A 55023-nucleotide genomic window follows, 5' to 3' on the forward strand; every position below is an offset into this window, starting at 1 on the left:
TGCCGGAAGCCGCCGCGGTGCAGGCGCAGATTCTGCGCGAGGCACCCCATCTGCATGAAAATGGCATTCACTTGCTGATCAGCCCGACGCCTTACGGTGAGTTGATCATCGGCGACTCTCATCATTACGGCAGCGATCCATCACCGTTCAATGCCGAGCAGGTGGATGACTGGATGATTGAACTGGCCGAGCAGACGTTGGGCTGCAAGGTGCAAGTGGTCGAACGCTGGCAGGGCGTCTATGGTTCACGCGGACCGGGGCCGTTTTCCTTTCTGCGGCCGATGCCAGGAGTGAGCGTGGCGCTGATGCACACCGGTGTTGGCATGAGCGTTGGGCCGGCGCTGGCCGAACGTAACGTTGCGACTTTATTGGGAGACAGTTGATGGGCCGCCATGAGCAAGTGATCGCCGAGGTGTTCGGTCTGTACGAGCGTTTTGGCGACAACGATTACATCGGCGAACCGGTGTCGCAGATCGAGCACATGTCTCAGGCGGCGGAACTGGCGATGGCCGAAGGGTTCGATGATGAAGTGGTGCTGGCGGCGTTCTTTCATGACATCGGGCATCTCTGTGATGAGGGTGCCGAGAGCATGGGTGGCTTTGGGGTGGTCAGCCACGAGCGATTGGGGGCGGATTACTTGCGTCGCGCCGGCTTCAGCGAACGCCTGGCGCGGTTGGTGGAGTACCACGTTCAGGCCAAGCGTTATCTGACGCTCAAAGAGCCCGGGTACTACGAGCGCTTGAGCGAAGCCAGCCGGCGGACGCTGGAGTATCAGGGCGGGGTGATGACGGCTGCCGAGGCTGAGGCGTTTGAGCAGGATCCGTTGTGTACCGTCAGTTTGCGGATGCGTCAGTGGGATGAGTTGGCCAAGGAGATGTGGGTGCCGGTGATGGATCTTGGGCTGTTGAAGGAGAAGGCGTTGCGGCTGCTGGTGGCCTAAGGCAGTGAGACCGAGGTGCGGCCTTCGCGAGCAAGCCCGCTCCCACATTTGATCTGCAGTGATTAGAGATTTTGTGTACGACACAGCTCCAATGTGGGAGCGGGCTTGCTCGCGAAGGGGCCCGCCTGAACAGCACATCACTCGGGCTCTACAACTGCTGCGCCAACACCTCAACCTGCTCTTGGCGCTCCCCCTGACTCAACTTCGAATGAGGATTGAGCGACGACCACTGCGGATGCGCCCGCGCCTTGTTCAGCGCTTCGGGCAGTTTGCCTTCGCGCCAGGTTTTGTCCTGCGGCGTGGCGACCTGAATGCTGTCCATCGCTGCATGGCCACGGGAATTCAGCGCTTGTAGCAATTGCCGCTGACGCAGCGCCAACAGCCGTAGCACGCCGTCGTCGACGGTCAGTTCTCGCTGCCCCTTTATTTTGCCCAGCAAACGGCTGCCGTAACTGCGGGCAGTTTGCAGGGCGCCACCGGCAATCGCTCCTGCCAGTGCCGCGGCGCCGAGGGTCAGGCCGCCCACCAGCAGATCGACCCCGGCCCCGGCCGCCGCGCCAGCCGCGATGCCGCCGCCGACCCGCACACCGAGCTGCTTCAGGGTTTCCGGGTTGAACAGATCATCGCCCCAGCGGCCATCGAGCAACGGCAAGTCACTGGCCGCCGCGTCTTGTGGGCGGAAGGCATAGAGCTTGAGCAAGGCCTCGACGCAGCGTTGTTCGCGCTGACGCACGGCTTTGCGCAGTTCGCTGATCGCTTGTTGTTCCTGCTCCACCTCGCTGACCACACTGCGGCGGCAGGCGGCGCAATCGATCAATAAATCGGCAATCAGCCGCGCTGCACTCTGCTGACGGGCCAGGCGTTGGGCCTGCTGGTCGGCGATCAAACGCTCCAGTTGTTCGCGGGAGTTTTCCAGCAGCAGCGCCAAGCTTTCATAGAGTCGACGCTCGCCATCTTCCGGTGGCGCGACGCTGTCGAAACGCACCAACGCATGCAAGCCCAATCGCGCCAGGGCTTCACGCCAATCAGGTTCGCGGTGCTGGGCGCTGCTGACAAAATTCAACACTGGCAGCAGCGGTTTGCCGCAACTGGCCAACACTTCCAGTTCGTCGCGGTACTTGGCCAGCACCGGCTCCCGGGCGTCGATCACATAGAGGCCGGCGTCCGAGGCGAGCAGTTGCCGCAGCACCTTGGCTTCCTGTTCGAAACGCTGTCGGGCTTCGCTGCCCTCAAGGAATCGTGCCAGTCGTGCCGGGCCGTCGAGGCGTTCGCCGGGACGTTCCAGACGCTCGAGGTAGTCGAGCAGGGCGATGGCGTCCTCCAGACCCGGTGTGTCGAACAGATCGAGTAACGGCTCGCCGTCTACCGACAAGCGCGCGCCTTCGACGTGACGTGTGGTGCTGGGACGATGGGACACTTCGCCGAAGCCGACGTCTCGTGTCAGCGTTCGCAACAACGAGGTTTTGCCGACATTGGTGTGGCCGACCACGGCGAGCTTCAACGGCTGTTTCCAGGCATCAGTCATGACCCGTCTCCAGCCAGTTCAACGGCGCGCAATCGGCGAACGGCAGGTCCAGTTGTCGTAGCGCAACATGCCAGTCGCCCAGGCGTTCGGCATCCAGCGCTTCGCCAGGCGGCGCTTGCAGCAACCACACACGGGTGGCGGTAGCGCTGCGGGCCAGTTCGGCGATCAGCGCCAGGCTGCCACGGTCCGGCGAACGCCGTGGGTCACAGGCGATGGCCAGCCGGGCAGGGGGAAAACGACTCAGCTGTTCAAGCAGTTTGTGCCGGGATTCGCGGCTGTCGAGGATGCCGGCGTCGTTGACGCTTTTCGGCAGCTGCGGTGGCCAGGGGCGTTGGTCGTCCAGCTCGATGGCCACCAATAGCGAGCCATCGCTTTGCAGATCGCTGACAGCGCTTTCAACCCGATGAAGTTGCTCCGGTGCGGCATCGCTGATGCCCAAGCGTTCGCTGGTGGGCATCAGCCGTTCGCGCAGTTGGGCGTAGCCGGGCAGGTTCAAATCCAGATGCAGGGCTGCTTGACCGGTTTTCCAGCGCCACAGGCAGAACAAGGCGAGCAGCAATCGCGGCAAAACGCCGTACACCAGCAGCACCCCAACCAGCCACGCCGCCCAGGCCTGGCGGGCGCTTTCGATGTTCAGCGCAGCATCACCGCTGGCGCGGATCATCTCCACGCTGGGCACACTGAAACCGAGCAAGGCCGGCAGGGCACCGAGGGCTTGGGTCATGGCGACGAAGGTGTCGCCGCCGAGAATGGTGGTTTCCCAGACGAAGCCGTAACGCCGGGTCGCCATCAGCGTCAGCACCATCACCAAAGCGCTGAGCATCGCCAGCAACCACAACCCGTTGACCAGCACACCCAGCGCCCAACGATTGAGTTTCTGCCGTTGCAGCAACAGCAGCAGGGCCGGCGCCAGTTGTGCGGCGTTGGCATCGCGGGCGAGTTTTTCACTGAGCCACAGCCATAAGCGTCCGAGGGCGGCGCCTTGTTCACCGGCGAACACCAGGCCCAAGGCCCAGCTCAGCAATAGAATCAGATTCAGCCCGAGCAGACTGCTCAACGCCCAGAACACATTGACCGGGGTCTGGCCATCGCCCAATGCGGCAAACGCCAGGCCGGCGCCGCTGATTACGGCGAGAATGGCCAGCACGATCAGCGCCAGTCGCGCGCCTTGCAGCCAATGTTTGAGGGCGTGGGTCTGTCCGTCGCGCTCGGCCAGCCACAGGGCACGGCGTTGAATGCGCGTCGGCAGGTCGCCGCCGGCGCTACGGGCGATTCGATTGGCTTCCAGATCGTCCAGCGGGCCTGCGTGTTCTTCACGCAGACGTATGGTTTCACTCAGCCAGAGGTTTTGCAGGGGTGTCAGTTCAGTCACGCGGCTTCCCGTCGCTTAATTGAGCGGTGAGCATAACCGCTGTGGCGCTTATCGGGGTAAGGGAGGCTCTGGTATCCTCGCCGACATGACTAAATCACTCCCCCTCAGCCTGATCGCAGCCCTCGGTGAAAACCGTGTGATCGGCGTCGACAACAGCATGCCCTGGCACTTGCCGGGGGACTTCAAATACTTCAAGGCCACCACCCTCGGCAAGCCGATCATCATGGGTCGCAAGACCTGGGATTCCCTCGGTCGTCCGCTGCCGGGGCGGTTGAACATCGTGGTCAGTCGTCAGGCGGATCTGCAGCTGGAAGGCGCGGAGGTTTATCCGTCGCTGGAGGCTGCCGTCGCTCGGGCGCAGGAATGGGCGAACGAGCAGGGCGTCGATGAGGTGATGCTGATTGGCGGCGCGCAGTTGTATGCGCAAGGGTTGGCACAGGCTGATCGGCTGTACCTGACCCGCGTGGCGCTGAGCCCGCAAGGGGATGCGTGGTTTCCGGAGTTTGATTCGAACCAGTGGAAGCTGGTGTCGAATGTTCCGAATCCGGCGGAAGGCGACAAGCCGGCGTATAGCTTCGAGGTTTGGGAAAAGGCCTAAAAGCTTCGCGGGCAAGCCCGCTCCCACATTGGATCTGGGGTGTTCACACGATGTGTGCTTAACCGCAGGACTAATGTGGGAGCGGGCTTGCTCGCGAAAGCGGTCTACCGGTCGTCGATCAAGCCTGAGCCAACGCCCCATGCTCGTCAGCATCCAGCAATTGCTTATCGGTCTGCTGCATCATCTGGCTGGTAATCGCACCCGCCGTGATCGAACCACTCACGTTCAACGCCGTACGCCCCATATCAATCAACGGCTCAACCGAAATCAGCAACGCCACCAGTGATACCGGCAAACCCATGGCCGGCAGCACGATCAATGCGGCGAAGGTCGCGCCGCCACCAACCCCGGCCACACCGGCCGAACTCAGCGTCACAATCGCCACCAACGTCGCGATCCACAGTGGGTCCAGCGGGTTGATGCCCACGGTCGGCGCGACCATCACCGCCAGCATTGCCGGGTACAGACCGGCACAGCCGTTCTGGCCAATGGTCGCGCCGAACGAGGCGGCGAAACTGGCGATGGACTGTGGAATACCCAAACGGCTGGTCTGGGCTTCGATGCTCAGCGGAATGGTGGCGGCGCTGGAGCGGCTGGTGAAGGCAAACGTCAGCACCGGCCAGATCTTGCGGAAGAAGCGCAGCGGGTTGATCCCGGCCACCGACACCAGCAAGCCATGGACCACAAACATCAAGCCCAGGCCGATGTAGGACACCACCACGAAACTGCCGAGCTTGATGATGTCTTGCAGGTTGGAGCTGGCGACCACTTTGGTCATCAGCGCCAATACGCCGTACGGGGTCAGCTTCATCACCAGACGCACCAAGCGCATCACCCAGGCTTGCAAGGTGTCGATGGCGTTGATCACTTTCTGACCTTTCTCGACATCATCCTTGAGCAGTTGCAGTGCGGCGACCCCAAGGAGTGCCGCGAAGATCACCACGCTGATGATCGATGTCGGCTTGGCGCGAGCCAAATCGGCGAACGGGTTCTGTGGGATGAACGACAGCAGTAGCTGTGGCACGTTCAGGTCGGCAACCTTGCCCGCGTAATCGCTCTGAATGGTTTGCAGGCGAGCCATTTCCTGGGTGCCGGCGACCAGGCCTTCGGCTGTGAGGCCGAACAGGTTGGTCAGACCGATGCCGATCAGCGCCGCGATGGCGGTGGTGAACAGCAGCGTGCCGATGGTCAGGAAACTGATTTTGCCCAGCGACGAAGCGTTGTGCAGGCGCGCCACGGCGCTGAGGATCGAGGCGAACACCAGTGGGATCACGATCATTTGCAGCAACTGCACGTAACCGTTGCCCACCAGATCGAACCAACTGATCGAGGCTTTCAATACCGGGTTGCCCGCACCATAAGTTGTGTGCAGAGCGACACCAAATGCCACGCCCAGTACCAGCGCGAGCAGAACCTTTTTGGCCAGGCTCCACGTGGTATGACGGGTTTGTGCCAGGCCAAAGAGCAAGGCGAGGAACACCAGCAGATTGAGGATCAGCGGCAGATTCATAGAAGCTCCATAGACTTGTGCCAGCCACCTTCGTGTGTGACTGCGAACCGGCAAGCCTAACAGCTTGATATGTAATGATTTAATATCAAAAACAGCGGTTGACTGTCGTTTTTGGAATAAGCCGATGCCGCTGTGAGGAATGCAGTTGGCGGAATCAGGATGCAAGCGGTCGCGGGCAGGCGGGGACTGTCATACGGATTTGTTAGCGTCGATATCTTTAAATCAGGGAGAAACGCAGATGAAGCTCGCACCGAAATTTCTGGCTGCCGCACTGAGTTTGGGACTGGGCCTTGCCGGCCAGGTCTTCGCCACAGATTTGAAGCATTGGCCAGCCGATCAGGCCAAGGCGCTGGACGCGATGATCGCGGCCAATGCCAACAAAGGTAACTTTGCGGTGTTCGACATGGACAACACCAGTTACCGCTACGACCTTGAAGAATCGTTGCTTCCGTTCATGGAAAACAAGGGCCTGATCACTCGCGAGAGCCTTGATCCCTCCCTGAAACTGATGCCGTTCAAGGACACCGCCGACCACAAGGAAAGCCTGTTCAGCTACTACTATCGCCTCTGCGAATTAGACGACATGGTTTGCTATCCATGGGTCGCCCAAGTGTTTTCCGGCTTCACCCTTCAGGAACTCAAGACCAACGTCGATGAGCTGATGGCGTCTGGCAAACCGGTGCCGAGCACTTATTACGATGGCGACGTGGTCAAGACCATCGATGTCAATCCACCGAAAATCTTCACCGGTCAGAAAGAGCTCTACACCAAGCTGATGGAGAACGGCATCGAGGTCTACGTGATGACCGCCGCCTCCGAAGAACTGGTCCGTATGGTCGCCTCCGATCCGAAGTACGGCTACAACGTCAAACCGCAGAACGTGATCGGCGTGAGCCTGTTGCTCAAGGACCGCAAGACCGGCGAGTTGACCACCGCGCGCAAGCAGGTCACCGCGGGCAAGTATGACGAGAAGGCCAACCTGGGCCTCGAGCTGACGCCATACCTGTGGACCCCGGCAACCTGGATGGCCGGCAAGCAGGCGGCGATTCTGACCTACATCGATGAATGGAAAAAACCGGTCCTGGTGGGCGGCGATACCCCGACCAGCGATGGCTACATGCTGTTCCACAGCGTCGACGTGTCCAAGGGCGGTATCCATTTGTGGGTCAACCGCAAAGACAAGTACATGACCCAGATTAACGGCATGATGGCCAAAAACGCAGCAGCCCAGGCGAAAGAAGGGTTGGCGGTGACGGCGGACAAGAACTGGGTGATCGTCAAGCCGGAAGAGATTCAGTAAGACCGGGTTGCTGCCAGACTCACTCTCAAAGGCCACATAGAACAAATGTGGTCGCGGGCTTGCTCGCGAAGAGGCCATAACATTCAACATCAATGTTGTCTGTCAGACCGCTTTCGCGAGCAAGCCCGCTCCCACAGTTGATTCGGGTTGCCTGAAATTTTTGTGATCGGCACATGCAAAAAAATGCCCCGCACTTGGCGGGGCATTTTTTTGTTCGACGGTTAAGTATTACAACCCGTCGAGCATCGCCTTGTTACGTACCGCACCCTTGTCGGCGCTGGTGGCCAACAGGGCATAGGCTTTGAGCGCCGTGGTCACTTTACGTGGACGCACTTCCACCGGTTTCCAGCCTTTCTTGTCCTGCTCGGCACGGCGGGCGGCCATTTCTTCATCGCTGATCAACAGGTTGATCGAGCGGTTCGGAATGTCGATCAGCACCTTGTCGCCATCCTGCACCAGACCAATCGCGCCGCCGGCAGCGGCTTCTGGCGATGCGTGGCCGATGGACAGGCCCGAAGTGCCGCCAGAGAAGCGGCCGTCGGTGAGCAGGGCGCAGGCTTTGCCCAGGCCTTTGGATTTCAGGTAAGACGTCGGGTACAGCATTTCCTGCATGCCCGGGCCGCCTTTCGGGCCTTCGTAACGAATGATCACGATGTCGCCGGCCTTCACTTCGTCGGCGAGGATGCCGCGTACGGCGCTGTCCTGGCTTTCGAAAATCTTCGCGTTGCCTTCGAAGACGTGGATCGACTCGTCGACGCCGGCGGTTTTCACCACGCAGCCGTCCAGAGCGATGTTGCCGTACAGAACGGCCAGGCCGCCTTCTTTCGAGTAAGCGTGTTCGACACTGCGGATGCAGCCGTTTTCACGGTCGTCATCCAGGGTTTCCCAACGGGTTGACTGGCTGAACGCGGTTTGCGTCGGGATGCCTGCCGGGCCGGCCTTGAAGAAGTGATGCACGGCTTCATCGGTGGTCTGGGTGATGTCCCACTTGGCGATGCCTTCAGCCAAGGACTTGCTGTGCACGGTCGGCAGGTCGGTGTGCAACAGACCGCCACGGGCCAGGGAGCCGAGGATGCTGAAGATCCCGCCGGCACGATGTACGTCTTCCATGTGGTACTTCTGGATGTTCGGCGCGACTTTGCACAGTTGCGGTACATGGCGGGAGAGACGGTCGATGTCGCGCAGGTCGAAATCGATCTCGGCTTCCTGGGCCGCGGCCAGCAAGTGCAGGATGGTGTTGGTGGAACCGCCCATGGCGATGTCCAGGGTCATGGCGTTTTCGAACGCCTTGAAGTTGGCGATGTTGCGTGGCAACACCGACTCGTCGTTCTCGCCGTAGTAACGCTTGCACAGCTCGACGATGGTGCGGCCGGCCTGCAGGAACAGCTGTTCGCGGTCGCTGTGGGTGGCCAGGGTCGAACCGTTGCCCGGCAATGCCAGGCCCAGGGCTTCAACCAGGCAGTTCATCGAGTTGGCGGTGAACATGCCAGAGCACGAACCGCAGGTCGGGCAGGCGCTACGCTCGTACTCGGCGACTTTCTCGTCGGAGGCGCTGGAGTCGGCGGCGATCACCATGGCATCGACCAGGTCGAGACCGTGGCTGGCCAGTTTGGTCTTGCCGGCTTCCATCGGGCCACCGGACACGAAGATCACAGGGATGTTCAGGCGCAAGGAGGCCATCAGCATGCCGGGGGTGATCTTGTCGCAGTTGGAAATGCAGACGATGGCATCGGCGCAGTGAGCGTTGACCATGTATTCGACGGAGTCGGCGATGATCTCGCGGCTCGGCAGCGAATAAAGCATGCCGTCGTGGCCCATGGCGATGCCGTCATCCACGGCGATGGTGTTGAATTCTTTGGCGACGCCGCCGGCCCGTTCGATTTCGCGAGCGACCAGTTGCCCCAGGTCCTTGAGGTGCACATGACCCGGTACGAACTGGGTAAAGGAGTTGGCAATGGCGATGATCGGCTTCTTGAAGTCGTCATCTTTCATCCCCGTGGCGCGCCACAGTGCGCGGGCACCGGCCATGTTGCGGCCGTGGGTGGATGTTTTCGAGCGGTAATCAGGCATGAAGCACTCCGGGCGGCTAATCAGGTATCAAAAGGGGAAGTGAGCTTCTATTGACGTCTGGAACACTCAGAAATGGCCGTGTGTCCGGAAGTTGCCGATAACTTTGCGGGATCGCCGCGCGCTTCAGCTTGAGCTCATAAACCCGCCGGGGGATGAATGGCGATGAATCTCGCGATTCTACACCGCTGGCGTCAGGAGGGAATGCCGGAAAACGTTGATCCAGCGCCGATGAAGCGTGTGGGGTGACGATCGGCGGGGTTATTCGACGCTTGGACTGGCTTTTGGGCTTTTGGCTCGTTGATTGATACGACTGTTGAGCGCCAGCGCCATGCTGCTCAGGATGACGAAGCTGTATCCAAGGGTGGATTGCAGGCTGGCCGGCCCCAAGCTGATGAGCGCACTGATCAACCCGCCGCAGATGAAAATCACCGTGCTGCCGGCCGACGCCGAGGTTCCCGCACTTTCAGGGAACAGGCTCATGGCTTTGGAGGTGGCGGCCGGTCGGGCAATGGTGGTGCCGGCGGTGCAGATGAGCATCGGTACCAGGACGGTGACCGATGACAGTGCAACGTGGTTTGAAAGGTAAAGCATGATGAGGCCGGACAGCAGGATCAGGCTCAGCCCGCTGATGATCTGATGACGGGGACTGATGCGTTTGCCCAGCACAATCGCAGCCATGCCGCCGACGATGTAGGCGCCGCCGTATACCAGCAGGATCAACGAGTAGTCATAGGCCGATAGCTGGAGTTGCTCCATGAAGATCAGCGGCGAAATAACGATGAATGAGAAATGGCAGGCGAAAGCAAAGCCTGAAATCAACCAGTAGGGCAGGAAGTCGGCATCACGCAGGACCCCACTGTAGGACTGGAGGATATTCGGCCGCGCGCGGGTTGCTGCCGGGCGGGTATTGTCGAGAAACAGCCAGGCTTTGAGCAGTACCACGCCGGCCAGTGCGGTAAACACCCAGAAGCTGCCCTGCCAGCCCAGCGTGGCTTGCAGGAATGTACCGGCCAACGGCGAGACCGAGATGAAAATGCCGGTGGCGGTGACCATCAGGATCCGCAACCGGTCACGTTCCTCACCCTCGAACAGATCCTGAATCAGTGCTTGTGACAGCACGAAACACCCGCAGCCGAGCGCCTGAATGACACGCAGCAGCAGGAAATGGACATAGTCCGTGGTCAGCACGCAGCCCACCGCCCCCAGCATCGAAACGGTGATTCCGGCGAGCAACAACCTTTTGCGTCCGATCACATCCGACAGCGGCCCGATCAGCAGTTGAGAGGCTGCTATACCGCCGGCAAACAGACTGATCGACAGCGCAATGTCGGCGGGCGTGCTGCGAAAGTGTTCGGTAAGTGCAGGGAACGAGGGAAGCAGGACATCCAGCGGGAATACGCCAAGCAGCACCATCGCCAACAACAGGCTGACTGCCCCCCGACGCTGTCTGGCGGTTGCCGCAGAATGTCCTTCATTCATCGATAAGACCTGCCTTCATGAACAGCTGCTGGTTGTATGGCAGGGCGAAGAATCCGGCTTTTTTCAACGCATCAAGCGTCGCGCCACTGCCGGATCGTGCACGCTGAAGGGTGGCTTGGCGGCTAGTCAGTTCTCCGAGAATCTGTGTGACGGCGGTCTCGTCGATACCCGCGCTGCGCAGGCTTTCCCGCATCCATCGCTCATCGGCTTCGAAGAAAATCCGGACGATGTTCAGCAGCAGCCTGCTGGCGAACGTGCGTTGACGGCTGTTCAGGGTCAACCACAGGTAATGGAACACTTCAGAGAAATAGCGGCTGTGAAGCGCCTCGTCCGAGAGATGGTCCCTGAGCATTGCCTGAACGCTGGACACCAGGTCGTCACGGCAGATGTCGAGCAGATCCTTGGCAATGATCGTCTCCGACACGAACCCGACGAGAAACCAGGCCAGTGCCCTGTTTTTTTCAGGTGTGTGGTCGAGCAAGGTGTTCAACCGCGTGATGCGGTGAGGCATGACCGGGCGCGGACTGATCCCGTAAACCCCGGCAACCTGCTCGGCAAGGCTGTTGGAGAACAGTGCGTGATAACCCTCGTCGGTATAAAGCTGAAGTGCGGCGGTCTTCATCCGCGGGGGGACGCAGGCCTTCAGTTCACCGTGGATGATGGTTTCCACGGATCGGTTGACGATGCGGTGTTCGAGCAAGGTGGTGTAGTCGAGGAAATACACCAGATGATTGGCCGACAGCCGATGGATGACGGTTTGGCCCAGCGCTTCGATAGCCGGATGCTTCAGGTACGCGAGGAAGGCCGGAGGAAACCAGTGGCGTGTTTCCAATTGTTGTTCCAGGTCTGGCGGCAATAGATAGTCGTGCTCGCTGGTTCGCACCGACGCGCGGGTATTCCAGTCGCCGAGGGTGAAACGCCGCGCCCAGGAAAGGGGGCGATCTATCGGCGCAATGATGGGGGCGGTCATTGTTGCGGCTCCCGACTGCTCAGCAGATCCTTCAATTCCTTGCACATCACTTGTCCGTCGCTGTGGCCACAGCCAACAAAAAACAAGGGTTGTTCTGGATTGTTCTCAAGCCCCAGCAATGTTTCGACCTGATCGTCCGTCAGAGCTCCTGTCAGCCATGTGTTCAGCCCCAGTGCAGTGGCCACCAGTTGAAAGGTCTGGGAAATATGCCCCGCCTCCACGAAGGCCATTCGGTAGGCTCGTGAGTGTTCATATTTCCACCACAACTTGTCGAAGCGAGCGGTAATGAACAGACCCACCGGCAGGTTATTGATGAAATGTTGGCCACACAGCAACTGCCCCAGGGGCGAGTCAGGTGCCGGGTTGATGAAGCTCAGTGCATGGTCGGTGGGGTGATAGGCGTAGAGCCCGGGTTTCAGGCCGCTGACGTTTTGTACATGAAGAAAGCCTTCGCAGGCATTCAGCCCGCCGCCGGACGGGCTGCTGCGTCGGGCACCGAGACCTTCGACAATGGTTTCGTCGACGTCATTTTCGCGTTCATGCAAGTAGCCCAGGGACAGGTAAAGCAGTGTGCTGACATCTTCTAGCGAAACCGCTTCATCCGTGAAGGTGCGGCAGGTTTTTCGGCCGGTCAGGACGTTGGCAAGGGAGTTCTCCGGCAGGCAGGAGGGTTTTGGCAGGGCAATCAGCTCGCGCGCCTGGTGTTCTTTGAGCCTGGTGCCCGGCGCGGCTGCGGCCAGTACTTCGGTGCAATGGTCCAGATAGTGCCTCGACCATTCATGAATGTTCTGAGGGACATGTTCGCAGGGAATGTTCTTGGTGCCGATATGGAATATCTTCGACAGTTCATCCCAGCCCCATTCAATAGTGTCTTGTTTTGAATGGGTCAATATTCCGGAGTTCAGAAGTTGAGTGTCTACTCTGTTGCTGTCATCATACAGTTTGGGGTTATTGATAAGTTGTACAAGCCGGGTTGAATATTCCAGGTTAAGTTCAAATTGTTTATGGTTTTTGTAATCCCAGACTATTTGGCCGGGCGTACGAGGAAGTATGAACAAGTATGGGTTTATCTGCATGATGGACGGTTCGCTCTGGACATAGCTATAGAAAACGCTGGGTAGCCGGCACTCCCCAGCGTTTCATTTACTTAGCGGGTTTTTGGCGCAACCAGAAAAGCCAGGTTAGCGATTTTGTTTGTTTCCAGAGTAATTGCTTTCATGTTTTTGACTCCTTGTCATTGATAGTGAGTGTCACTTCGCGGTGACAACTCAATCATAGGCTGTAATGAGCCCTTATCAAGGGGATATTAAGTAGGAAGATTCTAGTAATTTTGTCGGAGCGATCTGGCGGCAGGGGCAAGTTTGTAAGTTATATTCTTTTAAATAAAGGATGCAGGGAAACGTCCTGCAAGTCAGTAGGACTGCAAGAGTAAGAAACAGAGGCTGAAGAGTGGATGGTGTGGCGTTAAAACGGCTGACGGAGAGCCTGTTGGCTCCCCGTCAAACCAGCGTACTCAGCTGTTTGGCAGCAGACGGCAGGTGATGCTCTTGATGTAGCGAGTCTCGGCAATCGCTGGGTGTACCGGGTGATCCGGGCCCTGACCGCCGCGTTCCAGCATCTGGATGTTGCGGTCCAGGTGACGGGCGCTGGTCAGCAGGATGTTCTGCAGATCGTCTTCCGGCAGGTGCATCGAGCACGAAGCGCTGACCAGGATGCCGTCCTTGCTAAGCAGGCGCATGGCTTGCTCGTTCAGGCGACGGTAGGCGCCTTCACCGTTTTTCATGTCTTTCTTGCGTTTGATGAAGGCAGGAGGGTCGGCCACGATGACGTCGAAACGCTCTTCGCTGGCTTTCAGTTCCTTCAGGGCTTCGAACACGTCGCCTTCGATGCAGGTCATTTTTTCGGCGACGCCGTTCAGTGCGGCATTGCGCTCGACGCCATCGAGGGCGAAGGCCGAAGCATCGACGCAGAACACTTCACTGGCGCCGAAGGCAGCCGCTTGAACGCCCCAGCCGCCGATGTAGCTGTACAGGTCGAGTACGCGCTTGCCTTTGGCATAAGGGGCCAGACGCGCACGGTTCATGCGGTGGTCGTAGAACCAGCCGGTTTTCTGTCCCTGGATGACTGGCGCTTCGAATTTTACGCCGTTCTCTTCCAGCGCGACCCACTCCGGTACCAGGCCGAATACGGTTTCGACGTAGCGGTTGAGGCCTTCGGCATCACGGGCAGCGGAGTCGTTCTTGAACAGAATGCCGCTTGGCTTGAGCACTTGGGTCAGTGCCGCGATCACGTCGTCTTTGTGAGCTTCCATGGTCGCCGAGGCGATCTGGACGACCAGGATGTCGCCAAAACGGTCGACCACCAGGCCTGGCAGCAGGTCGGAGTCGCCGTAGACCAGGCGATAGAACGGCTTGTCGAACAGGCGATCGCGCAGGGACAGGGCAACGTTCAGGCGATGCACCAGCAGCGACTTGTCCAGCGGCAACTTGATGTCACGCGACAGCAGGCGGGCGCAGATCAGGTTGTTCGGGCTCATGGCAACGATGCCCAGCGGCTTGCCGCTGGCGGCTTCGAGGATCGCCTGGTCGCCGGCCTTGAAACCGTGCAAAGGCGTAGCGGCTACATCGATTTCGTTGCTGTAGACCCACAGGTGGCCGTTTCGCAGGCGACGGTCGGCGTTGGCTTTAAGGCGCAGGCTAGGCAGGGACATGACGTCGCTCCGGAAAAAAGAGCGGGAGTATAGCGTGTTGAGGGAGTGACGGGTTTGGTGGTCGATGAAACGCGGATGAGGCCTGTCAGTTAAAGTGTGAACCTGTGGGAGCGGGCTTGCTCGCGAAGGCGGGGTGCCAGGCAGCATTAATGTCGACTGACACGCCGCTTTCGCGAGCAAGCCCGCTCCCACATGAATGCGCTTGACTGACTGTCGGATCCATCTTTTTAAGGGTTAGAATCCCCGCCTGACCCGGAGTGTGTACTTATGTCCCAAGAGTTGACGACCGAACAGATTCAACAATCCTTGCAAGGCATCAGTGTGCCGCCCCAGCCGCAGATCATGGTGGATCTGCAGATGGAGCAGTACATGCCCGACCCGGACCTGGAAGTGATCGCGAAGCTGATCTCCCAGGACCCAGGCCTTTCCGGCGCCTTGCTGAAAATCGTCAATTCGCCGTACTACGGCTTGAGTAACAAGATCACCGCGATCCAGCGGGCAGTGAATCTGTTGGGCAGCCGCTCGATCATCAACCTGATCAATGCGCAGTCGATCAAGGGCGAGCTGAACGATGATGCCATCGTTACACTCAACCGTTTCTGGGATACGGCGCAGGACGTGGCGATGACGTGCCTGACCCTGGCCAAGCGTGTCGGTGTCCAGGCCGGTGATGAAGCCTATGCGCTGGGTCTGTTCCACGATTGCGGCATCCCGTTGATGATCAAGAAATTCCCCGACTACATGAAAGTGCTGGAACAGGCCTATGCCAATGCCAGTGCCGAGTGCCGGGTGGTGGATACCGAAAACAGGCAATACAACACCAACCACGCCGTGGTCGGGTATTACACCGCCAAGTCCTGGCGCCTGCCGGAACATGTCACCCAGGCCATTGCCAACCATCACAACGCCCTGGCCATTTTCAGCGATGAATCGGCTCGCAATACGCCGCTGAAAAATCTGCTGGCGATCCTGAAGATGGCCGAACACATTTGCGCCTCCTTCCGGGTACTGGGCAACCAGTCCGAAGACCACGAATGGAACAGTGTCGGGCCTCTTGTGCTCGATTACATCGGCCTATCGGAATACGATTTCGAAACCCAGAAACAAGAGATTCGCGACCTCGCCACGCGTTGAGTGTCGAACCTCGCCTGATTCGAGAGCCCCATGCCTGAACTGCCGGAAGTCGAAACCACCCGCCGCGGGATTGCACCGCACCTGGAGGGCCAGCGCGTCAGCCGGGTGATCGTGCGTGAGCGCCGTCTGCGCTGGCCGATCCCCGAAGACCTGGATGTGCGGCTGTCCGGTCAGCGCATCGTGCTGGTGGAACGGCGCGCCAAGTACCTGCTGATCAACGCCGAAGTCGGCACGCTGATCAGTCATTTGGGGATGTCGGGGAATCTGCGGCTGGTGGAAGTCGGCCTGCCGGCGGCCAAGCATGAGCATGTGGATATTGAACTGGAATCGGGCCTGGCCCTGCGCTACACCGACCCGCGACGGTTTGGCGCGATGCTCTGGAGCCTGGATCCGCTGAACCATGAACTGCTGATTCGCCTCGGGCCGGAGCCGTTGACCGATCTGTTTGACGGCGAACGTCTGTTCCAGCAATCCCGTGGGCGTTCCATGGCGGTCAAGCCGTTCATCATGGACAACGCGGTAGTGGTCGGCGTCGGCAATATCTACGCGACCGAAGCGTTGTTTGCCGCCGGCATCGACCCACGGCGCGAAGCCAAGAGCATTTCCCGGGCACGCTATTTGAAGCTGGCGATCGAGATCAAGCGCATCCTTGCCCTCGCCATCGAGCGCGGGGGCACCACATTGCGGGACTTTATCGGCGGCGACGGTCAACCGGGTTACTTCCAGCAGGAGCTGTTCGTGTACGGCCGTGGTGGTGAACACTGCAAGGTCTGTGGCACAGGGCTGCGGGAAGTCAAGCTTGGGCAGCGCGCCAGCGTCTTTTGTCCGCGCTGTCAGAGCTGATACCGGCTACGGTCTATAGTCAGTGTTCTCACTGCCTAGCCGAAGGACCGTGCCATGAATCCGTTTCGAACCCTTGTTGTTGCGCTGCTGCTGAGCGTCGGCGCGTCCGCGCTGGCGGCTGAGAACGGCAGCGGCGATCCGCGCTACACCATCCAGAACCCACCGGCCTACGCCATGCTTGGCGACTTGCTGATTGCTCGACCTTTGTTGGTGGCGGCGACGGTTATCGGTGCCGGGGCATTTGTGCTGTCGTTGCCGTTTACCGCCCTGGGCGGCGGCATTGGCGATGCGGGACAGGCGTTGGTGGTCGATCCGGCGAAAGCCGCATTTGTGCGGTGCCTGGGGTGTATCGGGGAGGGGTTTGAGCAGCGGGAGTGAGGCAGTAAGTATTCGGTGTTGCTGATGACGCCTTCGCGAGCAAGCCCGCTCCCACATGAAATTTGTGAACGACGCAGATTCAATGTGGGAGCGGGCTTGCTCGCGAAGAGGCCCGGGAAGACAACACAAAACGGTCTGGCTCAAGCCTTGCCGGTAATCTTGCGGTACTTCTCCATCAACTGTTCTTCAGTCTCCGGATGAGCCTCGTCCAGCGGGATGCAATCCACCGGGCAGACCTGCTGGCACTGCGGTTCGTCGTAGTGGCCGACACATTGTGTGCACAGGTTCGGGTCGATCACGTAGATCTCTTCGCCCTGGGAAATGGCGGCGTTCGGGCACTCGGGTTCGCAGACGTCGCAGTTGATGCAATCGTCGGTGATGATCAGGGACATGCTAACTCCAGCCAGGGCAGCAGGCCCGGGCGCAATAAATCAATGCGCACAATTGTGCCGCATTGGCGCCCGCAGTGCACGCGGGCGCGATCAAGTGCAGCGTTCGAAGATTGCGGTAGCCGTAAAAGATCGCAGCCTTCGGCAGCTCCTACTTTTTAAAGCGTAGGGTGAGGGCGTCGGCCACCGCCGGGTGGACGAACTTGGTGATATCGCCGCCCAAGGCTGCAATTTCGCGCACCAGCGTCGAGGAAATGAACGAATAACGCTCGGACGGCGTAAGAAACAGGCTTTCCACATCCGGTGCCAGTTGGCGGTTCATGTTGGCCAGCTGGAATTCGTATTCGAAGTCCGATACCGCGCGCAAACCACGCAGGAATACGTTGGCGTTCTTCTCTTTGGCGAAGTGCGCGAGCAGCGTCGAGAAACCGACGACTTCAACGTTCGGCAGATGTTTAGTGACCTCGCGGGCCAGCTCCACACGTTGTTCCAAGGGGAACAGCGGGTTTTTTTTCGGGCTGGCAGCGACGGCGATGATCACGTGATCGAACAGGCGCGAGGCGCGTTCGACCAGATCGCCATGGCCCTTGGTAATAGGGTCGAAGGTACCTGGGTACAACACTCGGTTCATCGCGTCGTCCTGGCGGGAGTCCGTTGGGGAGTCGGATGGTATCGCAGCCTTCCCGGTCGGCCAAGTCGCCTGTTGGGTAAGAAAGCACTATAGACGATGGGAATATTCCGCGTTTTCATGGGTTTTTCAAACGTTCGGCCAGCGAAGTCGCCAATTGTGCCGTCAGTCCGTAGACCGACAATTGGGGGTTTGCCCCAATGCTGGTGGGGAAAAGCGAGCCATCATGAATCGACAGATTGGCGAGTTGGTGATGTTGGCCGAGGCTATCGGTCACGGCATTTTTCGGGTCTTCACCCATGGCACAACCGCCCATCACATGGGCACTGCCCAGGCGAGTCCGATACAACTCAAGGCTCAGATCATCAATCAGCGTGCGCGCTTGAGCGAGGGTTTTCACGTAACGAGCGTCGGCGTGCATCGGCATCACGGCGTTGGCGCCACCGGCGAACTGGATCTCGGCCATGCTGTGGAAAGCCCGGCGCAACCCGTCCCAGGCGTAGGGTGAAACCTGATAGTCGAGCACCGGTGTGCCGTCACCGCGCAATTCAACACTGCCGCCAGGGCTGTCCGGGTGAAAACCATCCCGCAGCAACGCCAGCATGGCGTGGGTGTGCGGCAGGTTTTCCATATGCCGGGCGCTTTGCGTGCCAAAACCACCGAGTAACGTGCTGGCCAGCGCCGGATGCAGCGGTGGAACTTCAAGTTTGTAGGACATCTTGCCAGTGGTGCCATCTTGCCACTGGAAATGGTCGGAATAGATCGATTGCGGCGCGCCGTAGAACGGGTTGATCACCTCATCAAACAGCCCGGCGGACATGTTTACCAGGTGCAGGAATGTCCGTTTACCCAGCCGCTCATGTGGATCCGGCGCCTCTGAGCGCAACAGCAGCGCCGGGCTGTTGATCCCGCCGCCGGCCAGTACGTAATGCCGCGCCTTGACCGTAATCGTGCGTCCGGTGGGCGCAACGCAACGCTCATCCATCGCCACACATTGCAGCCCCGTAACCCTGCCGTCTTTGAGCGACAGTTTTTCTGCCCGGGCCAGATAGAGCAGCTCGCCGCCTTTTTCCAGGGTCGCCGGGATGGTCGTGACCAGCATCGATTGCTTGGCATTGGTCGGGCAACCCATGCCGCAATAGCCGATGTTCCAGCAGCCGCGCACGTTGCGCGGAATCACATGCCAGGCGTAGCCGAGTTTTTCGCAGCCCTTGCGGATGACGTCGTTGTTGGCGTTGGGTGGCACCCTCCATGGCGCGACACCCAGGCGTTGTTCCATTTTCTCGAACCAGGGCGCCATCTCGGCCGGCGTGTGGCCTTTGACGTCGTGCTCTTTGGCCCAGTGTTCCAGCGTCGGGTCCGGGGTGCGAAAGCTTGAGGTCCAGTTGATCAGCGTGGTGCCGCCCACCGCCCGCCCCTGGAGGATGGTAATTGCGCCGTCCTTGCTCATGCGCCCGATGCCTTCCTGATAGAGGCTGGTGTAGGCCTGGTCTTCGAGCATCTTGAAGTCGCTGCTGGTCTTGAGCGGGCCTTCTTCGATCAGCAATACCTTGTAGCCGGCGGTGCTGAGGGTTTCGGCGGTGGTCCCGCCGCCGGCACCGCTGCCGATGATTGCCACGTCCGCTTCGAGGGTCAGGTCCTGGGTCAGTCGGGCGCCGTTGTAGGTTTTCCAGCCACGGGCCAGGCCTTCGCGGAACGGATCGGGTACGGGCATGTTCGGGTTCTCTTATTATTTTGGATTCTGTGGTGAGGCGGCTGACGCCTTCGCGAGCAAGCCCGCTCCCACAGGGTTTGAGTCGTTCACAAAGGGGTGGTCTACCTCAAACCCTGTGGGAGCGTGGCTTGCCCGCGATAGGGTCGACTCGGTCTCAAACCGTGGGCGGCCCGGGATACCCGCAATGTGCCCACGACTCCGCCCGGCTGTACCACGCCATCATCACCATTTGCAGCAACGAGCTGTGGCCCATGCGCAGCAGGCTCAACGAGCTGTTTTCCCAACGGTCGAGAAAGTGCCGGATCTGTTCGCTGCTGGCGTTTTCCCAGCTGCCCCAGATCCCGGTCAGTGGCCCGCGAGTCACGGCCATCCCCAATACATCGAACAATTGCCAGGTCAGTTTGAGCATTTCCGGCGACAGGTGATTCAGGCCGTTATCCAGGCAGTGCAAGGTCTCGGCGACGGCGGCCGGCATTTTTTCGATGGTCACGGCACCGTCGAGCATCACCGGAATCACTGCCCGCAGAAACAGCAGGTCGCCGCTGCGCAGAATCGCGAACCCACTGGCTGGGTTGCTCGACGAGCAGCCGCTGAGGCTCGCGCCTAATCCGGCCGTGGCTAGAAAAGCGCTGGCGCCGAGGCTGAATTTAAGCAGGCCGCGCCGTGACAGCGCGGGTGTATCGGACAGGCTTGGGCTCATTATTGTTATTACCCGGCGGTGATGATCGTTAGCGGATAAACAGCTTCTGGATCAGTTTCTGAATGGATTTACCGTACGGCGGATAGATCAGTTTCGCCGCATTGAAGCGCTGTTTGATCAGCACGCCTTTGGCCTTGCTGAAGGTCAGGAAGCCCTCGTGGCCGTGGTAGTGGCCCATGCCCGAAGCACCGATGCCGCCAAACGGCATGTCGTCCTGAGCAACGTGCAGCAAGGTGTCATTGAGGCAAACACCGCCGGAATGGGTTTCGTGGAGGACGCGGTTTTGCTCGCGCTTGTCGTAGCCGAAGTAATACAGCGCCAGCGGGCGAGGGCGTTGGTTGATGTAGGCAAACGCTTCATCGAGATCCTTGTACGGCACGATTGGCAGCAACGGGCCGAAGATTTCGTCCTGCATCACTGTCATGTCGTCGCTGACATTGAGCAACAGGCTATGGCTCATGCGCCGGCCCTGGCCCTGATCGAACAGCGGAATCAGCAGCGCGCCCTTGCTGGTGGCGTCGCTGAGGTAGCCATTGAGCCGCGCCAATTGCCGGTCGTTGATGATGGCGGTGTAGTCCGGGTTGTCGGCCAGCGTCGGATAAAACCCGCGAACCGCCTGGCGATAGGCTTCGACGAAAGAGCCGACGCGGTCTTCCGGCACCAGCACGTAGTCCGGGGCGACACAGGTTTGCCCGGCGTTGAGGGTCTTGCCGAAAGCGATGCGTTCGGCGGCATCCTCGAGCGGCACATCGCGGGAAACGATGGCCGGGGACTTGCCGCCCAGTTCGAGGGTCACCGGCGTCAGGTTCTCGGCCGCCGCGCGCATCACGTGTTTGCCGACGCTGGTGGCGCCGGTGAACAATAAATGATCAAAACGCAGCCGCGAGAACGCCACACCGATATCGGCCTCACCCAGCACCACGCAGACCAGGTCCTGGGGAAAAATTCGACCCAGCAATTCCTTGAGCAGCAAACCGGTGGCGGGGGTCGATTCGCTGAGTTTGAGCATCACCCGGTTGCCTGCCGATAACGCACCCACCAGCGGCCCGATGGCCAGGTAAAGCGGGTAGTTCCACGGCACGATCACTCCGACCACGCCCAACGGCTGATAAACCACTTTGGCCGACGCTGGTTGAAAGGCGAGGCCGACTTTGCGTCGCGAGGCTTTCATCCAGTCTTTGAGGTGCCGGCTGGCGTAGTGAATGCCGTGCAGGCTGGGCATCAGTTCGGCGAGCAGGGTTTCATCGGCGCTGCGGTGGCTGAAATCCTGGCTGATCGCATTGATCAGGGCCTGGCGCTCATTGCTCAGTAGGTCCTTCAACGCCTTTAGCCATTGCTGGCGCTGAGCTGCGGGTGGCATCGGGTTGGCGGCATACGCCGCGCGTTGAGCATCGAACAGGGTTTGGAGTTCGTCCAGAGGCTGCTGCAGGTTCTTCAGGTAGGCAATGTCTGCAGGCATGGTCGGCTCCGGATTTATTGTAATGAGGGACTTTCTAGAGTCTATGCTCTAGAAAGTCAAATGGCACTCTGGCACAGCTTTGTTTTATCCATGCGCGGATAGGTCGTAAGATGCCCCTCATCGCACTCTGAATTAAAGCTCAAGCCATGGCCCCTCGGATCAAAACCAGCGAGCGCATCGTGCAGAACAGCCTGGAGCTGTTCAATCAACAGGGCGAGCGCAGTATCAGCACCAACCACATTGCTGCCCACATGGAAATTTCCCCGGGCAACCTGTACTACCACTTCCCCAACAAGCAGGCGATCATCGCCGTGTTGTTCAGTGAGTACGAAAACCTGGTGGACAGCTTCCTGCGCCCGCCCCAGGGCCGCGCAGCGACAGTCGAAGACAAGCGCTTCTACCTCAAGGAACTGCTCGCCGCCATGTGGCAATACCGCTTCCTGCATCGCGACCTCGAGCATTTGCTCGATAGCGATCCTGAGCTGGCTGCCCGTTACCGGCGTTTTTCCCAGCGCTGCCTGATCCAGGGCACACACATCTACGCGGGTTTCGTCGAGGCCGGCATTCTGTGCATGGACAAGGTTCAGATCGAATCCCTGACCCTCAATGCCTGGATCATTCTCACCTCGTGGGTGCGTTTTCTGTGCACTACGCGGGAAAATTCCAACCATCTGAGCGAACAGGCCATCAAACGAGGCGTGTATCAGGTGCTGGTGCTGGAGGCCGGTTTTGTCACGGATCAATCTCGCGATGCGGTGAATGCACTGTTCGAAGAGTTTTATGTGCCGCTGGCCCAGGCGCTGGAAGAAGTGGGATAAAGAGTGCAGTAGGATTCGAGACAGAAAAATCACAGGAGCCCGTTATGCCCATTGCGCAACTGATCAGCCCGCAAGCGTTGGACCTGAAAAAGGAGACGCCGGGGCTGGTGATTCTGGATTGTCGTTTTGCCCTCGAAGACCCTGATTACGGGCAACGCAGCTACGCCGAAGGGCATATTGCCGGATCGAGCTTTGCCGATCTTGAGCGTGATTTGAGCGGGGCAGTGGTCAAGGGGGTTACCGGGCGTCATCCATTGCCTGAACCCGCCGACTTGATCGAACGCTTGCAAACCTGGGGCATCAACGCCGACAGCGAAGTGGTTTTGTACGATGACGGTCCCGGCGCCTACGCGGCACGGGCCTGGTGGTTGCTGGCGTGGCTGGGCAAGCGCGATGGCGTGTTCATTCTCGATGGCGGGCTGAAAGCCTGGCACGCCGCCGGATTGCCCCTGAGTCTTGATCCGCCGTCGATTGCCCGTGGCACCTTCACCGGGACGCCGGATGCTTCGTTGGTGCTCAGCGCCCAACAGCTCCAGCAACGTCTCGGCCAGCCCGCGTTGACCTTGCTCGACGCCCGCGGCTTGCCGCGTTTCAAGGGTGAAGTAGAGCCGATCGATCCGATTGCCGGGCACATCCCCGGCGCACAATGTGCCGCGTTCACCGATAACCTGGGCAGCGACGGGCGGTTCCTGCCGGCCGAACAGCTCAAGCAGCGGTTTGCCGCGAAGCTCGGTGATCGTTCACCGACAGAGCTGGTCGCGTATTGCGGTTCCGGCGTGACCGCCTGCCACAACCTGTTCGCCCTGTGCCTGGCGGGTTATCCGTTGGGAGCGTTGTATGCCGGGTCGTGGAGCGAGTGGATCAACGATCCTGCGCGAGGCGTCGCCAAGGGCGAATAATCCCCAATCCATTGTGGGAGCGGGCTTGCTCGCGAAGGCGGTGTAACAGACGACATTAATGTTGACTGACCCACTGCCTTCGCGAGCAAGCCCGCTCCCACATTTGGATTTTCGTCATCCATCATAACCAGGCAGCTGCCGCGCGCTGCGATACGCCCCCGGTCCCACGCCGTAAACCTGTTTGAATTGCCGACTCAGATGGCTCTGGTCGGCAAAACCCAGTTGCGTCGCGACTTCCAGCGGCAGGCAGCCGCGTTGTAACAACGCCCGTGCCCGAGCGATGCGCTGCTGCATCAACCAGGTGTGTGGCGGCATGCCGGTGGCTCTGCGAAACACTCGGGCGAAGTGGAAGGGCGACAGGTTCACCGCCGCCGCCAGTTCTTCCAGCGAGGGCGGCGCCGCCAAGCGTGATTGCAGCAGTTCCTTGGCCAGGGTCACCGCCCGGTGTTCCTTGCCAGGTTTGCTGGCGGTCGGGACGGCTGCGTGACGTTGCAACAGCGACAGCATCATTTCCCGCCAGGCCGTTTGCTGCTGCAGCGCCGTGGACGGACTCTCCAGCAAACAATGCAGTTGGCAGAATCCCTTCACCAGATCCGGATCGCGATACAACGTGGCGCCAAACGCCGGCAAGGTATCAGTCGGCAGTTCGAGCTCATCCAGCAGTGAAAGAATCTGCCCGCTGTCGGGATAAAACGCCCGGTATAACCAACCGTCTTCCGTACCCTTGTGGCCGGTGTGCAGTTCATCCGGATTGATCAGCACCAGCGTGCCGCTACCCGCCAGATGCTCGGCACCTCGATAGCGATAACGCTGGGCGCCGGCCATGATCATGCCGATCACATAGCCGTCATGCACATGGGGAGCGAAGCGGTGTTCGATGTAGCGTGCGGATAACAGCTCGACCCCGGCCAACGGCGCCGTTTGCCAGAAGTGAATCGACTCGCCCTGATCCAGCCCCATGGTTTACTTGCGCCCTGTGGTGGCGAGCCATTGGGGAATGCGCCTTTCCAGGTAGTAACCCGGTTGCCGGAACGAGCCCTCGACGAAGCCGACATGCCCACCCTTGGCCTGCAATTCGAATTGAGTGCTGGCGGACAATTCGTCGGCATGCGGCAGGCTATGAGGAAAGACAAACGGGTCATCGGCTGCCTGGATAATCAGGGTCGGTGTGCGAATCTCCCCAAGGAAATAACGACTCGAAGCGCGGCGATAGTAATCCGCGGCATCGGCGAAACCATTCAGCGGCGCGGTGACCCGGCCATCGAAATCCCAGAAGGTGCGCATGTTCTCCAGCGAGCCCAGCGCCGCCAATGCCGCCAAGCCATCCTGATGCCCTTCATGCTGGAACCTGCGCTGCTTGTTCTTGATGTAGGCGACCATCTCCCGCATGAAATGCGCTTGATAGAACTTGGAAAAACCCTGGCTGATACGATCGGCGCACTGATCGAGCCGAAACGGCACCGACACCGCCACCGCGCCAAGTACGCCGCTGTTGCTGCCGGTTTCGCCCAGGTGCTTGAGCAACACATTGCCGCCCATGGAATAACCGACCGCATACAGCGGTGCGAGAGGGCGCTGGGTTCGCAGGTGCTTGATGGTTTCGGCCAGGTCTTCGCTGGCCCCGGAATGGTAACTGCGCGGCAACAGATTGGGTTCGCCGGAACAGCCTCGCCAGTTCAGCGCGACGCTGGCCCAACCCTGGGCGCCCAGCGCCTTCTGCACACCGGCCACGTAAGGTGAATTCGATGAGCCGGTCAGGCCGTGCAGCACCAGCACCAGTGGCACATTCGCGCTGTGGGGGCCATGCCAGTCCAGGTCAAGGAAGTCGCCGTCTTCGAGCCATAAGCGTTCGCGCTCGCGGTCCAGGTGTGTGGTTTTGCGCCATAGCGGTCCCCACAAGGTTTGTAAGTGCGGATTGCCCAGGCCGTAGGCGGGGGTGAAGCGTTCTGGCAGATGGGACACGATTGCTCTCGATGCAGCGGTGCTTACCCGCAGCGTTAACTGACTGAGCTTCGCACCGTTTTTTACAGGCCGGACTAACCGGCGATCCCTGCCATACGTTGCCACAACGCGTAGTACACTCGTCCGGATTTTTGCTCCCGATGCAGGCGCCAATTTTCTGGCAAACCCAATATCGACGGTGCCGTTTCGCTTTCAGTGTAGACCCACGCATCGTCACTCAGCCAATGACGCTCTTCGAGCAAAGTGCAAACGGCCGGCAACAGATTCTGATTGAACGGCGGGTCGAGAAACACCAGATCGAATGCCATGGCCGGTTGGGTTTCCAGATAGCGCAAGGCGTCGGCAGTCTGTACCTGACCGGTCGTGCAGCGCAGGGTGCCCAGATGTTCCTTGATGCTCGCTACCGCGATGTTGCTGGCATCCAGCGCCTGACCCATTGCTGCGCCACGGGACAAAGCTTCCAGAAACAGCGCACCGCTGCCGGCAAACGGATCAAGTACCTTGGCCCCTGCGACATAAGGCGCGAGCCAGTTGAACAGGGTTTCACGGACTCGGTCCGGCGTTGGACGCAAGCCTGGCGCATCGGGGAAGCTCAGCTTTCGGCTGCCCCATTCACCGCCGATGATGCGCAGTTGATTCACACCGTTATGCACGTTGTGAACAGGTTTTTTAGGACGCGATGGACGGGCCATTAGTGCTCCGGAACCCCGAGCGGTTGCTCGGCAGGTTTGTCAGTAGGGGCCGGCAACGGCTTTTGTGGCACGGTCGGGCCAGCGCTGACGATGACCAGTTTGTCCGTGCTCAGGTGTTTGTTCAATGCGGTTTTGACTTGCTCGACGGTCAGGCTCTGGGACTGCTGCATGAAGTCTTCCAGGTAGCTCAGCGGCAAGTTGTAAAAACCCATGGCGCCGAGCTGCCCGACGATATCGGCGTTGCTGGCGGTGGACAGCGGGAAGCTGCCGGCCAGTTCACGCTTGGCATCGTCGAGTTCTTTCTCGGTGGGGCCGGTTTTAAGGTAGTCGGCGAGCACATCCTGCACCAGTTTCAGCGTGCCTTCGCTCATCTCGGCGCGGGTTTGCAGGTTGATCATGAACGGCCCGCGAGCCTGCATCGGACTGAAACCCGAATACACGCCATAGGCCAGGCCGCGCTTCTCGCGCACTTCGCTCATCAACCGGGTGCCGAAGCCACCGCCGCCAAGGATCTGATTGCCCAGCGACAGCGCTGCGTAATCCGGATCGTCACGATCGATGCCCAGTTGCGCGATCATCAGGTTGGTTTGCTTGGACGGAAACTCGATGTGGCCGATGCTGGACTTGGGGTCGGTCGGTTGTTCGATTTTCGCCAGGGCCGGCCCTTTGGGCAGATCGGCGGACACTTGTGCGGCAACCGCCTCGGCCTCGGCGCGCGACAAGTCGCCCACCAGTGCAATCACCACGTTGCCAGCAGCGTAGGCTTTCTGATGGAAGGCCCGCAACTGCGCCAGGGTAATCGGTGGAATGCTTTTCGCCGTGCCATCGCTGGAGTGCGCGTACGGGTGATCGCCATACAAGCGGTTCATCAGCTCCAGGCTGGCGAGTTTGCCGGGGTTCTGTTTCTGGTATTCGAAGCCGGCCAGCATCTGGTTCTTGATGCGTGTAAAGGAATCGGCGGGGAGGGTCGGTTTGCCGACCACTTCAGCAAACAGCTTCAAGGCAGGCTCGCGTTTATCCGCGGCACTGAGGCTGCGCAGCGAGGCAATCGCCATGTCTTTATAGGCGCCGTTACCGAAATCGGCCCCCAGGCCTTCGAAGCCCTGGGCGATAGCGCTGACATCCTTGCCGGCCACACCTTCATTGAGCATGGCATTGGTCAGCAGTGCCAGGCCGGGAGCATCGCCGTCCTGGCTGCTGCCGGCAGCGAAGATCAGGCGCATGTCGAACATCGGCAGCTCACGGGCTTCGACGAACATTACCTTGGCGCCTTCGGCGGTGTTCCAGGTTTGCACGTTCAGCGAGCGATGGCTTGGGGCCTTGCCGTCGAGTTCTGCCAACGATTGCAGTTTCTGGCTGGCCTTGGCTTTGTCGAGGGCTTCGCTGGCGCTGGTTTTGTCAGACTTGGAGAAATAGAAGACGCCAGACCCGAGCAATGCAATGACGATCAGGCCGATCAGGGCCAGGCGCGGTTTTTTACGCTCACTCATGAGTCGTCTCCTGTGGCAGTACATGGGCGACGCTGAGACGTGCGCGAGTGAAATACAGCTTGGCGGCCTTCTGGATGTCTTGCGGGGTCACGCTTTCCAGTTCGGCGAGTTCGGTGTCCATCAGTTTCCAGGACAGCCCGACAGTTTCCAGTTGGCCAATGGCGGTGGCCTGGCTGGTAATCGAGTCACGCTCGTAGACCAGGCCGGCAATGACCTGCGCTCGTACGCGCTCCAGCTCTTCAGTGGAGGGCGCGGTGGTTTTCAGCTGTTCAAGCAGTTTCCACAGGCCGGCTTCCGCCTGGGCCATGGTTTTCTTCTTCTGGGTGTTCGGCGTGGCCGACAAAGTGAACAGACTGTCGCCACGGGTGTAGGCGTCGTAGCTCGACGAACCGCCGGACACCAGTTCTTCGCCGCGTTCCAGTTGCGTCGGGATCCGGCCGCTGTAGCCGCCATCGAGCAGTGCGGAAATCAGGCGCAGAGCGTTCACCGAGCGCTTGTCTTCGGCGGTAGCGATGCTCGGCACGTTGAAGGCCAGCATCAGGCTCGGCAATTGGGTCTGCACGTGCAGGGTGATCTTCCGTTCGCCGGGCTCGGCCAGTTCCAGCGGGATTTTCGCGGGTGGCACATCACGCTTGGCGATCGGGCCGAAGTAACGCTGGGCCAGGGTTTTGACTTCGTCCGGGGTCACGTCACCGACGACCACCAGGGTGGCGTTGTTCGGCACATACCAGGATTGATACCAGTGGCGCAGTTCTTCGACCTTCATGCGGTCGAGGTCCGCCATCCAGCCGATGGTCGGCGTGTGATAGCCGCTGGCGGGGTAGGCGATGGCCATGAAGCGTTCGTAGGCCTTGGACATCGGCTTGTCGTCGGTGCGCAGGCGACGTTCTTCCTTGATCACCTCGATCTCGCGGGTGAATTCGTCGGCTGGCAGGCGCAGATTGGCCATGCGGTCCGCTTCCAGCTCGAAGGCCACGCCCAGACGATCACGGGCCAGCACCTGGTAATACGCGGTGAAGTCGTCGCTGGTGAAGGCGTTCTCTTCGGCACCGAGGTCGCGCAGGATCAGCGACGCTTCGCCGGGGCCGACTTTCTCGCTGCCCTTGAACATCATGTGTTCCAGCGCATGGGACAGCCCGGTCTGGCCCGGGGTCTCATAGCTTGAGCCGACCTTGTACCAGACCTGGGAAACGACGACCGGCGCACGATGGTCTTCGCGCACAACAACCTTCAGACCGTTGTCGAGGGTGAATTCGTGGGTGGGTTGTGGATCGGCAGCCAGGGCCGAGAGGGGCAGACAAACTGTGCTGAACAGCAGGCCTGCAGCGCGGCGGGCTAGAGCATTCATTCGTTTTTAAACCTGTTGGGCTGCCCGCTTGGTCTTAGCCTAGGCGGGCGAGGAGGTGCTAGGATACTGATCCGTTTTACTGGCGGCCACGCCTATCAGGCCTTTACGTTTGATCAGGTTGTATGGGTTTACGGCAGAAGGCTGGGGTTTATCGACTAAACTCTGCTTTTTCGCCGATTTTGCCGCTTCAGTCCTTCGTGAAATCGTTTTTTGCAAGGTGCCGTTTGCACCTCGACAAAATGTTGCGCGTGAACAAGCTGGATGAATCGCAGTCTGTTCTGCATCGAATTATTTATTGCCGAGGCGCCCTTTGGCGCGTCGCTACCGTGAGATAGCCGTCCTCCATGTTTGGTTCCAACGACGACAAGAAGACCCCAGCTGCGGCTGGCGAGAAGAAAAGCCTGTTCGGATGGCTGCGCAAAAAGCCGCAGGAACCCGTTGTCGAACAGCCACAACCACTTCCTGAGCCAACACCTGCGCCGGTTGCCCTGCCAATCGCCGAGCCGGTGCTGCAATCCGCGGCCGAGCCTGCGCCTGAAACCGAAGTCGTGGCCCCATTGCCGCTGACGCCAGCCGCCGAGCCATGGCTGACGTTGCCGGTGGCGGAAGAGCCGGTGGCGTTGGTCGAAGATGAACAAGCAGCTCACATCACGCCGCCGATTCCGGCCCCGACTGCGTTTGCTCCTGAACCGGTTCGCGCGCCGGTGGTTGAACCGGTCGTTGAACCTGTGTTCGTGGCCGAGCCTGCGCTGGTTGCTCCAGAACCTGTAGCGCCTGCATTTGTTGCTCCCGCTCCGGTTGCTCCGATTGTTCAAGCGCCTGCACCTGCACCGGTTATCGCTCCTGTCGCCACCACGCCCATCGCTCCCGTCGAAACACCGGTCGAGCCTGTGCGTACCGAGGAGACCAAAGCCGGTTTCTTCGCCCGTCTCAAACAAGGCTTGTCCAAGACCAGCGCCAGCATTGGCGAGGGCATGGCCAGCCTGTTCCTCGGCAAGAAAATCATCGATGACGAGTTGCTCGAAGACATCGAGACCCGTCTGCTGACCGCCGATGTCGGCGTCGAAGCGACGTCGGTGATCATTCAGCGCCTGACCCAGAAAGTCGCCCGCAAAGAGCTGGCCGATGCCGACGCGTTGTACAAATCCCTGCAAGCCGAGCTGGCAGCGATGCTCAAGCCCGTCGAACAGCCGCTGAAAATCACCTCACAGAACAAGCCATTCGTGATTCTGGTGGTGGGCGTCAACGGCGCCGGCAAGACCACCACCATCGGCAAACTGGCGAAGAAACTGCAGCTGGAAGGCAAGAAAGTCATGCTCGCCGCCGGTGATACTTTCCGTGCCGCCGCAGTCGAGCAATTGCAGGTCTGGGGCGAGCGCAACAAGATCCCGGTGATCGCCCAGCACACCGGCGCCGACTCGGCTTCGGTCATCTTCGATGCCGTGCAGGCCGCCAAGGCCCGTGGTATTGATGTGCTGATCGCCGACACCGCCGGTCGTTTGCACACCAAAGACAATCTGATGGAAGAACTGAAAAAAGTTCGCCGGGTGATCGGCAAGCTTGATGCCGACGCGCCCCATGAGGTGCTGCTGGTGCTTGACGCCGGTACCGGCCAGAACGCCATCAACCAGGCCAAGCAATTCAATCAGACCGTCGAGCTGACCGGTCTGGCGCTGACCAAACTCGATGGCACCGCCAAGGGCGGGGTGATTTTCGCCCTGGCCAAGCAGTTTGGCTTGCCGATTCGCTATATCGGCGTCGGCGAAGGCATCGACGATTTGCGTACTTTTGAAGCAGAACCCTTTGTCCAGGCATTGTTTGCCGAGCGGGAGCGTTCATGATTCGTTTCGAACAGGTCGGTAAACGCTACCCGAATGGCCACGTCGGCTTGCATGAGCTGAGCTTTCGAGTCCGTCGGGGCGAATTCTTGTTTGTTACCGGCCATTCTGGCGCCGGTAAAAGCACCTTGTTGCGCCTGCTGCTGGCGATGGAGCGTCCGACCACCGGCAAATTGCTGCTGGCAGGGCAAGACCTGAGCACCATCAGCAATGCGCAGATTCCATTCCTGCGCCGGCAAATCGGCGTGGTGTTTCAGAATCACCAGCTGCTGTTCGATCGCACGGTGTTCAACAACGTCGCGTTGCCGCTGCAGATCCTTGGTCTGTCGAAGGCCGAAGTCGCCAAGCGCGTGGACTCGGCCCTGGAGCGCGTGGCGCTCTCGGACAAAACCGATCTCTACCCCGGCGACCTGTCCACCGGCCAGCAACAGCGGGTCGGCATCGCTCGCGCCATCGTTCACCGTCCGGCCTTGCTGCTGGCGGACGAACCGACCGGTAACCTCGACCCGCGTCTGGCGGCAGAAATCATGGGTGTGTTCGAAGACATCAACCGTCTGGGCACCAGCGTGCTGATCGCCAGTCACGACCTGGCACTGATTGCCCGCATGCGTCACCGCATGCTCACCCTGCAGCGTGGCCGATTGATCGGCGACGGGGAGGCTGGCGTATGAGTGCAACACGTAGCCCCAAGGTTTCCGAGCGCGTGGCCCCGAAGGCTGCCGATCCGCAACCGCAGTCGCAGAAGAAAAAGCGCGACGATGACGATGGCCCGGACTTCCCTACGCTGTTCCGCGCCTGGATCGAAAGCCATCGCGCCAGTCTGCTGGACAGCTTGCGCCGCTTGGGCAAACACCCGATCGGCAGCTTTTTCACCTGCATGGTGATGGCAGTTGCCCTGAGTTTGCCGATGGGCCTGTCACTTTTGCTAAGTAACGTCGAGCGTCTCGGCGGTTCCTGGCAGCGTGCGGCGCAGATATCCCTGTACCTGCAACTCGATGCCAGCCCTGAACAGGGCGAGTCGTTGCGTGAGCAGATCAAGGGCATGCCGGGCGTGGCCGAAGCCGAATACGTGGGGCGCGATCAGGCGCTGGAAGAGTTCCAGCAGCAGTCCGGGCTGGGCGAAGCGCTCAAGGAACTCCCGGAAAACCCGCTGCCGGGCGTGGTCCTGGTGACACCGAACGAGGTCGACAAGCCCGCGCTTGAAGCATTGAGACAAAAACTTTCCGAATTGCCGAAGGTACAACAGGCGCAACTTGATCTAGTCTGGGTCGAGCGTCTGGCAGCCATCCTCAAGCTGGGCGACCGATTTGTCTTCGGTCTGACCGTGCTTCTGGTTTCTGCATTACTTTTGGTGATAGGCAATACCATTCGTCTTCATATTGAAAACCGCCGCACAGAGATAGAAGTGATTAAACTCGTCGGCGGCACTGACAGCTATGTGCGCAGGCCCTTTCTGTACATGGGTGCACTTTATGGCTTTGGTGCGGGGATTCTTTCCTGGGGTGTATTGGCGTTCGGCCTGAACTGGCTGAACGACGCGGTGGTTGGACTGGCCGGTTTGTACGGCAGTGATTTTGCGCTGGCCGGAGTGCCAGTTGCCGACGGTCTATCGCTCTTGCTTGGCGCGGTGCTGTTGGGGTATATCGGTGCATGGATTGCAGTCGCACGCCACCTGCGGGAGCTTGCGCCAAAGTAATATCATTTTGCTCGTATTGACCTTTCAGCGTTTATGGGAACTTGTCTTTTGGTTTCCGGTCAATTTTCGCAGTGCTGAACTGCACGAGTTATGTAAGTCGGAGGTTTTTTCGTATGACCAATTCTTTGCAGCCTGCATATGCTCTGGTCCCGGGTGCGAACCTGGAGGCCTATGTGCACACGGTGAACAGCATTCCATTGCTGACACCGGAGCAGGAGCGTGAACTGGCCGAGAGTCTCTATTATGAGCAGGATTTGGGGGCGGCTCGGCAGATGGTGCTCGCCCACCTGCGTTTTGTCGTACACATTGCCCGTAGCTATTCCGGCTACGGCCTGGCCCAGGCTGACCTGATCCAGGAAGGCAACGTCGGCCTGATGAAAGCGGTCAAGCGTTTCAACCCGGAAATGGGCGTACGCCTGGTGTCCTTTGCGGTGCACTGGATCAAGGCGGAAATCCACGAGTTCATCCTGCGCAACTGGCGGATCGTGAAAGTCGCGACCACCAAGGCCCAGCGCAAGCTGTTCTTCAACCTGCGCAGCCAGAAGAAACGTCTGGCCTGGCTGAACAACGAGGAAGTCCATCGCGTGGCGGAAAGCCTCGGCGTAGAGCCGCGGGAAGTGCGCGAGATGGAAAGTCGCCTGACCGGCCATGACATGGCTTTCGACCCGGCCGCGGAAGCGGACGACGACAGTGCATTCCAGGCGCCGGCCAACTACCTGGAAGACCACCGGTACGATCCGGCCCGTCAACTGGAAGACGCCGACTGGAGCGACAACTCCAACCACAACCTGCACGAAGCGCTTGAAGTGCTGGACGACCGCAGCCGCGACATCCTCTACCAGCGCTGGCTGGCAGAAGAAAAAGCCACGCTGCACGACCTGGCGCAGAAGTACAACGTGTCGGCCGAGCGTATTCGTCAGCTCGAGAAGAGCGCGATGAACAAGCTCAAGTTGTCGATCGCCGCCTAACCGCAGCTCAGGCAATAAAAAACGCCCCGATCATTGATCGGGGCGTTTTTGTTTGTGCACTACACCACAAAACCAATGTGGGAGCGGGCTTGCTCGCGAATGCGGTACATCAGTCAACATTAAAGCTGAATGACACACCGCATTCGCGAGCAAGCCCGCTCCCACAGGGGATCTTCAGTGTTACTGGGACCAAGGTGCCCGGCGCGAATCGTTGAGCCCGAGCAGATAGCTATCCCCGCCCAACTGACTCATCTGCTGGCGAATCCACCCGGCCCGTCGTGCAACGTAAGAGGTTGGATGACTGGCGCTCCACACCCGCGGGTTTGGCAGTACCGCAGCCAGCAAACTTGCCTGCTGTCGGGATATCGAGCGAGCGCCTACACCAAAGTGATGCCGAGCCGCCGCTTCGGCGCCAAACACGCCTTCATCCCACTCGACGCTGTTGAGGTACACCTCAAGAATCCGCTGCTTGGGCCAGAGCACCTCGATCAGCCCGGTAAACCAGGCCTCCAGGCCTTTGCGCAGCCAGCTGCGGCCAGACCACAGAAACAGGTTCTTCGACACTTGCTGGCTCAGAGTGCTGGCACCACGAATCGAGCCGCCGCGCTCGTTATGCGCAAACGCTGCCTGAATTGCGCCGAAATCGAAGCCCCAATGCTCGGGAAACTTCTGGTCTTCACCGGCAATCACCGCGACTTTCAGGTCATCGGAAATTTCATCCCAGGGCTTCCAGGTGCGTTGCAGGTCGATGGGTTCGCCGTCGAACCAGGATTCGATCTTGCGCTCGACCATCAACGCGGTCCCCGGTGGCGGTACCACTCGAAAGATCAGCACCAGCAATACGCTGCCAGCCGCGAACCAGAGCAGGGCCTTTGTGAAACGACGGAAAATTAACTGCAGCATAGAGATGGCTTGGCCGAACCCGTTGAGCCGGCCATTATACAGACCCTGTTGATCGAGTCTGACCGGAGTTCTTCATGTTGCGTGGCTTCCTGATGCTGGCTGCTTTTTTCGGCTTCACCGGTGTTGCCTTGGGCGCATTCGCCGCCCATGGCCTGAAAAGCCGCCTGAGCGCCGAGTACCTGGCGATTTTCCATACGGGCGTCACCTATCAACTGGTGCATACCCTGGCGTTGCTGGGTGTAGCGCTGGTGGCCACGCAGATTCCCGGTCGACTGATCACCTGGGCCGGCGCATCCTTTGCTATCGGCATTCTGTTGTTTTCCGGCAGCCTGTACCTGCTGACGATGACGGGCATCAGCAAGCTCGGGATCGTGACGCCCTTCGGTGGCCTGGCGTTCCTGGTTGGCTGGGTTTGCCTGGGGCTTGCCGCCTGGCGGTTGAGCTGACCACGCGGTCCATTTCGTGACGAATGGCTTGGGTCGGCCTGACTGATCGGGCTAGAATGCCAGCCCCTAAAAATGATGGCGGCATTCGGTATGCGCATTCAATTGAACGGCGAATCCCTTGAACTGCCCGACGGTGAAACCGTTGCGGCCCTGCTGACCCGTCTGGAACTGACCGGACGCCGGGTGGCGGTCGAGCTCAATCTGGATATCGTCCCGCGCAGCCAGCACGCAGAAACCACGCTGAACGACGGCGATTCCGTCGAGGTGGTACACGCCATCGGCGGCGGCTAGTCGCCCGGCCCTGATGGGCACAGAATTCTGCAAGAACCTCACCCCTACAGAGGATTTCCCATGAGCATCGTTCGTAGCGACAAGCCTTTCGTCCTGGCCGGTCGTACTTACCAGTCGCGTTTGCTGGTAGGTACTGGCAAGTACCGCGACATGGAAGAAACCCGCCTGGCCATCGAAGCCTCGGGTGCCGAGATCGTCACCTTCGCCGTGCGCCGCACCAACCTCGGCCAGAACCCGGGCGAACCGAACCTGCTCGAAGTCCTGTCGCCGGATCGCTACACCTTCCTGCCTAACACCGCCGGCTGCTTCGACGCTACCGAGGCTGTACGCACCTGCCGCCTGGCCCGTGAGCTGCTCGGCGGCCACAACCTGGTGAAGCTGGAAGTGCTGGCGGACCAGAAAACCCTGTTTCCTAACGTGATCGAAACCCTCAAGGCTGCCGAAGTGCTGGTCAAGGAAGGTTTCGACGTGATGGTTTACACCAGTGATGACCCGATCATTGCCCGTCAACTGGCGGAAATCGGCGTTATCGCGGTGATGCCGCTGGCCGGTCTGATCGGCACGGGCCTGGGGATCTGCAACCCGTACAACCTGCAGATCATCCTCGAAGAAGCGAAAATTCCGGTGCTGGTGGATGCCGGTGTCGGTACTGCCTCCGACGCCACCATCGCAATGGAACTGGGCTGCGAAGCGGTGCTGATGAACTCGGCCATCGCCCATGCCCAGCAGCCGATCATGATGGCTGAAGCCATGAAACACGCCATCGTTGCAGGTCGCTTGGCCTACCTCGCCGGCCGCATGCCGAAAAAACTCTATGCCAGCGCCTCCTCGCCGCTGGATGGTCTGATCAAGTAAGAGCCATTGATGACTGAATCAAACGACACGCCAATCCAGACGGAAGAAGGCGACGAGCGCCAACACCGCCGCATCAAGAGTTTCGTGATGCGCGCCGGGCGCATGACCGAAGGCCAGCAACGTGGCCTGGACCAAGGTACGCCGCTGTTCGTACTGCCTTTGGCCGATGCGCCGGTGGATTTCGATCAGGTGTTCGGTCGCTCAGCGCCGCGCTCGCTGGAAATCGGCTTCGGCATGGGCCATTCGCTGCTGGAAATGGCCGCGGCCTCGCCGGAGCAGGATTTCATTGGTGTTGAGGTTCACCGTCCAGGTGTCGGCGCGCTGCTCAATGGCGTGCTGACCCAGGGCCTGACCAACCTGCGCGTCTACGATTGCGATGCGATCGAAGTGCTCAACCGTTGCATCGCCGACAACAGCCTCGATCGCCTGATGCTGTTTTTCCCGGACCCGTGGCACAAGAGCCGTCACCACAAGCGTCGTATCGTTCAGGCGTCGTTCGCCGAGCTGGTGCGCAGCAAGTTGAAGGTCGGCGGTGTGTTGCACATGGCCACCGACTGGGAACCATACGCCGAGTACATGCTGGAAGTGATGAACGTCGCGCCGGGCTATCGCAACCTCGCCGAAGACGGCAAATGCGTCCCACGCCCGACCGAACGCCCGATCACCAAGTTCGAACGCCGCGGCGAACGTCTTGGGCATGGCGTGTGGGATCTGAAGTTCGAAAAACAGTCCTAAGCCCTACGCAATACCAAATGTGGGAGCGGGCTTGCTCGCGAAAGCGGTAGATCATTCAACATTGATGTTGACTGATACGACGCCTTCGCGAGCAAGCCCGCTCCCACATTTGTTTTGTGTGGTGTTCAAGATCAGCGTTTGTCCGCCGAAAGCTCTACGTCCCCACTTGTAAAGGAAGACAGGTTTTGAAAGTCATCTTCGCCGGCATGTTGTTTTTGAGTCTGCTGTTTTCTGCAGCTTGCGAGCGTGTTGTCACTCCCGATGAATACTTTGCGCGCGCTCAGACAGTGGCGGCGAAAATGCAGCGTGAGGCCGATGAGAGGGTCAGGCTGGAAGCCGCCGGGGAGTCTGCTTTCAACTATACCCCGGAGCAGTTGCGTAACACAGAAGGTGATCTTGAAGCGCTCGTAGCCAGTCTGAAGCAGGCGTCTGATGGCGGACACACCCTTGCAACGTACTTGCTGGCTAATCTGCAGGACAATCCGATGTTCTCCGAGCGAACGCGCAAAGAGACGTGCGGCCTTTACCAAAAGGCGATGGATCAAGGTTTGCTGGCGGCGGCGGTTGGCTATTACCACTTGTGCGACAAGGCATACGAAAGGTTTGAGCTGCACAACGCGGATCACCTGAAACTCTTGCAGTCGCTGGAACAGTTGCTGCAGAAGCCCGACGCCCATCGTGAGGCTTATCCGTTAGCGGCAAAGCATTCCCTCTGTTTTCTGGACGAAGGGGAGCCCTTGCCGCAGCAGGGCGTTCTGGCGGCCATGCGGGCCCGCGCTGTCGCATTGGTCCTGACAGAGGACCAATATCGGGCCGAGGCCAACTACATTCTGGCGCTGACGCGCGTAAACAAGAACGACCGGCCTGACAGCCAGAATATTGCCTATCTGGATGAAGCTGAAGCGCTGGGCTGCAATGACTTCCATGGACTGAGCGCCATGATGCGCAATGCAGTCAAGACCGCCGACAAACAATAGCGGGTATTCGCAATACAAAATGTGGGAGCGGGCTTGCTCGCGAAAGCGGTAGATCATTCAACATTGATGTTGACTGATACGACGCCTTCGCGAGCAAGCCCGCTCCCACATTTGTTTTGTGTTGTACCTGGAGATCAGCGGCGGTCGGCTACGACGCCGATCAACACCAGCACCACCAGCAACACCGGCGCCAGGCTGTAGTTGTTGAACTGGCTCAGGCCTTTGATGATCCATGGCGTGGCATAGATCAGCGCCACGCCGCTGCCGACCATGCACAGCAGGGCCATCAGCGGGACGCGCAAGGCGCCGGCGATGCTGCCCAGGCGTTGGTCGACCCAGCCCTTGATATCGGCGCCAAACAGGACCAGCAAGCAGCCCACCAGCGCCAGAGAGATTTCCGACAGGTTGCTACGGCTCCAGCGGGACACGGTGGCGAGCAGGTCGAGTACCAGATCCATTCGATTTCCTTATGTCAGAAATTTTTGCAGCAAGTCATTGAGAAAGAGTTGTCCGCGCAGCGTGGCCGCCAGACGTGACGGTTCGACCTGCAACAAGCCACTTTGTTCGGCCTCGCGGCGACCTTCGGCGAGGCTTTCCAGGGGCAGCCCGGTGCGCTCTGGGTACAACCGCGCTTCGACACCCTCGGTCAGGCGCAAGGCGTTCATCAGGAACTCGAACGGCAGTTCTTCGTTGGTCAGGGCTTTCTCGCCGGCCTGGAAGCTTTTGGCCGGGTTGAGATAGTCCTTCGGCAAGCGGGTCTTCCAGGTACGGACGATGCGCCCGTCCGGATGGCTGAGCTTGCCGTGAGCCCCGGCACCGATGCCGATGAAGTCGCCGAAACTCCAGTAATTGAGGTTATGCCGCGCCGGACGACCGGGCAGGGCATAGGCCGAGACTTCGTATTGCGCGTAACCGTGTTCGGCCAGCAGCGCCTGACCGGCCTCTTGAATGTCCCACAGGGTGTCGTCTTCCGGCAGCGTCGGCGGCTGGTTCCAGAACACTGTGTTCGGCTCCAGCGTCAGCTGATACCAAGACAGGTGCGTCGGCTTCAGGGCAATGGCCTGGCGCAGGTCGTTCAGGGCATCGTCCAGGGACTGATCGGGCAAACCATGCATCAGGTCCATATTGAAGTTGTCGAAACCGGCCTGACGCGCCATGCCGGCGGCACGCACGGCTTCATCGCCGTTGTGAATCCGCCCCAGGGCCTTGAGTTTCTCTTCCTGAAAGCTCTGGATGCCGATCGACAGGCGATTGATACCCAGCGCCCGGTAAGCGACGAACTTTTCCTGCTCGAAGGTTCCGGGGTTGGCTTCCAGGGTGATTTCGATGTCGCTGGCAAACGGAATTCGTTGCTCGACGCCCTTGAGCAGGCGACCCAGAGCCGCGGCACTGAACAGACTCGGCGTACCGCCACCGAAAAAGATCGAGCTCAGCTCGCGGCCATAGACCGCATTCAGGTCTTGATCGAGGTCGGCCAGCAGGGCGTCGACATATTCTTCTTCCGGCAGCACGGGGCTGGCGGTGTGGGAGTTGAAGTCGCAATAAGGGCATTTGCGTACACACCACGGGATGTGGATGTACAGCGCCAGGGGCGGCAGCACAGGCAGGGCCGCTCGAGGCGATTGGGCGGCGCCGCCGAAGATCAGCGGCGACGCGGACGAGTCATGGGTCATTTCAAGCCCAGACGCTGGCGCAGCAGATCCATTGCACGGGCGCGGTGACTGATCTGGTTCTTGTCGCTGGGCTTAAGCTCGGCGCTGGAGCACTCGCGCTCCGGCACCCAGAACAGCGGGTCGTAGCCAAAACCGTGTTCGCCGCTGGCCTGGGTCAGGATGCGCCCATGCCACAGGCCTTCGCAGAGGATTGGCAACGGATCGTCGGCATGACGCACCAATGCCAGCACGCAGACGAATTGCGCGCCGCGCTCGGCTTCGGGCACGTCTTTCAAGACGTCGAGCAGTTTGGCGTTGTTCGCCGCATCGCCGTTACCGTCGGCATAACGGGCCGAGTAGATACCCGGCGCACCGCCGAGGAAATCCACCGCCAGCCCCGAATCGTCGGCCAATGCCGGCAGCCCGGAAATGCGCGAGGCATTGCGGGCCTTGAGGATGGCGTTCTCGACGAACGACAGGCCGGTTTCTTCAGGCTCGACACTGCTGAACTCGCCGATCGAGCGCAAGTGCACCGATTCGCCGAGCATGGCCTGGAGTTCCTTGAGTTTGCCGGCGTTGTGGCTGGCCAGTACGAGTTGGGTGAAATTCATCATTGGCCAGGGAAAAGCTCTTGTTGGAAACTGATGGTGTTGGTTTTGTCGCCGGTCTGCACTTTGATGTCAAAGGTGCGGATTTCCTGCTGATCCACCGGGAAGTGGGCGATGTAGTACACCGCGCCTGTTTCGGTGATCTGTTTGAACTTCAACGGGATGCTTTGGCTGGTCAGGTCTTTGACCGTACCGCTGACCTGAGCCGTCTGTGGTTTACCTTCCTTGAGTACCGAGACGTTGATCACGCCCTGATTCTTGCTGCGAGTCAGCTCCGCCGCTTTGGCGATCTCCGGCGTCAGGAAGGTGGAATTGAAGGTGTTGTAATGCACCGTCACGTCGCCAAAGGTTTCCTTGCGCTCGCCCTTGATGACGTCGGCGGCCATGGCGGTGACGCTCAGGCAGGCAGTAAGTAAAAACAGTGCTAGACGACCCATGATCGTTCTCCTCGAAGTGTCGTGATTCAGACCGCGACCTTGTGGTCCGGCAGACCGGGGCTGCTGACGCGGTAGATGCCGATCTCACCTAACAGATTAGGCCATAGCTTACTGGCCCACCCATGCCGATGCTGTTGATCCACGGCAAGCCGATCAATGACCTTGGCTTCACGTTCGCGACACAGCGCTTCAAAGTCTTCGAAAGTGCAGAAGTGGATGTTCGGCGTGTTGTACCAGGTGTATGGCAGAAACTCCGAAACCGGCATCCGGCCCTTGCTCGCCAGGTACCAGCGGCAGCGCCAGTGACCGAAGTTGGGGAAGGTGATAATGCACTGGCGACCGACGCGCAGCATTTCGTCGAGGATCCTGTCCGGGTAGTGCACAGCTTGCAGGGCCTGAGTCATGACCACGATGTCGAAGCTGTTGCTGGCGAAGTTGCCCAGCCCCTTGTCCAGGTCCTGCTCGATGACGTTGATACCCTTGGCCACGCACTCGGCAATGTTGTCCGGGTCGTTTTCCAGGCCGTAGCCGGTGACCTGCTTGTTATCGCGCAGCCAGGTCAGCAACTCGCCGTCACCGCAACCGAGGTCGAGCACGCGGCTGCCGGCGGGGATCCATTCCTGGATGATTTCCAGATCGGCTCTCATGTCTTCCTCAAAGCGCTATACGGTTCATGTAATTGCTGAAGGCCTGCAAATAACGCGGGATCGGAATCAGGAAGGCATCGTGGCCTTGCGGAGCGTCGATCTCCAGGTAGCAGACGTCTTTCCTGGCCGCCATCAGCGCGTCCACCAGTTCCCGCGAGCGGGCAGGGGAGAAGCGCCAGTCGGTGGTGAAGGACATCACGCAGAACCTGGCCTGGGCATTGGCGAAGGTTTTCGCCAGGTCATTGTCGAAGTTCGCCGCCGGGTCGAAGTAGTCCAGTGCCTTGGTCATCAGCAGGTAGGTGTTGGCGTCGAAACGTCCGGAAAACTCTTCGCCCTGATAGCGCAGGTAGCTTTCGACCTGGAACTCGACGCTGTGGAAGTCGTAGTTGAGCTTTTCGCTCTTCAGGCCGCGACCGAATTTCTCGCCCATGGAGTCGTCGGACAGGTAAGTGATGTGCCCGACCATCCGCGCCAGCATCAAGCCGCGCTTGGGGATTACACCCGCTTCCTGGAACGAGCCGCCGTGGAACTCCGGGTCGGTGAGGATCGCCTGACGTGCGACTTCGTTGAACGCGATGTTCTGCGCCGACAGCTTCGGTGCCGAGGCGATGGCCAGGCAGTGCCGCACGCGGTCCGGGTAGGTGATGGTCCACTGCAAGGCCTGCATGCCGCCGAGACTGCCGCCGATTACCGCCGCCCATTGGCGGATGCCGAGCAGGTCGGCGAGGCGTGCCTGGCTGTGGACCCAGTCTTCCACGGTCAGTACCGGGAAATCGGCGCCGAATGGCTTGCCGGTTTCCGGATTGACACTGCTGGGGCCGGTGGAGCCATTGCACCCGCCGAGATTATTCAGGCTGACCACGAAGAACTTGTTGGTGTCGATCGGCTTGCCGGGGCCGATGCAGCTGTCCCACCAACCGGGTTTGCGGTCGTCGGGGCTGTGGAAGCCGGCGGCGTGATGGTGACCGGACAAGGCGTGGCAGATCAGCACGGCGTTGCTCGCCGTAGCGTTCAGCGTGCCGTAGGTTTCGTAGATCAGGTCATAAGCGGGCAGCGAACGTCCGCAGGCCAAAGCCAGGGGTTCACTGAAGTGCGCCAGTTGCGGCGTCACCAGACCAACAGAATCGGGGGGGAAGGCAGCTGGCATCGACCCTGCTCTCATTGAAATGAGGCGTAAGTCTAAAGACCGCTGTGGCTAGCGGCAAGCAAAGGCCGGGCCTGATTTCATTCAGTTAGACCGAGGTGCGCCATTCGCGAGCAAGCCCGCTCCCACAGGAGAACGCATTCCATTGTGGGAGCGGGCTTGCTCGCGAATGCAGCGCCTCGGTGGATCAGGTCTGTCGCACCAGATCCGGCAAATCCGGCAGTTTCTTCGGCGAACAAATCCGCACCCGTTTCTGCCGGTTCAGCTCTCCGCTGATCAAACTCACCTGACTCTTGGAAACCCCGAACGCCTTGGCCAGAAACGCCATCAGGTACGCATTGGCCTTGCCTTCAACAGGCGGTGCGGTCAGGCGGATCTTCAGGCGATCACCATGCAGCCCGCAGAAATCATCGCTGCGGGCCGCCGGTTGCAGGTGACATTCCAGAATCAGGTCATCACCGTCCCAGCGAAAGTAGCTCATCAGATCAGGCCGAGCAGCCCCTGCGGCATGAGGGCATAGTACGCAAGGCGTGGGATCAGCCAGCTTTGCAGCAACTGGATCGCGATAAACGCGAAGATCGGCGAGATGTCGAGGCCGCCCAGGTTCGGAATGATTCGGCGGAACGGCGCGAGTACCGGTTCAGTAATCTGCGCGACCAGCTCTGCGCCCGGGTTGTGGCTGCCGGGAGCGACCCAGGACAGGATCACACTGATGATCATCGCGTAGAACAGAACACTCAGGAACAGCGAGAAGATTGCGATCAGTGCCCAAGGCACCAAAAGCAGCAAATCGACCTCGAAGCCCTTCAGCAGCAGGATGACTGCTATCAGCACCATCTGCACGATCAGCGCCAGTACCAGTGACGACATGTCCAGCCCGAACATGCTCGGGATGACCCGGCGCAAGGGCTTGAGCAGCGGTTGAGTGGCTTTCACGATGAACTGGCAGAGCGGATTGTAAAAATTCGCCCGAACCAATTGCAGGATGAAGCGCATCAGCACGATCAGCAGGTACAGGCTGCCCAAGGTTTTGATGATGAAAATGGCAGCGTCATTGAGTCCGAGCATCATTGATTCCTTTGTAAGAGCTGATTAGCGACCCAGTTGTTCGGCCATCTCGGCCGAGCGGTGCGCAGCGGCGCCGAGTGCTTTTTCCACCAGGGCTTCGAAACCACCGGCCTGGAACGACTTGATCGCCGCTTCGGTAGTGCCCGCAGGCGACGTCACGCGACGACGCAGTTCAGCCGCGTCGACATCGCTTGCGACTGCCATGTGTGCAGCACCCAAAGCGGTTTGCACGGTCAGTTGTGCGGCGATGTCCGCTGGCAGGCCGAGCTTCACGCCAGCGGCGGTCATGGCTTCGATCAGCAGGAAGAAATACGCCGGGCCTGAGCCGGAAACGGCGGTGACCGCGTCCAGTTGCTGTTCTTCGTTCAGCCACAGGGCAATGCCAACCGCCGACAGCAGCTCTTCAGCTTGCTGGCGTTGTTCGGCGCTCACTTCGCTGGTGGCGAACAAACCGCTCACGCCCTGACGCAGCAGCGCCGGAGTGTTAGGCATGCAGCGCACGATAGGCTGGGCGCCAAGCCAGTTTTTCATGCTGGCGCAGGTGATGCCGGCCGCAATCGAGACCACCAGTTGATTCGGCGCAAGGCTTGGGCGAATGGCTTCGCACACGGCTTTCATCGCCTGGGGTTTGACCGCCAGCACGATCACGTCCACGCCCTGAATGGCGTCGGCGTTGTCGGCAAACACTTCGATGCCGTGTTCGGCGCTCACGCGGGCACGGGTTTCTTCACCCGGATCGCTGGCGCGGATTTGCGCGGCGTCCAGACCTTTGGCGCGCAGGCCGCCGATCAGGCTGGCGGCCATGTTGCCGGCTCCGATAAAGGCAATACGAGTCTTGCTCATGTCAGGTCCTTATAAAGAGAGGTGTCAGCCATTGTTTCAAGACTGGCCGTAGTCGCGGGCACCAAACAGGGCCGTTCCGATACGGACCCAAGTGGCGCCCATGGCAATGGCCGACTCGAGGTCGTGGCTCATGCCCATGGAAAGTGTGTCGAGTGGCAGGTTCAGGCTGGCTTGCAGGCTCTGCACGGCAGCAAAGGCTGCATCCTGGGCGGCGCGATCTTCAGTCGGCTCCGGAATCGCCATCAGCCCGCGTAATTTCAAGCGCGGCAGAGCGCTGATGGCATTGGCCAAGGCGGGCAGATCGGCCGGGGTGCAGCCGGACTTGCTGGCTTCACCACTGACGTTGACCTGGATGCAGATGTTCAATGGAGGCAAATCGGCGGGACGTTGTTCGGACAGCCGTTGTGCGATTTTCAAGCGATCCACGGAATGCACCCAGTCGAAATGCTCGGCGATAGCGCGAGTCTTGTTCGATTGAATGGGGCCGATGAAGTGCCAGATCAAGGGCAGGTCGGCCAATTCGAGCTGTTTGCCCAAGGCTTCCTGCAGGTAGTTTTCGCCAAAGTCGCGGATCCCGGCGGCGTGGGCTTCACGCAGGGCTTCGGCGGGTTTGGTCTTGCTCACGGCTAGCAGCTGGATGCTGTGCTCGTTGCGCCCGGCGGCGAGGGCGGCAGCACGGATGCGTGAACTAACCTGAGCGATGTTGTCTGCTATCGTGGACATCAAGAGGCGCCAGCGGTCTGAAGGTTCGCGGCATTCTACTGGAATTGAGGAGCGCTATGGATATCACTGAGCTGCTGGCTTTCAGCGCCAAACAAGGCGCGTCTGACCTGCACCTGTCCGCCGGCCTGCCGCCGATGATCCGTGTCGACGGCGATGTGCGACGCATCAACCTGCCGGCCCTGGATCACAAGGAAGTGCATGAGCTGATCTACGACATCATGAACGACCTCCAGCGGGTGGACTTCGAGAAGCATCTTGAAACCGACTTTTCCTTCGAAGTGCCCGGCGTGGCGCGTTTTCGGGTCAATGCCTTCAACCAGAATCGGGGTGCGGGCGCGGTATTCCGGACCATCCCGTCCAAGGTTCTGAGCATGGACGATCTGGGGATGGGGGAAGTGTTTCGCAAGATTACCGAAGCGCCCCGGGGCCTGGTGCTGGTGACCGGCCCGACCGGTTCGGGCAAGTCCACCACGTTGGCGGCGATGATCGATTACCTGAACAACCATCGCCATCACCACATCCTCACCATCGAAGACCCGATCGAGTTCGTCCACGAATCGCGCAAATGCCTGATCAATCAGCGCGAAGTCCATCGCGATACCCGCAGCTTCGCCACGGCGCTGCGCTCGGCCCTGCGCGAAGACCCGGACGTGATTCTGGTAGGGGAAATGCGGGATCTGGAGACTATTCGGCTGGCATTGACTGCCGCCGAAACGGGTCACCTGGTATTCGGCACGCTGCACACCACGTCGGCGGCGAAAACCATCGACCGGGTGGTGGACGTGTTTCCGGGCGACGAAAAATCGATGGTGCGCTCGATGCTCTCCGAGTCGTTGCTGGCGGTGGTGTCGCAGACATTGATCAAGAAAATCGGCGGCGGGCGAATTGCCGCCCACGAAATCATGCTCGGCACTTCGGCGATCCGTAACCTGATCCGCGAAGACAAGGTGGCGCAGATGTATTCGTCGATTCAGACCGGAGGGTCGCTGGGGATGCAGACGCTGGATATGTGCCTGAAGGAGTTGGTGACCAAGGGCGTGATCAGCCGCGAGCATGCGCGGGAGAAGGCGCGCTCGCCAGATAATTTTTGAGGGGGAGTTGTAGCGCTTTCACAGACGCCTTCGCGAGCAAGCCCGCTCCCACATTGGAACGCATTCTAATGTGGGAGCGGGCTTGCTCGCGAAGAGGCCATCATGTTCAAGGCAGATCTCGGGTCTGCTCCGGAGCGCTCAAATCAGCGCTGAACAACCCGCAATTCGTTCTGTTCTTTCGGCAGAACCCGCTTGGCAACCACGTAGTGGCTTTCCCAATACGGTTTCTTCAGCGTGTCGATGCTCACCGACTTGCCACGGCGTGGTGCGTGGATGAAGCGGTCGTTGCCCAGGTAGATGGCAACATGATTGACCCGGCGGCTCTTGATGTTGAAGAAAATCAGGTCGCCTGGCTTCAGATCGTTGCGATCGACCTTCTCGCCATGGCCGCTGGCCATGGCGTTGGAGGTACGAGGCAGGTCAAACGTGGCGTCGTTGAACGCGTATTTCACCAGACCGCTGCAATCGAACCCTTTACTAGGGCTGCTGCCGCCCCAACGATAAGGCGTACCGAGCACGTTTACCGCGCGGCTCAACACGTTGCTGCTTTCCTTGCTGGCCATTGGCGGTACCAGCTTGCGGTTAGCGCTGCTCAGTTGGGTGGAGCGTTTTACTGTCTGTTTGTTGTTTTTGCTTGAAGGAGCAGAAACATGGGATTTTGGGGTGTAACCATTAACGTTAGGAAGACGTTGCTCACGATTGGTGGCGTGGGCGGCCAGGGGCAATAATAGGCAAATGGTTAGCCATGTCTTGAAAAATGGACGCATTAGGCAGGGCTCATATGGGTGAACGCGCAACTTTATAACAGCTTTTTTGGCCCTTCCGAGGCCGTTGGTCGATTCAAACGGCGGGCCACGGAACTAAATAAGCGGAAAAATTGACGCGGTTGTCGGACAAAAGTCAGGTATTACAAGGCTTTGACAGGAATGAAGTTAGCATTTGCCGTATGTCGGCCGCCTGTAAAAAAGTCACAAAGAATTCAAGAATATTTCTCTATCGTGTGAGTCGAGGTCATCCATGAACACCTATCAACACCCCGTTTCAGAGCAAGACACACACAGCAAAGTGATTGGTTACCTGTTGTGGATTTTCGGTTTTACCGGGGCTCACCGCTTCTATTACGGCAAGCCGGTGACCGGGACAATCTGGTTTTTTACCTTCGGTTTGCTGGGTATCGGCTGGTTGATCGACCTGTTTCTGATCCCCTCCATGGACCGTGAAGCGGACCTGCGCTTTACCGCTGGCCCCATCGAATACAACGTTGCGTGGATTCTGCTGACGTTTCTGGGGGTATTCGGTGTGCACCGGATGTATCAGGGGAAATGGATCAGCGGTTTGCTGTATCTGGTGACAGGCGGGGTGTTCTTTCTGGGGGTGTTGTATGACTTCTGGACGTTGAATGACCAGGTGTCTATTCGCAATGCGCAGAACAGAGGCGCCTTCCAGTAAGCCTTCGCGAGCAAGCCCGCTCCCACATGTGTTTTCGGTCGTACACAAATTCTGTGTTCGCTGAAGGTCAAATGTGGGAGCGGGCTTGCTCGCGAATGCAGGCAGCGCGATGTTAAGCCTGGTGGCTGATCCGCCCATCCACCAGGGTGTAACGCACCACACCCGGCAGGCTGTGGCCAATGAACGGGCAGTTTTCGCCCTTCGACAGCCAGGTTTCACCGGCCACGGTCGAGGCCGCAGGGTCGAACAGCACGATATCTGCCGGCCCTCCCACCGCCAATTTGCCCGCTGGTAAACGCAATGCTTCGGCAGGACCGGCGCTCAAGCGTGCGAGTAGCGTTGGCAGATCCAGCAAACCGTCTTCTACCAATGTCATTGCCAGCGGCAGCAGCAGTTCAACACTGCTGATGCCCGCTTCGGTGGCACCGAACGGCGCCAGTTTGGCATCGCGTTCATGGGGCTGGTGATGGCTGGAGATGGCTGACACCACCCCCGACTTCACCGCTGCCCGCAGGCCGTCGCGGTCCGCACGAGTGCGCAGCGGCGGCTGGACGTGATAGAGGCTGCTGAAGTCGATCAGCGCTTCGTCGGTGAGGATCAGTTGATACAACGCCACGTCCGCCGTGACCTTCAGGCCACGGGCCTGGGCTTGGGCGATCAGCGCCACACCGCGGGCGCTGGTGAGCTGGCTGAAGTGTGCGCGCACGCCGCTTTGCTCGACCAGCAGCAGATCGCGGGCCAGGGCTACGGTTTCAGCGGTTTCCGGAATGCCCGGCAAACCGAGGAAACTCGCAGTCGGGCCTTCGTGAGCCAGGCCACCTTCGGCCAGATCATGGTCCTGCGAGTTGAAAATTACCGTCAGGTCGAACGTCGCTGCGTATTCCAGCGCCCGACACAGGGTGCGGGTGTTGCGAAAGCTCTCCAGACCGTTGCCGAAGGCCACACAACCGGCATCGCGCAAGGCGACCAGTTCGGCCAGCTGTTCGCCATCCAGGCCTTTGCTCAGGGCGCCGATCGGGAAGACTTTGGTGTTGCCGGCTTCGCGGGCGCGGTCGAGGATCAGTTCGGCCACGGCGGAGGTGTCCAGCACCGGTTTGGTTTTCGGCGGGCAGCACAGGCTGGTCACGCCACCGGCAGCAGCTGCGCGGGTTTCGCTGGCGATCGAGCCTTTGCGGCTGTAACCCGGCTCGCGCAGGGCGACGTTCAGGTCAACCAGGCCGGGGGCGGCCACCAGACCTTTGGCGTCGATGGTGTCTACTGCAACGAAACCCGCCGGAGCGGCGCCGAGGGCGACGATCTTGCAGGCTTCAACGTGGATATCAGTCACTTGATCCAGGCCGCTGGCCGGATCGATAACGCGTGCGCCGAGAATGCTGAGCTTCACTGGGCGTTCTCCTGCTCGAATTGGCGCTGGGCTGTTTGCCCGCTCATGGCCATGGACAGCACAGCCATACGAATCGCGATGCCGTAGGTCACCTGGTTGAGGATCACCGAGTGCGGACCGTCGGCCACCGCCGACTCAATCTCTACTCCACGGTTGATCGGCCCCGGGTGCATGACGATGCAATCCGGTTTGGCCCCGGCCAGGCGCGCGGTGGTCAGGCCGAACAGGCGGTAGAACTCGCCTTCGCTCGGCAGCAGGCCGCCGGTCATGCGTTCACGCTGCAGGCGCAGCATGATCACCACGTCGACGTCTTTCAGGCCTTCGGTCATGTCGGTGTAGACCTTCACACCGTACTGCTCGATGCCGATCGGCAGCAGGGTTTTCGGCGCGATCACGCGGATGTCCGGGCAGCCGAGGGTTTTCAGGGCCAGCATGTTCGAGCGCGCTACCCGCGAGTGCAGGATGTCGCCGACGATGGCCACCGAAAGGTTTTCGAAGCCGCCCTTGTGCCGACGAATAGTGAGCATGTCGAGCATGCCCTGGGTCGGGTGGGCATGACGGCCGTCGCCGCCGTTGATGATCGCCACTTGCGGGCAGACATGCTCGGCGATGAAGTGCGCCGCGCCGGAATCACCGTGACGCACGACGAACATGTCGGCGGCCATGGCTTCCAGGTTGCGCAGGGTGTCGAGCAGGGTTTCGCCCTTGCTCGCCGACGACGTGGACACGTTCAGGGTGATCACGTCGGCCGACAGCCGTTGGGCCGCCAGTTCGAAGGTGGTGCGGGTGCGGGTGGAGTTCTCGAAGAACACGTTGCACACGGTCTTGCCGCGCAGCAACGGGACTTTCTTCACCGCCCGGGCGCCGACTTCGAGGAACGAGTCGGCGGTGTCGAGGATTTCCGTCAGCAGCTCGCGGCGCAAACCGTCGAGCGAGAGGAAGTGGCGCAGCTGGCCCTGATCATTGAGCTGCAGCGGGCGCTTGGTTTCTAGAGGCGTCATCGCGAGGGGGACTCTCAATAGGGCGAATTAAAGGGCGAGGTCTTGAAGTTCGAGCTTGAGTTCCGGGCCGGACAGTTTCACGCGTTCGTGGGCCGCCAGCGACAGCGTCGCGCCAACCACGTTCGGCCGGATCGGCAGTTCACCGGCATCCAGGTCCAGCAGGCATACCAGCGTCACACTGGCCGGGCGGCCATAGTCGAAGAGTTCGTTCATCGCGGCGCGAATGGTCCGACCGCTCATCAGCACGTCATCGATCAGCACCAGGTGCTGGCCTTCGATCTCGAACGGCAGCGCCGATGGGCGTACTTGTGGGTGCAGGCCGTTCTGGCTGAAGTCGTCGCGGTAGAACGAAACATCCAGGGTGCCCAGGGGCGAATCGCTACCCAGTTCATCGAGCAACGCCTGCGCGACCCAGACGCCACCGGTCCGAATGCCGATGTAACGCGGTTCGCTGATGCCCCGTTTGGCCAGATAGGTGTCAAGACGGATCGCCATCTGGCTGATCAGTTCGGCGGGATTGGGCAGGCTCATGGTTTGCTCCTTCTTTGTCCCGAGCCGGATGCCGCTTGAGTGGTGGCTCGGGTTGTAGCTAAGGGAGACGCCGCAGCGGCTCTTCAGAATTAGGTGCGGTCAGGATTCGAACAGCGCTGTGTTTTCGTCGAGCCAGCCTTGCAGCAGCAGGGCGGCGGCGATGGCATCGACCGGGTTGTCGCGGTAACTGCCTTTCTGGCCGCCACGGACCAGGCGTTCGCCCTTGGCCTCGAAGGTGGTCAGGCGCTCGTCGTGAGTATAAAAGGGCAGGTTGTAGCGGCCATTCAAGCGCCGGGCGAACTTCTCGGCCCGCAGGCACATGTCGCTGGGTGTGCCGTCCATGTTCAGCGGCAGGCCGACCACCACAGCGTCGGGTTTCCACTCTTTAATCAGCGCTTCGACCTGATTCCAGTCAGGAATGCCGTTTTGCGCCTTCAAGGTGCACAGCTCGCGGGCCTGGCCGGTAATCACCTGACCGACCGCAACGCCGATCTGTTTGGTGCCGTAGTCGAAACCCAAAATCAACCGCAGGGCCATCAGGCGTGCCCCGCCTGGCTGGTGAGCAGACTGAGGTTGATACCCAGATGCTTGGCCGCCGCTTCAAGGCGTAATTCGCTGCTGGTATTGAACAGGATGTCGGCGTTGAACGGGCAGGTCAGCCAGGCGTTGTCGGCCAGTTCGGCTTCCAGTTGCCCGGCTTCCCAACCGGCGTAGCCAAGGGTGATCACACTTTTCGTGGGGCCAACGCCGTCGGCGATGGCGAACAGCACGTCCTGGGAGGTCGACAGGGACAATTCGCCTTCCAGATCAACGGTCGCCTGAAAAGATTTGCCCGATGGGTGCAGGACAAAACCGCGATCGGTTTGCACCGGGCCACCCATAAAGATAGGCACATGCTGGCAGAGCACTGGTGGTTCGATATCGGGGCGCAATTGCTCGAGGATATCGGCCAGGTTCAGATCCTGCGGGCGGTTGACCACCAGCCCCATGGCACCATTGGCCGTGTGCTCGACGATGTAGGTCAAGGTGTGCGCAAAGTTCGGGTCGGCCATGTGAGGCATGGCGATCAGGAAGTGATGCTTGAGGTAGCTGGGGCTGACGTTCTTCATGAGCGCTAGTGTGGCGTTGGAGGGGCGAACTGACAAGCTGAGGATGCACAGGAAATGCCCCAAATACTCCTGATAACACAGATCAAATGTGGGAGCGGGCTTGCTCGCGAAGAGGCCGGCCCATTCAACATTGATGTCGACTGACCCGACGCCTTCGCGAGCAAGCCCGCTCCCACAAGGGTTTTACGCGGGTCAATTACTGGACAACCGGTCCCCACGCGCAAATTTCCACGTCCGAATAATTTCCAGACGATCGATGTCTGACAGATCCCCGGTAAACGGTGCAAACGGCGCCGCGAGCCTTACGATGCGCTGCGCCGCCTGGTCCAGCAGCGGCTGGCCGGAAGATTCCAGCACCAGCACTTCATACAGCGAGCCGTCGCGGTTGATCGAGACCATCAGTCGCAAATTCCCATAAATCTGTTTGCGTCGGGCTTCGTCGGGGTAGTTGAGGTTGCCGATGCGCTCGACCTTCTTGCGCCATTCATCTTTGTACCAGGCGCCCTTGTCGCGCATGGTCGACGCGGCGCTCAAGCGGTGGATGCGCGGGCGCTTGGCGTACAGCTGTTGTTCACTGGCCAGTTCCGCTTCCAGGCTGGCGATGTCGCTGGACAGCTGTGCGCTGTCGAAGGTAGGTGCCACGACCTTGGGTTTGGTCTCGGTCTTGATCTCTTCGCGCTTGGTCGCGGTTTTTTTCGGTTTCGGCGCGACGGTCGTCACGGCTGCCTTGGGGGCTGCTTCCGGCACTTGAGGCGTGGCGGTTGGCGGTGGGGTGACTGGCTGCACCTTGTTGTCCTGGAAGGGCGCGACCTCGGTGGTCTTGGGCGTCGCCTTTTTTTCCAGGGTGCCGCTGCCTTCCTGGTTTTCCTGGGCGAGAAAGTCAGCTTTTTCCGGCTTCTTTTCGCTTTTGAACGTGGCGAGGGTGATTTCCAGGGTTTTGCTGATTTGCTGGGGTTCGACCATGGAGAACCCGACGCCCAACAGCAAGGCCAGGTGAATCAGCGCCGCGAGAAACAGGGTGAAACCGAGGCGATCAGCCGGGCGCACACCAAGGTGGGCGAGTTCAGGGGGCAGATCGGACGGGAGTGTCATAACCAAAAACCAACATAGAGTTTTCACGAGCCCGGCATGATAACGCAATGTTGGTTTTTAGCTTCAAGCTACAAGTTTCAAGCGACAAGCTGTATGCCGCGTGCTTCAAGCTTGCGGCTTGAGGCTTGCAACTTGCAGCTTTTTCTCTATGGCATCCATCAGAAGGCCACCAATGTCGGTGCCGAACGCGTTATCGATCTCGCGAATGCAGGTCGGGCTGGTGACGTTGATTTCGGTCAGATGCTCACCGATCACGTCGAGACCGACGAACAGCAAGCCCTTCTCACGCAGGGTCGGGCCGACTTGCGCGGCGATCCAGCGATCTTTCTCTGTCAGCGGTCGGGCTTCGCCACGGCCACCGGCGGCGAGGTTGCCACGGGTTTCACCGAGCGCGGGAATCCGTGCCAGGCAGTAATCCACTGGTTCGCCATCGATCATCAGGATGCGCTTGTCGCCATCAACGATTGCCGGCAGGTAACCCTGGATCATGATTTGCTGACGGCCATGCAAGGTCAGGGTTTCGAGGATCACCGACAGGTTCGGGTGGCCAGCGGTGTGACGGAAGATCGACGAGCCGCCCATGCCGTCCAGCGGCTTGAGGATCACGTCACCGTGATGGTCGGCGAATTCACGCAACACGTCGGGGCGACGGCTGACGATGGTCGGCGGCGTGCACTGCGGGAACAGCGTGGCGAAGAGCTTTTCGTTGCAGTCACGCAGGCTTTGCGGCTTGTTGACCACCAGTACGCCAGCACTTTCCGCTTGTTCCAGCAAATACGTGGAGTAGACGAACTCCATGTCGAACGGCGGATCCTTGCGCATCAGGATCACGTCCAGATCGCTCAGCAGCGCGTCGCTTTCGGTACCCAGTTCAAACCATTTTTCCGGGTTGGCGAACACCTTCAGCGGACGCATCCGTCCGCGAGCCTCGCCTTCAGCCTGATACAAATCGCGCTGTTCCATATAGAACAGTTCCCAGCCACGCTTTTGCGCGGCCAGCAGCATGGCCAGCGAGCTATCCTTTTTATAGGAGATGCTGGCGATAGGATCCATGACAATCCCGACGCGAACGCTCATGGGGTTTTCCTCGAAATTGGGGTGGAAAGTGTTGTGAAAAAGTGGCGTCAGAGTGGCGCTGAGTGTGTTCCCGGTCAAGGAAAAACCACCGCCGGGGTCGCCCGATAGATTGGATGGGGAGACTGTGCTAAAAAGGCTGCCATGCCCTGTTGGCCCTTAAGTATCAAGGGTTTCGAGCCAGCGATGAGCGGCAAACGGACAATTTGATTCACAAAGGCGACGGTAGAGCCACTATGGAACAGCATTCCAGCGCCTTGAAGGTCATGGTGATCGATGATTCGAAAACGATTCGTCGCACCGCCGAAACGCTGTTGAAAAACGTGGGCTGTGAAGTCATCACCGCAATCGATGGTTTCGATGCCCTGGCCAAGATTGCCGACAATCACCCCGGCATCATCTTTGTCGACATCATGATGCCGCGTCTGGATGGTTATCAGACCTGCGCTTTAATCAAGAACAACAGTGCGTTCAAGTCCACGCCAGTGATTATGCTGTCGTCCAAGGACGGGTTGTTCGACAAGGCCAAGGGGCGGATCGTCGGTTCCGACCAGTTTTTGACCAAGCCTTTCAGCAAGGAAGAACTGCTGAACGCGATTCAGGCCCATGTACCGGGCTTCACCGCCGTTTCGCCGCAGTAGGACACGCACAGTGACGCTCGGCCATGGGGCCCGGTGTCGACAAGAATGGGGAAGACCATGGCACGTATTCTGATCGTCGATGACTCGCCGACCGAAATGTACAAACTGACCGGCATGCTCGAAAAGCACGGTCATGAGGTGTTGAAAGCCGAAAACGGCGCCGACGGCGTGGCCCTGGCCCGTCAGGAAAAACCCGATGCGGTGTTGATGGACATCGTCATGCCCGGCCTTAACGGTTTCCAGGCGACCCGTCAGCTGACCAAAGACCCGGAAACCGGGCACATTCCGGTGATCATCATTACCACCAAGGATCAGGAAACCGACAAAGTCTGGGGCACGCGCCAGGGCGCCAAGGACTACCTGACCAAACCGGTCGACGAAGAGACCCTGATCAAGACTCTGAACAACGTGCTGGCCGGTTGATCGTCCGGTCATGACCGAGTCGCTGACGGCTTTCGAATTGCTGCTGCAGATCGACCAGCGCTGTCGTCTGCTGGCGGCGGACTTGCCGTCCCAGCCAACCCGACAGGACAGCTGGAGCGGCATCGGCTTTCGCTTGGGCGAGCATTGGTACGTCGCGCCCATGGGCGAAGTCAGCGAAGTCCTGCACGAACCGCGTGTTACCCAATTGCCGGGCGTCAAGCCCTGGGTCAAGGGCGTGGCTAACCTGCGCGGGCGATTGTTGCCGATCATGGATTTGAGTGGCTTCATCGGTCATGAACTGTCGAATCTGCGCAAGCAGCGGCGGGTTTTGGTGGTGGAGCACAACGAGGTGTTTGCCGGGTTACTGGTCGATGAAGTGTTTGGCTTGCAGCACTTTGCCCAGGACAGTCTGGAACCGGTAGATACCTTGAGCGGCCCGATTGCACCGTTCATCAAAGGCCGGTTTCAG

At 59.9% G+C, this 55023-nt stretch carries 60 protein-coding genes (2 of these 60 running past the window's edge); 23 read left to right on the top strand and 37 right to left on the bottom strand.

What is annotated here, in order from left to right; genetic code table 11:
• Both PMI36_RS25865 and PMI36_RS25860 read left to right on the top strand, forming a co-directional pair.
• Positions 1-383, top strand: partial view of a TIGR03364 family FAD-dependent oxidoreductase gene (locus PMI36_RS25865; protein ID WP_008068033.1) — the 3' end only. It extends 751 nt beyond the left edge of the window; the window shows 383 of its 1134 coding nt (coding positions 752-1134); its start codon lies off the left edge, out of view; its stop codon occupies positions 381-383.
• Entirely contained in the window at positions 383-940 is a 558-nt protein-coding gene (locus PMI36_RS25860; protein ID WP_008068035.1) for a phosphonate degradation HD-domain oxygenase, read from the top strand. Before PMI36_RS25865 ends, PMI36_RS25860 begins: the two co-directional genes overlap by 1 nt.
• A gap of 148 nt (positions 941-1088) precedes the next feature.
• Here the strand turns inward: PMI36_RS25860 and PMI36_RS25855 are convergent, their stop codons facing one another.
• Positions 1089-2465 carry a GTPase/DUF3482 domain-containing protein gene (locus tag PMI36_RS25855; protein WP_008068037.1) on the bottom strand — a complete coding sequence of 459 codons (1377 nt, stop codon included), beginning with the start codon at positions 2463-2465 and terminating at the stop codon, positions 1089-1091.
• Complete coding sequence (locus PMI36_RS25850) at positions 2458-3837, bottom strand: DUF2868 domain-containing protein (protein WP_008068048.1); 1380 nt, start codon at positions 3835-3837, stop codon at positions 2458-2460. Before PMI36_RS25850 ends, PMI36_RS25855 begins: the two co-directional genes overlap by 8 nt.
• An 85-nt stretch (positions 3838-3922) precedes the next feature.
• Here PMI36_RS25850 and PMI36_RS25845 point away from each other — a divergent pair, with 85 nt between their 5' ends.
• Positions 3923-4435 (top strand): dihydrofolate reductase, encoded by a 513-nt coding sequence (locus PMI36_RS25845; RefSeq protein WP_008068050.1) that lies wholly within the window; start codon positions 3923-3925, stop codon positions 4433-4435.
• Positions 4436-4553: 118 nt separating this feature from the next.
• Here the strand turns inward: PMI36_RS25845 and PMI36_RS25840 are convergent, their stop codons facing one another.
• Positions 4554-5945 (bottom strand): L-cystine transporter, encoded by a 1392-nt coding sequence (locus tag PMI36_RS25840; protein ID WP_008068052.1) that lies wholly within the window; start codon positions 5943-5945, stop codon positions 4554-4556.
• A 238-nt stretch (positions 5946-6183) separates the two neighbouring features.
• On the opposite strand from PMI36_RS25840, the gene PMI36_RS25835 reads away from it, so the two are divergent.
• Complete coding sequence (locus PMI36_RS25835) at positions 6184-7245, top strand: hypothetical protein (RefSeq protein ID WP_007897832.1); 1062 nt, start codon at positions 6184-6186, stop codon at positions 7243-7245.
• A 228-nt stretch (positions 7246-7473) separates the two neighbouring features.
• Here PMI36_RS25835 and ilvD read toward each other — a convergent pair whose 3' ends face one another.
• From ilvD to PMI36_RS25810, 5 genes are all read right to left on the bottom strand, one after another.
• Entirely contained in the window at positions 7474-9315 is a 1842-nt protein-coding gene (ilvD, locus tag PMI36_RS25830; protein WP_007897835.1) for a dihydroxy-acid dehydratase, read from the bottom strand.
• Between the two features lie 258 nt (positions 9316-9573).
• Positions 9574-10794, bottom strand: a complete 1221-nt coding sequence (locus PMI36_RS25825) for an MFS transporter (RefSeq protein WP_008068054.1) — start codon at positions 10792-10794, stop codon at positions 9574-9576.
• A complete protein-coding gene (locus tag PMI36_RS25820) occupies positions 10787-11764 on the bottom strand; it encodes a diiron oxygenase (protein WP_008068056.1) in 978 nt (325 codons plus the stop codon). Before PMI36_RS25820 ends, PMI36_RS25825 begins: the two co-directional genes overlap by 8 nt.
• Complete coding sequence (locus tag PMI36_RS25815; RefSeq protein ID WP_008068057.1) at positions 11761-12840, bottom strand: SagB family peptide dehydrogenase; 1080 nt, start codon at positions 12838-12840, stop codon at positions 11761-11763. Before PMI36_RS25815 ends, PMI36_RS25820 begins: the two co-directional genes overlap by 4 nt.
• A 437-nt stretch (positions 12841-13277) precedes the next feature.
• Complete coding sequence (locus PMI36_RS25810; protein WP_007897847.1) at positions 13278-14474, bottom strand: class I SAM-dependent rRNA methyltransferase; 1197 nt, start codon at positions 14472-14474, stop codon at positions 13278-13280.
• A 321-nt stretch (positions 14475-14795) separates the two neighbouring features.
• On the opposite strand from PMI36_RS25810, the gene PMI36_RS25805 reads away from it, so the two are divergent.
• From PMI36_RS25805 to PMI36_RS25795, 3 genes are read left to right on the top strand one after another with little or no spacing between them, the layout of a single operon-like run.
• Positions 14796-15608, top strand: coding sequence for an HDOD domain-containing protein (locus tag PMI36_RS25805; protein WP_162130618.1), 813 nt, complete (start codon positions 14796-14798; stop codon positions 15606-15608).
• 30 nt (positions 15609-15638) lie between these two features.
• Entirely contained in the window at positions 15639-16451 is an 813-nt protein-coding gene (mutM, locus tag PMI36_RS25800; protein WP_008068069.1) for a bifunctional DNA-formamidopyrimidine glycosylase/DNA-(apurinic or apyrimidinic site) lyase, read from the top strand.
• Positions 16452-16505: 54 nt separating this feature from the next.
• On the top strand, positions 16506-16829 hold the full coding sequence (locus tag PMI36_RS25795; RefSeq protein WP_008068070.1) for a hypothetical protein: 324 nt from the start codon (positions 16506-16508) through the stop codon (positions 16827-16829).
• Positions 16830-16969: 140 nt separating this feature from the next.
• Here PMI36_RS25795 and PMI36_RS25790 read toward each other — a convergent pair whose 3' ends face one another.
• The 5 genes from PMI36_RS25790 to PMI36_RS25770 all read right to left on the bottom strand — a co-directional run bounded on the left by PMI36_RS25790 (position 16970) and on the right by PMI36_RS25770 (position 21719).
• A complete protein-coding gene (locus tag PMI36_RS25790; protein WP_003195146.1) occupies positions 16970-17221 on the bottom strand; it encodes a YfhL family 4Fe-4S dicluster ferredoxin in 252 nt (83 codons plus the stop codon).
• A 148-nt stretch (positions 17222-17369) separates the two neighbouring features.
• On the bottom strand, positions 17370-17849 hold the full coding sequence (gene coaD, locus PMI36_RS25785; protein ID WP_007897855.1) for a pantetheine-phosphate adenylyltransferase: 480 nt from the start codon (positions 17847-17849) through the stop codon (positions 17370-17372).
• 115 nt (positions 17850-17964) lie between these two features.
• A complete protein-coding gene (locus tag PMI36_RS25780; protein ID WP_008068073.1) occupies positions 17965-19560 on the bottom strand; it encodes a GMC family oxidoreductase in 1596 nt (531 codons plus the stop codon).
• 154 nt (positions 19561-19714) lie between these two features.
• Positions 19715-20260, bottom strand: a complete 546-nt coding sequence (locus PMI36_RS25775; protein WP_008068074.1) for a hypothetical protein — start codon at positions 20258-20260, stop codon at positions 19715-19717.
• A gap of 28 nt (positions 20261-20288) precedes the next feature.
• Positions 20289-21719 (bottom strand): coniferyl aldehyde dehydrogenase, encoded by a 1431-nt coding sequence (locus PMI36_RS25770; RefSeq protein ID WP_008068076.1) that lies wholly within the window; start codon positions 21717-21719, stop codon positions 20289-20291.
• A 146-nt stretch (positions 21720-21865) separates the two neighbouring features.
• Here PMI36_RS25770 and PMI36_RS25765 point away from each other — a divergent pair, with 146 nt between their 5' ends.
• Together PMI36_RS25765 and PMI36_RS25760 are read left to right on the top strand one after the other, a co-directional pair.
• Positions 21866-22537 (top strand): TetR/AcrR family transcriptional regulator, encoded by a 672-nt coding sequence (locus tag PMI36_RS25765; protein WP_008068078.1) that lies wholly within the window; start codon positions 21866-21868, stop codon positions 22535-22537.
• A gap of 44 nt (positions 22538-22581) precedes the next feature.
• Positions 22582-23436 carry a sulfurtransferase gene (locus PMI36_RS25760; RefSeq protein ID WP_008068080.1) on the top strand — a complete coding sequence of 285 codons (855 nt, stop codon included), beginning with the start codon at positions 22582-22584 and terminating at the stop codon, positions 23434-23436.
• Positions 23437-23550: 114 nt separating this feature from the next.
• Here the strand turns inward: PMI36_RS25760 and PMI36_RS25755 are convergent, their stop codons facing one another.
• From PMI36_RS25755 to PMI36_RS25735, 5 genes are all read right to left on the bottom strand, one after another.
• The gene (locus tag PMI36_RS25755; protein ID WP_008068081.1) at positions 23551-24396 is read right to left on the bottom strand and encodes an AraC family transcriptional regulator; all 846 of its coding nucleotides are present in this window, start codon (positions 24394-24396) and stop codon (positions 23551-23553) included.
• A 3-nt stretch (positions 24397-24399) separates the two neighbouring features.
• Positions 24400-25398: a hydrolase gene (locus tag PMI36_RS25750; protein WP_008068083.1), complete on the bottom strand. Its 999-nt coding sequence runs from the start codon at positions 25396-25398 to the stop codon at positions 24400-24402.
• A gap of 74 nt (positions 25399-25472) precedes the next feature.
• Positions 25473-26090 carry a 16S rRNA (guanine(966)-N(2))-methyltransferase RsmD gene (gene rsmD, locus PMI36_RS25745; RefSeq protein WP_008068085.1) on the bottom strand — a complete coding sequence of 206 codons (618 nt, stop codon included), beginning with the start codon at positions 26088-26090 and terminating at the stop codon, positions 25473-25475.
• Positions 26090-27580, bottom strand: coding sequence for a M16 family metallopeptidase (locus PMI36_RS25740; RefSeq protein ID WP_008068087.1), 1491 nt, complete (start codon positions 27578-27580; stop codon positions 26090-26092). Before PMI36_RS25740 ends, rsmD begins: the two co-directional genes overlap by 1 nt.
• Positions 27573-28928 carry a M16 family metallopeptidase gene (locus PMI36_RS25735; protein ID WP_008068089.1) on the bottom strand — a complete coding sequence of 452 codons (1356 nt, stop codon included), beginning with the start codon at positions 28926-28928 and terminating at the stop codon, positions 27573-27575. Before PMI36_RS25735 ends, PMI36_RS25740 begins: the two co-directional genes overlap by 8 nt.
• A gap of 344 nt (positions 28929-29272) precedes the next feature.
• Between PMI36_RS25735 and ftsY the strand changes: the two genes are divergently transcribed.
• From ftsY to rpoH, 4 genes are all read left to right on the top strand, one after another.
• Positions 29273-30769 (top strand): signal recognition particle-docking protein FtsY, encoded by a 1497-nt coding sequence (gene ftsY / locus PMI36_RS25730; protein WP_008068091.1) that lies wholly within the window; start codon positions 29273-29275, stop codon positions 30767-30769.
• The gene (gene ftsE, locus PMI36_RS25725; protein WP_007897888.1) at positions 30766-31437 is read left to right on the top strand and encodes a cell division ATP-binding protein FtsE; all 672 of its coding nucleotides are present in this window, start codon (positions 30766-30768) and stop codon (positions 31435-31437) included. The genes ftsY and ftsE overlap by 4 nt, the downstream gene beginning before the upstream one ends.
• Entirely contained in the window at positions 31434-32462 is a 1029-nt protein-coding gene (ftsX, locus tag PMI36_RS25720; protein ID WP_008068094.1) for a permease-like cell division protein FtsX, read from the top strand. The genes ftsE and ftsX overlap by 4 nt, the downstream gene beginning before the upstream one ends.
• A gap of 113 nt (positions 32463-32575) precedes the next feature.
• Positions 32576-33430, top strand: a complete 855-nt coding sequence (gene rpoH / locus PMI36_RS25715) for an RNA polymerase sigma factor RpoH (RefSeq protein ID WP_008068095.1) — start codon at positions 32576-32578, stop codon at positions 33428-33430.
• 180 nt (positions 33431-33610) lie between these two features.
• Here the strand turns inward: rpoH and mtgA are convergent, their stop codons facing one another.
• Entirely contained in the window at positions 33611-34333 is a 723-nt protein-coding gene (gene mtgA / locus PMI36_RS25710; RefSeq protein ID WP_008068097.1) for a monofunctional biosynthetic peptidoglycan transglycosylase, read from the bottom strand.
• A 74-nt stretch (positions 34334-34407) separates the two neighbouring features.
• Between mtgA and PMI36_RS25705 the strand changes: the two genes are divergently transcribed.
• The 5 genes from PMI36_RS25705 (at position 34408) to PMI36_RS25685 (ending at position 37637) form a co-directional block, all read left to right on the top strand.
• Positions 34408-34779: a DUF423 domain-containing protein gene (locus PMI36_RS25705; RefSeq protein ID WP_008068099.1), complete on the top strand. Its 372-nt coding sequence runs from the start codon at positions 34408-34410 to the stop codon at positions 34777-34779.
• Between the two features lie 90 nt (positions 34780-34869).
• Entirely contained in the window at positions 34870-35070 is a 201-nt protein-coding gene (gene thiS / locus PMI36_RS25700) for a sulfur carrier protein ThiS (protein WP_007897898.1), read from the top strand.
• A gap of 60 nt (positions 35071-35130) precedes the next feature.
• On the top strand, positions 35131-35925 hold the full coding sequence (locus PMI36_RS25695) for a thiazole synthase (RefSeq protein WP_008068101.1): 795 nt from the start codon (positions 35131-35133) through the stop codon (positions 35923-35925).
• A gap of 9 nt (positions 35926-35934) precedes the next feature.
• Positions 35935-36660: a tRNA (guanosine(46)-N7)-methyltransferase TrmB gene (gene trmB, locus PMI36_RS25690; protein ID WP_007897906.1), complete on the top strand. Its 726-nt coding sequence runs from the start codon at positions 35935-35937 to the stop codon at positions 36658-36660.
• A gap of 185 nt (positions 36661-36845) precedes the next feature.
• A complete protein-coding gene (locus PMI36_RS25685; protein ID WP_008068103.1) occupies positions 36846-37637 on the top strand; it encodes a hypothetical protein in 792 nt (263 codons plus the stop codon).
• A gap of 134 nt (positions 37638-37771) precedes the next feature.
• Here PMI36_RS25685 and PMI36_RS25680 read toward each other — a convergent pair whose 3' ends face one another.
• The 10 genes from PMI36_RS25680 to PMI36_RS25635 form a co-directional block, all read right to left on the bottom strand.
• Positions 37772-38095, bottom strand: coding sequence for a DUF3392 domain-containing protein (locus tag PMI36_RS25680; protein ID WP_007897907.1), 324 nt, complete (start codon positions 38093-38095; stop codon positions 37772-37774).
• Positions 38096-38104: 9 nt separating this feature from the next.
• Positions 38105-39310, bottom strand: coding sequence for a radical SAM family heme chaperone HemW (gene hemW / locus PMI36_RS25675; protein WP_008068105.1), 1206 nt, complete (start codon positions 39308-39310; stop codon positions 38105-38107).
• Positions 39307-39903 (bottom strand): RdgB/HAM1 family non-canonical purine NTP pyrophosphatase, encoded by a 597-nt coding sequence (gene rdgB, locus PMI36_RS25670; RefSeq protein WP_008068106.1) that lies wholly within the window; start codon positions 39901-39903, stop codon positions 39307-39309. The genes hemW and rdgB overlap by 4 nt, the downstream gene beginning before the upstream one ends.
• Complete coding sequence (locus PMI36_RS25665) at positions 39900-40334, bottom strand: DUF4426 domain-containing protein (protein WP_008068108.1); 435 nt, start codon at positions 40332-40334, stop codon at positions 39900-39902. Before PMI36_RS25665 ends, rdgB begins: the two co-directional genes overlap by 4 nt.
• A 26-nt stretch (positions 40335-40360) precedes the next feature.
• Entirely contained in the window at positions 40361-40981 is a 621-nt protein-coding gene (gene metW / locus PMI36_RS25660) for a methionine biosynthesis protein MetW (protein WP_008068110.1), read from the bottom strand.
• A gap of 7 nt (positions 40982-40988) precedes the next feature.
• The gene (gene metX, locus PMI36_RS25655) at positions 40989-42128 is read right to left on the bottom strand and encodes a homoserine O-succinyltransferase MetX (protein ID WP_008068112.1); all 1140 of its coding nucleotides are present in this window, start codon (positions 42126-42128) and stop codon (positions 40989-40991) included.
• Between the two features lie 184 nt (positions 42129-42312).
• Positions 42313-42606, bottom strand: a complete 294-nt coding sequence (locus tag PMI36_RS25650; RefSeq protein WP_008068114.1) for a DUF167 domain-containing protein — start codon at positions 42604-42606, stop codon at positions 42313-42315.
• Positions 42606-43193, bottom strand: coding sequence for a YggT family protein (locus PMI36_RS25645; protein WP_008068116.1), 588 nt, complete (start codon positions 43191-43193; stop codon positions 42606-42608). Before PMI36_RS25645 ends, PMI36_RS25650 begins: the two co-directional genes overlap by 1 nt.
• Before the next feature lie 24 nt (positions 43194-43217).
• Positions 43218-44036 (bottom strand): pyrroline-5-carboxylate reductase, encoded by an 819-nt coding sequence (gene proC / locus PMI36_RS25640; protein ID WP_008068117.1) that lies wholly within the window; start codon positions 44034-44036, stop codon positions 43218-43220.
• 36 nt (positions 44037-44072) lie between these two features.
• Complete coding sequence (locus PMI36_RS25635) at positions 44073-44759, bottom strand: YggS family pyridoxal phosphate-dependent enzyme (RefSeq protein WP_008068119.1); 687 nt, start codon at positions 44757-44759, stop codon at positions 44073-44075.
• 56 nt (positions 44760-44815) lie between these two features.
• Between PMI36_RS25635 and PMI36_RS25630 the strand changes: the two genes are divergently transcribed.
• On the top strand, positions 44816-45850 hold the full coding sequence (locus PMI36_RS25630; RefSeq protein ID WP_007897938.1) for a type IV pilus twitching motility protein PilT: 1035 nt from the start codon (positions 44816-44818) through the stop codon (positions 45848-45850).
• A gap of 143 nt (positions 45851-45993) precedes the next feature.
• Here the strand turns inward: PMI36_RS25630 and PMI36_RS25625 are convergent, their stop codons facing one another.
• Entirely contained in the window at positions 45994-46617 is a 624-nt protein-coding gene (locus tag PMI36_RS25625; RefSeq protein WP_008068121.1) for a C40 family peptidase, read from the bottom strand.
• A gap of 250 nt (positions 46618-46867) precedes the next feature.
• Here PMI36_RS25625 and PMI36_RS25620 point away from each other — a divergent pair, with 250 nt between their 5' ends.
• Complete coding sequence (locus PMI36_RS25620) at positions 46868-47299, top strand: NINE protein (RefSeq protein WP_007897940.1); 432 nt, start codon at positions 46868-46870, stop codon at positions 47297-47299.
• Between the two features lie 112 nt (positions 47300-47411).
• Here PMI36_RS25620 and PMI36_RS25615 read toward each other — a convergent pair whose 3' ends face one another.
• The 7 genes from PMI36_RS25615 to gshB all read right to left on the bottom strand — a co-directional run bounded on the left by PMI36_RS25615 (position 47412) and on the right by gshB (position 53493).
• The gene (locus PMI36_RS25615; RefSeq protein WP_008068123.1) at positions 47412-48683 is read right to left on the bottom strand and encodes a dihydroorotase; all 1272 of its coding nucleotides are present in this window, start codon (positions 48681-48683) and stop codon (positions 47412-47414) included.
• Positions 48680-49684: an aspartate carbamoyltransferase catalytic subunit gene (locus PMI36_RS25610; protein ID WP_007897943.1), complete on the bottom strand. Its 1005-nt coding sequence runs from the start codon at positions 49682-49684 to the stop codon at positions 48680-48682. Before PMI36_RS25610 ends, PMI36_RS25615 begins: the two co-directional genes overlap by 4 nt.
• 27 nt (positions 49685-49711) lie before the next feature.
• Positions 49712-50215 (bottom strand): bifunctional pyr operon transcriptional regulator/uracil phosphoribosyltransferase PyrR, encoded by a 504-nt coding sequence (gene pyrR, locus PMI36_RS25605; protein ID WP_008068126.1) that lies wholly within the window; start codon positions 50213-50215, stop codon positions 49712-49714.
• 99 nt (positions 50216-50314) lie between these two features.
• Entirely contained in the window at positions 50315-50752 is a 438-nt protein-coding gene (gene ruvX / locus PMI36_RS25600; RefSeq protein WP_007897947.1) for a Holliday junction resolvase RuvX, read from the bottom strand.
• On the bottom strand, positions 50752-51324 hold the full coding sequence (locus PMI36_RS25595; RefSeq protein ID WP_032830099.1) for a YqgE/AlgH family protein: 573 nt from the start codon (positions 51322-51324) through the stop codon (positions 50752-50754). The genes ruvX and PMI36_RS25595 overlap by 1 nt, the downstream gene beginning before the upstream one ends.
• A 192-nt stretch (positions 51325-51516) precedes the next feature.
• Positions 51517-52416 carry an energy transducer TonB gene (locus PMI36_RS25590; protein WP_008068130.1) on the bottom strand — a complete coding sequence of 300 codons (900 nt, stop codon included), beginning with the start codon at positions 52414-52416 and terminating at the stop codon, positions 51517-51519.
• A 105-nt stretch (positions 52417-52521) separates the two neighbouring features.
• The gene (gene gshB / locus PMI36_RS25585) at positions 52522-53493 is read right to left on the bottom strand and encodes a glutathione synthase (protein ID WP_008068132.1); all 972 of its coding nucleotides are present in this window, start codon (positions 53491-53493) and stop codon (positions 52522-52524) included.
• Between the two features lie 233 nt (positions 53494-53726).
• On the opposite strand from gshB, the gene pilG reads away from it, so the two are divergent.
• The 3 genes in view from pilG to PMI36_RS25570 are tightly spaced (at most 57 nt apart) and all read left to right on the top strand, a layout consistent with a single transcriptional unit that may run on beyond the window.
• Positions 53727-54131 carry a twitching motility response regulator PilG gene (gene pilG / locus PMI36_RS25580; protein ID WP_008068133.1) on the top strand — a complete coding sequence of 135 codons (405 nt, stop codon included), beginning with the start codon at positions 53727-53729 and terminating at the stop codon, positions 54129-54131.
• Positions 54132-54188: 57 nt separating this feature from the next.
• Positions 54189-54554: a twitching motility response regulator PilH gene (gene pilH, locus PMI36_RS25575; protein WP_008068134.1), complete on the top strand. Its 366-nt coding sequence runs from the start codon at positions 54189-54191 to the stop codon at positions 54552-54554.
• A 10-nt stretch (positions 54555-54564) separates the two neighbouring features.
• Positions 54565-55023: the 5' portion of a chemotaxis protein CheW gene (locus tag PMI36_RS25570; RefSeq protein WP_008068135.1), read on the top strand. Its footprint extends 75 nt past the window's final position; the window shows 459 of its 534 coding nt (coding positions 1-459); it begins with the start codon at positions 54565-54567; its stop codon lies beyond the right edge, outside the window.

The organism is Pseudomonas sp. GM79, from assembly GCF_000282495.1.
Classification (GTDB): domain Bacteria; phylum Pseudomonadota; class Gammaproteobacteria; order Pseudomonadales; family Pseudomonadaceae; genus Aquipseudomonas.

Coding starts and splice junctions, on each gene's coding strand:
- PMI36_RS25860 (WP_008068035.1), top strand. CDS start 383: ATGGGCCGCCATGAGCAAGTGATCGCCGAGGTGTTCGGTCTGTACGAG.
- PMI36_RS25855 (WP_008068037.1), bottom strand. CDS start 2,465: ATGACTGATGCCTGGAAACAGCCGTTGAAGCTCGCCGTGGTCGGCCAC.
- PMI36_RS25845 (WP_008068050.1), top strand. CDS start 3,923: ATGACTAAATCACTCCCCCTCAGCCTGATCGCAGCCCTCGGTGAAAAC.
- PMI36_RS25840 (WP_008068052.1), bottom strand. CDS start 5,945: ATGAATCTGCCGCTGATCCTCAATCTGCTGGTGTTCCTCGCCTTGCTC.
- PMI36_RS25835 (WP_007897832.1), top strand. CDS start 6,184: ATGAAGCTCGCACCGAAATTTCTGGCTGCCGCACTGAGTTTGGGACTG.
- ilvD (WP_007897835.1), bottom strand. CDS start 9,315: ATGCCTGATTACCGCTCGAAAACATCCACCCACGGCCGCAACATGGCC.
- PMI36_RS25825 (WP_008068054.1), bottom strand. CDS start 10,794: ATGAATGAAGGACATTCTGCGGCAACCGCCAGACAGCGTCGGGGGGCA.
- PMI36_RS25820 (WP_008068056.1), bottom strand. CDS start 11,764: ATGACCGCCCCCATCATTGCGCCGATAGATCGCCCCCTTTCCTGGGCG.
- PMI36_RS25815 (WP_008068057.1), bottom strand. CDS start 12,840: ATGCAGATAAACCCATACTTGTTCATACTTCCTCGTACGCCCGGCCAA.
- PMI36_RS25810 (WP_007897847.1), bottom strand. CDS start 14,474: ATGTCCCTGCCTAGCCTGCGCCTTAAAGCCAACGCCGACCGTCGCCTG.
- mutM (WP_008068069.1), top strand. CDS start 15,639: ATGCCTGAACTGCCGGAAGTCGAAACCACCCGCCGCGGGATTGCACCG.
- PMI36_RS25795 (WP_008068070.1), top strand. CDS start 16,506: ATGAATCCGTTTCGAACCCTTGTTGTTGCGCTGCTGCTGAGCGTCGGC.
- PMI36_RS25790 (WP_003195146.1), bottom strand. CDS start 17,221: ATGTCCCTGATCATCACCGACGATTGCATCAACTGCGACGTCTGCGAA.
- coaD (WP_007897855.1), bottom strand. CDS start 17,849: ATGAACCGAGTGTTGTACCCAGGTACCTTCGACCCTATTACCAAGGGC.
- PMI36_RS25780 (WP_008068073.1), bottom strand. CDS start 19,560: ATGCCCGTACCCGATCCGTTCCGCGAAGGCCTGGCCCGTGGCTGGAAA.
- PMI36_RS25775 (WP_008068074.1), bottom strand. CDS start 20,260: ATGAGCCCAAGCCTGTCCGATACACCCGCGCTGTCACGGCGCGGCCTG.
- PMI36_RS25770 (WP_008068076.1), bottom strand. CDS start 21,719: ATGCCTGCAGACATTGCCTACCTGAAGAACCTGCAGCAGCCTCTGGAC.
- PMI36_RS25765 (WP_008068078.1), top strand. CDS start 21,866: ATGGCCCCTCGGATCAAAACCAGCGAGCGCATCGTGCAGAACAGCCTG.
- PMI36_RS25760 (WP_008068080.1), top strand. CDS start 22,582: ATGCCCATTGCGCAACTGATCAGCCCGCAAGCGTTGGACCTGAAAAAG.
- PMI36_RS25755 (WP_008068081.1), bottom strand. CDS start 24,396: ATGGGGCTGGATCAGGGCGAGTCGATTCACTTCTGGCAAACGGCGCCG.
- rsmD (WP_008068085.1), bottom strand. CDS start 26,090: ATGGCCCGTCCATCGCGTCCTAAAAAACCTGTTCACAACGTGCATAAC.
- PMI36_RS25740 (WP_008068087.1), bottom strand. CDS start 27,580: ATGAGTGAGCGTAAAAAACCGCGCCTGGCCCTGATCGGCCTGATCGTC.
- PMI36_RS25735 (WP_008068089.1), bottom strand. CDS start 28,928: ATGAATGCTCTAGCCCGCCGCGCTGCAGGCCTGCTGTTCAGCACAGTT.
- ftsY (WP_008068091.1), top strand. CDS start 29,273: ATGTTTGGTTCCAACGACGACAAGAAGACCCCAGCTGCGGCTGGCGAG.
- ftsE (WP_007897888.1), top strand. CDS start 30,766: ATGATTCGTTTCGAACAGGTCGGTAAACGCTACCCGAATGGCCACGTC.
- ftsX (WP_008068094.1), top strand. CDS start 31,434: ATGAGTGCAACACGTAGCCCCAAGGTTTCCGAGCGCGTGGCCCCGAAG.
- rpoH (WP_008068095.1), top strand. CDS start 32,576: ATGACCAATTCTTTGCAGCCTGCATATGCTCTGGTCCCGGGTGCGAAC.
- mtgA (WP_008068097.1), bottom strand. CDS start 34,333: ATGCTGCAGTTAATTTTCCGTCGTTTCACAAAGGCCCTGCTCTGGTTC.
- PMI36_RS25705 (WP_008068099.1), top strand. CDS start 34,408: ATGTTGCGTGGCTTCCTGATGCTGGCTGCTTTTTTCGGCTTCACCGGT.
- thiS (WP_007897898.1), top strand. CDS start 34,870: ATGCGCATTCAATTGAACGGCGAATCCCTTGAACTGCCCGACGGTGAA.
- PMI36_RS25695 (WP_008068101.1), top strand. CDS start 35,131: ATGAGCATCGTTCGTAGCGACAAGCCTTTCGTCCTGGCCGGTCGTACT.
- trmB (WP_007897906.1), top strand. CDS start 35,935: ATGACTGAATCAAACGACACGCCAATCCAGACGGAAGAAGGCGACGAG.
- PMI36_RS25680 (WP_007897907.1), bottom strand. CDS start 38,095: ATGGATCTGGTACTCGACCTGCTCGCCACCGTGTCCCGCTGGAGCCGT.
- hemW (WP_008068105.1), bottom strand. CDS start 39,310: ATGACCCATGACTCGTCCGCGTCGCCGCTGATCTTCGGCGGCGCCGCC.
- rdgB (WP_008068106.1), bottom strand. CDS start 39,903: ATGATGAATTTCACCCAACTCGTACTGGCCAGCCACAACGCCGGCAAA.
- PMI36_RS25665 (WP_008068108.1), bottom strand. CDS start 40,334: ATGGGTCGTCTAGCACTGTTTTTACTTACTGCCTGCCTGAGCGTCACC.
- metW (WP_008068110.1), bottom strand. CDS start 40,981: ATGAGAGCCGATCTGGAAATCATCCAGGAATGGATCCCCGCCGGCAGC.
- metX (WP_008068112.1), bottom strand. CDS start 42,128: ATGCCAGCTGCCTTCCCCCCCGATTCTGTTGGTCTGGTGACGCCGCAA.
- PMI36_RS25650 (WP_008068114.1), bottom strand. CDS start 42,606: ATGAGCTACTTTCGCTGGGACGGTGATGACCTGATTCTGGAATGTCAC.
- PMI36_RS25645 (WP_008068116.1), bottom strand. CDS start 43,193: ATGCTCGGACTCAATGACGCTGCCATTTTCATCATCAAAACCTTGGGC.
- proC (WP_008068117.1), bottom strand. CDS start 44,036: ATGAGCAAGACTCGTATTGCCTTTATCGGAGCCGGCAACATGGCCGCC.
- PMI36_RS25635 (WP_008068119.1), bottom strand. CDS start 44,759: ATGTCCACGATAGCAGACAACATCGCTCAGGTTAGTTCACGCATCCGT.
- PMI36_RS25630 (WP_007897938.1), top strand. CDS start 44,816: ATGGATATCACTGAGCTGCTGGCTTTCAGCGCCAAACAAGGCGCGTCT.
- PMI36_RS25625 (WP_008068121.1), bottom strand. CDS start 46,617: ATGCGTCCATTTTTCAAGACATGGCTAACCATTTGCCTATTATTGCCC.
- PMI36_RS25620 (WP_007897940.1), top strand. CDS start 46,868: ATGAACACCTATCAACACCCCGTTTCAGAGCAAGACACACACAGCAAA.
- PMI36_RS25610 (WP_007897943.1), bottom strand. CDS start 49,684: ATGACGCCTCTAGAAACCAAGCGCCCGCTGCAGCTCAATGATCAGGGC.
- pyrR (WP_008068126.1), bottom strand. CDS start 50,215: ATGAGCCTGCCCAATCCCGCCGAACTGATCAGCCAGATGGCGATCCGT.
- ruvX (WP_007897947.1), bottom strand. CDS start 50,752: ATGGCCCTGCGGTTGATTTTGGGTTTCGACTACGGCACCAAACAGATC.
- PMI36_RS25595 (WP_032830099.1), bottom strand. CDS start 51,324: ATGAAGAACGTCAGCCCCAGCTACCTCAAGCATCACTTCCTGATCGCC.
- PMI36_RS25590 (WP_008068130.1), bottom strand. CDS start 52,416: ATGACACTCCCGTCCGATCTGCCCCCTGAACTCGCCCACCTTGGTGTG.
- gshB (WP_008068132.1), bottom strand. CDS start 53,493: ATGAGCGTTCGCGTCGGGATTGTCATGGATCCTATCGCCAGCATCTCC.
- pilG (WP_008068133.1), top strand. CDS start 53,727: ATGGAACAGCATTCCAGCGCCTTGAAGGTCATGGTGATCGATGATTCG.
- pilH (WP_008068134.1), top strand. CDS start 54,189: ATGGCACGTATTCTGATCGTCGATGACTCGCCGACCGAAATGTACAAA.